Below are 50,787 nucleotides of genomic sequence, written 5' to 3'. Positions count from 1 at the left end.
CACGCTGGCTTCACGTAGTGAATCCCCTCATGATGGGATTTGTGCAACAAAGCCGATCATGTTTGCAAATGCGGTAAAGCTATTCTCGATTAACAATTTTGACATCAAGATTGCTCCCGGCTGGGTGCTGATTGCTGCTCTCATCACTTGGAGCCTTTCGCATCAATACTTCCCCCAAATACTGCCTAACGCGCCGCCTGCTGTGCATTTGACGATGGCGATCTGCACAATGCTTGGGCTCTTTGCCTCTTTGTTGCTGCATGAGTTGGCTCACTCCGTAATCGCTCGTCACTTAGGGATAGAAATCAAAAGCATCACGCTCTTTCTATTCGGCGGTGTAGCCGAAATGACCCAAGAGCCGCGCTCAGCCCGCGCCGAGTTTTGGATAGCGGTGGCAGGGCCAGCGATGTCATTTTGCCTTGCGTTTGGATTTTGGATAATTGGGGCATTTGCGGTAGGCACCAACGCGTCCGAAGCGGTTATAGCGGTCCTGTCATACCTCGGCGCCGTTAACCTTGTACTGGCGCTGTTTAACCTTTTGCCCGCCTTCCCTCTCGATGGCGGACGCGTCTTGCGCGCGGTGATTTGGCACCAAACCGATGATGCACTCAAAGCCACACGCATGGCCACGCAATCCGGCACGATCTTAGCCTACGTGCTCATGTGGCTTGGCGTTATGGCACTGTTTCGCGGGGCGGTTATCTCCGGGCTATGGACCATCCTGATTGGCACTTTTGTGCTGCTCGCAGCACGCGCAAGTTTGGCTCAACACCTACTTAAATATGCATCAGATGGCCGGACGGTTCGCTCATTCATGACCCACAATCCGACCACTGTAAGCCCCGATGCCATGTTGTCCGACGTGATCCATGATATCGTTTTAGGCGCGCGCAAAAGCTTTGTTCCTGTAACTGAAACAGGGGTGTTATTAGGTTACATAGACATGTCTGTCATTGCGAACATTGACCGTGAAAACTGGGCGAATACGCGCGTCGGTGACGTTTTCGTCGGGCTCGATCCAGCCGTCATGCTCGAGCCCGATTTAGCCATCTCACAGGTTACGGACATCATTACCCAAACCGGGCGACGCAAATTTATGGTGGTCAAAGATCACGACCTTTTGGGTGTGTTAACCATAGCAGATCTGGCGCGCGTTATGACCACCCAAACCCAAAATACCTCCACAAGCGTGAAACATTCCAAGATTGAAAAATGAACGATTTCGGTTTGTACTTGGCCGGCGCGTTAGGCGGATCGGGACAAAGGGATAATACTGTGAACCAGGCCAATAAGGACGAACTCACGCAGACCGATGCAGTCCTAAAAGCCATTATGGACGCCGCCGTTGATGCTGTGGTGGTGTCGGATCGGGTCGGTAAAATCCTTAGCGTTAACCCTGCTGCAATTAAGATGTTTCAACATACAGCTAACGAAATGCAGGGGCACAACGTTCGTATTTTGATGCCTGACGCACTGGCTCATTTACACGACGGGTTCATGTCAGACCACATGACCACCGGCGAAAAACGGATCATTGGTTTAGGCCGCGAAGTTGAGGGTAAGCGGAAAGACGGTACCGTTTTTCCCCTGCACCTATCAGTGGGCCGCACAGGTCACGATTGTAATGAAATTTTCATCGGTATTATGCATGACCTCACACAACGCAAATCTACTGAAGCCGCACTTTCTCGATCACAGCGACTAGACGCTATTGGTCAAATGACCGGCGGCATTGCCCATGACTTTAACAACATCTTAACAATCGTGACCGGCAACCTTGAACTGCTTGAAATGCGGAACAAGGATGATCGTCAAACAGCCATGATCCGTGATGCACTCGAGGCCGCTGAACTTGGCGCCGACCTGACCCATCGGTTGCTGATGTTTGCGCGCCGAACCACCCTCCATCCAGTGAAATCCGACCTGAGTGAGATCTGCCTAGAGGCACTGCACCTGCTCGAACGGACCTTGGGCGCAACTTATCGGATCAGCACAGATTTTGCGGCAGATGCAGACCCAGTCATGATAGATCCAACGCAACTCCAATCAGCGTTGATGAACCTTGCGCTCAACGCACGCGACGCGATGCCCAACGGGGGAGAATTGATAGTATCGGTTGCCAATGTCACGATTGACGACGATTACATTGCCCAAGAAACCGACATAAAATCAGGTCATTACGTGCGGCTTTCCGTCATTGATAACGGAATTGGCATGCCACCCGAGGCGCAAAGCCGTGCCTTTGAACCATTCTTTACCAGCAAATCTGATGGCAATGGGACAGGGCTTGGCCTTGCGATGGTTTACGGGTTTGTGCGCCAATCGGGTGGCCATGTCACTTTGTATAGCGAGCCCGGGCATGGCACCAGTTTTGGCCTCTATTTTCCCTCTGCCCACGCGGCGGCAGCAATAGAAACCGCGCCTAAACCCGACACACCAATCGCGCCTTGGCACGGCAACGGAGAGCGCATTTTGGTCGTCGAAGACAACGCTGTGGTGCGCAAAATCTCGATTGAGCGTATCCGCGATTTGGGCTTCGCAACCGAAGAAGCAAGTTCCGGTGATGAAGCTTACCAAATGCTTAAAGACGGGGTTGCCGTTGACTTGGTATTCTCAGATTTGGTGATGCCCGGTGCGCTGAACGGCTATGATCTCGCCGCGCGTATCCGCACGGAATTTCCCAAGCTAAAGGTCCTGTTAACCTCTGGTTACGCCAGCGATGCAGTTACGGGTTCAATGCCGGGCGCTACACCGCAAGAAATCCTTCACAAACCTTACCGCCAAGCGGACCTGATCGAGCGGCTTCATGCCTTGCTCGGACCTAGCTCGGGGGCGTGAACCTCCGTAACCGTGCAGGTCAGCGTATAGCCCACACCGCGCACCGTTTTGATCAGCTTAGGGGTCGCGGGATCACGCTCAATCTGTTTGCGAAGCCGCGCTATCTGATTGTCGATCGTGCGATCCATCGGCGTCCAAGAAGTCCCGCCCGTTAGATCCAACAACTGATCACGCGACAGGACCCTCTTGGGCCGCTCAAGAAATATCATCAACAGCTTAAAGTCACCAACTGTCAGATTACATTCGACATTATTTCGATCCAAAAGCTCAAGTTGCTCCGGTATTGCGGTTAGCCCATCAAAACGAAACTGCAAAACACGATCCGCCGAAGACGCTTCGGCAGAGGACACAGGCGCAACACCCGTGCGCACAGACCGCCGCAAAACGCTCCGAATTCGGGCAGTTACTTCGCGAATATGGAACGGTTTGGTGATGTAGTCATCCGCCCCAACCTCAAGCCCGACAACCCGGTCAATCACGTCATCTTTGCCTGACAACATCACAATCGGCACCGCAGACGTGCGCCGTATTTCGCGCGCCAGATCAACACCGTTATCTTTACCAAGATTAATATCCAGCGTGATTAGATCTATGTGACCCTGCGCTAGCGCCTCATGGACGCCGGCCGCCGATGCGGTTTCACACACTGCGAAACCGTCGCCTTCTAACACGTTTCGCAAAAGCGTCCGTATCTTGGGGTCATCATCCACAATCAGAATTGTCGGATCACCCATGTTCATGTCTCACAATGCATAAAACGGGTCGCGGGGAGCCTTATCTGTACCCCAAAACCGATGACCCAACGTTACAAAAAATTACAAAAAGCTACATATATAAATTAATGCATATTACACTCGTTAACCAATGTCACTCCGACACGAGCGCGGAGGACACATTGATGTACGTCACAATTCCTGATCCCGGCACGATCGCCGCCCCCCTTGCCCCCTTGGCCAGCAGCACTCCAAAACCGGCTGAGGCCCGCCTGCGCCCCGGTGCGTTTTTGTACTATGAGGGCGATGAAGTGGACTGGCTCTATCAAGTCACCAGTGGAGTTGTCCGTCTGACCCGGCTGCTTGCAGATGGGCGGCGGCAGGTTATCGCCTTTGGCTATCCCGGCGATATCATTGGGTTTCCCGCTGATGGTCAACACCACACCGATTGCGAAACCCTTACGGATGCCCGCCTGCAACCGTTCCGCCGTGCACACCTTGAAACCGGCGAAGGCGACCCCGTGCTGCATAGCGCACTATTGCAGGCCGCCCTGCGCGAAATCAGCGCCATGCAAGACCATTTCATGATGCTTGGGCGAAAATCGGCGACCGAAAAGCTGGCGTCGTTTTTATGTGTGTTAACAGATCGTGTCGGGCAAGACTTGGGCAACTATCGTCAGGTCAAACTACCGATGTGTCGGTCCGACATCGCGGATTTCCTCGGTTTGACCACCGAAACCGTCAGCCGCACGTTCACGCAACTGCGCAAAAGCAAGATCATCGCGATTGACCAAAGCCATACAGTCATCATCCAAAAACCCACCGCCCTTCTAGGGCTTTCGCTGGGTGACCTAGACTAACACAAGGATTCTTAGCCCTACGACACCATCGTAGGGCTATTTTCACGTGCCGGGCACAGGCCATAACGCGCGCAAATCCTGCGGTAGACAGGCGCGAATATCCTCAATCTCACCGGGGCTTAGGCGCGCGTTCAACAGATCAAACACACAGCGGATATCCTCACGCCCGCGATATTCACTGCTGTCGGCCATTAACGTATCAATCGCGGTGATAAACGCACAGCCCGAACGCTCTTTGAAAAGGGTCCGTTTCGGCGCCCAACCCTCGAACAGAAACCCACGCACAAACACGGGCATCTGGGCCGAAAACTGCGCCAGCTCATCGCCCGGCAGATGGTCACGCACACGTTGCAACGTGACCCGCAACAGCCGCAATGCATTCCGTTTTGAGGCCCAGTCCAACCGCTCTGCCAACTCATTGATCCATTCATGGGTCAGCTGCACGCTGTGGTCGATCACTTCCAACCCTTGCGTTGTCATAGTCCTGTCCTTTCTTGGTTTGATCCGTCCCCACTCGGCCCGGCATCAAGGTCCGAGGCCTTCATAATCCGCCGACACGCGGCCCGGGTCATCGCGCCAACCCCCAGCAAAACAAGCGTGTAATTGATCACCCAGCCAACAAAGGGGATGAAATTCAGTAGCGCGACCACACTCAACGCCGCCGCAAAAACAAACAGGCGCGCGGTGATGCTTGGGTCCGCCTCGCGGCCAAATCCGGACCAAATCCGCATGGCCACGCCATATGTCCCAAGAGCGTAGCCCAAGATCCACGCCACCACGATGGCCAACAAAACGACCGGCACAAAGGGCAGGCCCACCACCGTTAACGCGGTAACGGGCACCAAGCCGCACAACAGGGACAGGCCCCCAACGCCCAACAATATCGACCGTCCCGGCGCATCTGATACGCTACGGCGCAGGCGCGACACCCGCTCAGGCATAAAGCTGAGCATCACCGCCCCCAGCGCAACAAAAAACAGCAGCGAAATCACGAAACCCATCACCATCGAGGCAAAGGGTGGCACCCCGGGCAGGTCTTGGCCGAACTCGTCCCACTCCTCCCACATGTCCGCGTGTGAGAGACGTTCAAACACGACCCGCTCTGCGGCGGCCACGCGGCCGGGCACCGTGATGCGGTCCGGGGTCGAATACGTCAGGGCACCGCTGATGACAGCATCCGCGCCAAACGTCAGGGTCTGCGCCATGATCCGAACGTCGCCCGCAATGGCGGCATTCACGATCACGTCGCGGCCCGTGACCATTAAGGCCCCCTCGATTGGCCCCTCAATCGTGACCGAATTGCCAAACAACCGAACGTTTCCTTGGGTGATTGCCTCGCGCTCCGTGCGCAGCGATAGCCCCGCGACCGTGAGGTCTTGGCCCACGTTGCCCCGCACCACGACGGTCATGCCGGCGGCGTAAACATCCCCCGCAACATCCGTCCCAATCGACAGATCCAGTCCAGCGACATGCAAATCCTGCCCCGCCTCGCCGCTCGCCTCAACCGTGCGCCCAGAAACAAAAGTATCACCCGGACTGCGGATTGCCTGATGCACCTGCGCGCCCGCAATATAGGTGTCACCCCCATGCGTGATGCTCGACACCTCGCCGCCATCCGCACGGGCCACAGCGGCCCCGACCATCAGGGCAATCGCCAAGACAGTGGTCCCGGTTTTGGCATGTTTGGTCATCTGATCGCTCCTCTCAGCCCGCACATAGGAGCACCCTACGCGACCCGGCCCGACCCCAATTGATAGGGATCAATCAAGGACGCCCGCGCGCTGTTAACCTTTTGCGCAAACCCCAAGCCGCAAAAAGGAGCACGCCATGCGACCCAAGACCATTCTCGTCTGTCTCACTACGGCCGAGCAGACCGCGACCATTCTAAAAGTCGCCGTGCCCCTTGCCCGAAAACATGGGGCGCATCTTGTGGGCCTGCGCACCGTAGAAGCGATCTTGGTCTATCCCGGCATCGCCATGCACATCCCAGAAGACACGTTTTTGGCTTTTCGCAGCAGCCAAAATAAAGAAACCGCCGAAATCGAAGATATCTTCGAACACCACACCAGCCCCGAGGATTTCGTCAGCGAATTTAGGGTTGTACGGGCTGATACCCGCTCCGCCACCGACCGCATGATCGAAAGCGCCCGCGCCGCTGATCTGGTGATCATGGCCCAAGATGGCCAAGACACGGACCCCCGCGATATGCGCCAGATCCAGCGCGACGTGATCCGCGAATGTGGGCGGCCGGTGCTGGTAATCCCCGCTGATTATCAAGGCCCCGAGATCGGCGAAAAGATCGTCCTCGGCTGGAGCGAAACCCGCGAAGCCGCGCGCGCCGCACATGATGTCCTATGCATAGCCGAGCCTGATGCGCGTCTGACCGTGCTAAGCGTGGGCCGCACCGCTGAGGACCTGATGGCCGCCGATGACGCCATCGCCATTACCGAAATGTTCGCGCGCCATGGGTTGCGCCCAACCCTAGAACATCGCGATCCCTTGGGCCAAAGCATCGCATCGGTCCTCAGCGCCGTGGCCTTTGAAAAAGGCGCTGACATGATCGTAACAGGTGCGTTCGGCCATTCTTCGACCTATGATTTTGTGATCGGCGCGACATCGTATGAACTGCTGCGCGATCACAAAGTTCCCATTTTGTTCAGCAAGTAGCGGGCGGGATTTCGATGTCCGACCAGATCGGCAAATGGTCCGAGGCGATCTTGGCCAACGGCCCTTCCTCGACTCCGGCGTCGCGCAAAATGACACCCGGCGTCATCGCAAACCGGTCCAGTGCCGCAATCGGACGCCGCGCATGGAACGACCGGCCCGGACTGTGGGTGTTGAACCGCGCGGCCAAGGGTTCGAGCCCTTTGGCCACCGACCATTCGTTAAAATCACCGCCAATGATGCAATGGGTATCGTCAGCCGTGGCCGCAGTCAGCGCGGCCAACTGCGCACGACGATCTCGCCGTCGCAGCCCCAAATGGGTGGCCACAAGCGTCAGACCCGGCCCAACGTTCAGCCCCACCCGAACCGCACCGCGTGGCTCCAACCCCGGCAAAGACACGCGCTTCACGTCACCCGCGCTCAGCCACTTGCGCACCAAAACCGCATTGCCGTGCCACCCAAGGCTTAGCCCATTGTCGCACACCTCAACCACGTCAAAATCGGTTTCCGCTGCAATCATCTCTCGCGATAGCGCGGGCGGGCGCGGCCCCAGCCGCCGATCCGCCTCTTGCAAGACCACAACATCCGCCCCCAAAGTGTTAAGAACTGCGCAGGTCCGCTCCGGACGACGTCGTTGATCAAGCCCACGGGCTTTGCGCATATTATAGCTGGCGATACGGATGAAATGTGACGACATCCCACATAGATAGTGTCTAACACGTGCGATTTTAACACCTACGGAGCGATTTACCCCCATGAAAGTGATCCCAAATACCAGCAGTACAATGCTGATCATCTGGACACTTCTACTGTTAACGGGGTTAATTTCTTTGGGCCTAGCGCGCTGGTCCCTCGCCTTCGTCAGCCTCACCACCCTCAGCCTCGCACTGGTCCCCCCCTTGCTCGCAGCCCGCTGGTCCCTGACACTCCCCCTGCCCTTTTTGCTGTTCACCACGCTGTTTTGCTTTGCCTCCATCTTCCTGGGCGAGGCGTTCGATTTCTACGAACGTTTGTGGTGGTGGGACCTCGCGCTCCATGGCTCTTCGGCGGTGGGATTTGGCCTCATGGGGTTCTTGTTCGCCTTCATGTTGTTCGAAGGCGACCGCTTCGCCGCGCCCCCCTCCGCCATCGCGCTCATCAGCTTTTGCGTCGCCATGACCGTCGGCGCCACATGGGAAATTTTTGAATTCACGATGGACGCGGGCCTTGGGATGAACATGCAAAAGTCCGGCCTCAGCGACACGATGGGCGACCTCATCCTCAACGCATTCGGCGGTCTGATCGCTAGCGTCACAGGCTATCTCTACTTGCGCCAAAGCCCGGCGGGCCTGTTGGGCCGCGGTCTGTCACAGTTCATAAAGGTAAACAGCCGCCTCTATCGGAAATACAAAAATCGGCTGAAATAGAGCCTACTTTACGGAATTTCATACCGCGCAAGCCGCCGACGCGCCGCATCCCGTTCCTCCATTAACTCCAACACAAGCGCCAGACCCGGTGCGTTGATCCCCAGATCGCGGCTCAACCGACCGGCCTTTTTCGCACGCACGATACTCGCCCCCACAAACCGCCAATTCCCGCGATGACTGCCCACAGGCGTTAACACGCCCTCCTCTACTAACTCGATAATCCAATCTTCATCTGCATGAACAAACCGGCACAGATCCGGCAGCGATAGCGCGTCCGCCGTCTCCCTCCGTCGTGTGGTCTTCTTCATCCGCTTCTCTCCTGCTTGGGCGTCAACACCCGCGGTCCAATCCGTTAACCCTCTTCCGATGCCACAGCCCGACCCAAGGTCTATTGATCTTTGTCAGTCCCGGCCCGCGCGCCCGTGTCACGCTCCTCTCATGATTTGGCCACTGCCGCCCCCAGAACGGAGACCACCATGAGCAGCCGCACCCTTCTTTTCGTGATGAACAGCGCAACCCCAGACGCCGAGATTGCCGCCATGGCGGAGATGACAGGCCGCGACGGAACCCACCTTGTGTGCCTGTTGGTTGATCCCACGCCCGCCCTGCCCGCCTACGCCTACGGCATCCCGCCCTACGGCGCCGTCAACATCCCCGACAACTGGCAGATGCAGGTCCAACAGGCTCACAACGCTCAACAAACCCGCGTGGATGAGGTCGAAAAACTGCTCGCGCACCACGGGACTTCGGGGCAAGTCATGGGCACGCTGACCGCCTCGCTACACGTCAAACATCAGGTCGCCCGATGCGCCCGCGTCAGTGATGAGGCCGTCTTTGCAAACAATCTGCGCGAAACGCCCCACCTTCTGCGCGAGTCGATTTCTGGCGTGCTGTTCCACTCGCCCATCGGGTTTCAGGTCAACGCCAATACCGCCCACAAAGCCACCCGAGTGTTCATCGCATGGGATAGCAGCCCCCCTGCGGCCGCGGCCGTCCACCGCGCCCTGCCCTATCTTAAGAATGCTCAAGAAGTGGTTATAGGCTGCATTGATCCCATCATGACCCCCGAACATGACGGCCCAGATCCCGGCACCGATTTGGCCGCATGGCTCAGCCACCATGGCTGCACCGTCACCGTCTCTCAGTATCCCAGCGGCGAAAGATCGATCTCAGATTGTATCCAAGACCGCGCCCGCGAAACCGGCGCCGACCTGATCGTTATGGGCGCCTATGCCCGCGGCCGCATGATTCAGACTGTGCTGGGCGGCACCACGCGGTCGATGGTTGAACAAACTGAAATACCGGTGTTTTTTGCGCATTAACTCGGGTCTATCCCGGGGGGTGTCCAGCCTCAAAAAGGTCATTCCCCGGCACTTCAATCGGCACATCTGGCGCGGGCATTTCTGGCATTGCCGGAGGCGCGATGGGGTCTTCGGTCTGCGGATCCTCTCGCGATGGCGGCATCGGGGTCGGGTCATCCGGCATAGGCGCCTCCTTGGGCGGGCCCTCCGGATCTTGGTTCATTAAGATTTCACACAGATGGGTTAACGCCATGTCCTGTCCTTTCTGCTGTCAGCCCATCGTGCTGCCAAAAGGACAAATGCGATTGATCCGCATCAACCGCGCCTAAACACCGCTGCGACTGCGCCACCCCCAAAGGTTAAGACACGCAAACAAAATAGCCGCCACGCAAACGATCGAGGGACCCGCGGGCGTGTCGAACACATAGGCCCCCTGCAACCCGGCCACCGCCGAGATCGCCCCAATCGCGGCGGCAATCCCCGCCATAGCCTCAGGCGTGCGGGCAAGCCCACGCGCCGCAGCAGCCGGAATGATCAACATCGCCGCAATTAACAAAACCCCCACGACCTTGATCGCGACCGCCACGGTAATCGCCAGCGAAATGGTCAAGATCAGCTGTTCGCGTTTGGGGTTCAGCCCGCTGGCATAGGCCAATTCCTCATTAAGGGTTGAGGTTAACAACGCCGACCACCGCCACAATATCAGCCCGACAACAAGCGCAGCGCCCCCCCAGATAACCATCAAGTCCAGCCGCGAAACCGCAAGGATATCGCCGAACAAATAGGCCATCAGGTCGATGCGCACCCCCGATAGGAACGACACCGCCACCAACCCAAACGCGAGGGCCGAATGCGCGAGAACGCCCAACAAGGTGTCAATCGCATAGCCGCGCCCCGCCAAATGCGTCACCATCAGAGCCATAATCAACGCGACCACCATCGCCCCCGCAAACACGGAAATTTGCAAAGCCAACGACAAAGCGATGCCCAAAATGGCCGCGTGGGCCGTTGCATCACCGAAATACGCCATCCGCCGCCAGACGACAAAACACCCCAATGGGGCCGCGGCAAAGGCCACCCCAACCCCCGCAAGCGTCGCGCGGGTCATAAAATCATCCAACATTATTCAGCGGCCTCATGTTCTTTTGAATGCGCATCTGCGTGCGCGTGGTCATGCCCACAACCATCGCCATGCGTGTGATCGTGATCATGACGATACAACGCCAAGGCCCCGCCCGTTCCGGTCCCGAATAGCGCGCGGTATTCGGGGGCCGAGGCCACAACCTCTGGAGCACCCTCACAACACACATGCCCGTTGAGGCAAATCACCCGGTCCGACGCGCTCATCACGACGTGCAACTCATGACTGATCATCAAAACGGCGCAGCCCGTGTCGCGGCGCACTGTCTCAATTTGCTGGTAAAACGCGGCTGACCCCGGCTGGTCCAGACCCTGCGTCGCCTCATCGAGCAACAAAACATCGGGATGATTGATCAACGCTCGCGCCAGCAAAACCCGCTGAAACTGCCCACCCGAAAGCTGCGACATCTGCCGCTTCAACAACCCCGGAACACCTGCCGTCTCTAGCGCCGCTTGGCACGTCGCGCGCGGCACCCGATCGGTCAGCTGCATGAACCGTTCAACCGTAATCGGCAGCGTCGGATCGATATGCAGCTTTTGCGGCACGTAGCCGATTTTCAACCCCGGACGCAAAGCGATCTGCCCCGCCGCGGGCGTTGCCGCCCCAATAATTGCGCGCAAAAGGCTGGTCTTGCCGGACCCATTCGGCCCCACAATCGTGACGATTTCACCGGGTTCAATGGCCAGTGAAACGTTGCGCAAAACCGTGTTCGCCCCATAGCGAACCTGCAAATTTTCAACCGAAATCAAACTCATACTCGGGGTTTATCCTTACACGCGGGGCAAACCCCTTCGGCCTCTAGGACCGTCTTTTCAATCTCAAACCCAGCCGCCTGCGCCGCAGCCCCCAGCGCGCCGCGCGTGGGCCCTGACTGCGCCTCTGCCACGGCATCGCACAATCGGCAAATCATAAACGCAGGCGAATGCCGCTCATTGGGATGCGCACAGGCGACAAAGGCGTTCAACCGCTCAATCTTGTGAACAAACCCATGCTCGGCCAGAAAATCCAACGCCCGATAGGCCACCGGCGGCTGAGATCCGAACCCAGCATCGCGCAACAAATCCAAGATCGCATAGGCCCCAAGCGCCCGATGCTCGCGCAACAACAACTCCAACACCTTGCGACGCACAGGGGTCAGGCGCAGACCCTCTGCCGCACAGCGCGCCTCGACGGCTTCCAACGCGCCGCTCACACAGGCCGCGTGGTCGTGCGCTTCAAATCCCAATGGGGTCGCGAGGTTTGATGTCATCGGGCGGGCCTCCCTTGTCATGTTATTATGTATCATTTATACGACTCGCAACGTTATACAATCACACAGAGGCCCTGATGTCCAGAATCCGCCCCGCCCTCGCGCTTTGTCTCACATTGATCGGCGGCACAGCCATGGCCGACGCCCCGCGTGTTGCGGTTGATATCACTCCGGTCCACTCCCTCGTGGCGCGGGTCATGGCGGACGTCGGCACCCCCGATCTGATCTTGCCCCCCGGCGCGTCGCCCCATGAATACAACCTCCGCCCGTCCGAGGCATCCGCCCTCCAAAACGCGGATATCGTGGTGTGGATGGGCGAAGATCTCGCGCCATGGATGGACCACGCGGTCGAAACCCTTGCGGCCAACGCCAGCGTTCTGACCCTACTAGAGGCGGACGTGACCACCCGCCTCGATGTCCGCGAAAACGCCCTGTTTGAAGCCCACAGCCACAATGATCACGACGACCGCGGGCACAAAGATGACGGCCATGATGACCACGGTCATGACGATCATGCGCACGATGATCACGGGCACGACGACCATGCAGATCACGCCGCACATGACGATCACGACGACCACGCGGATCACGACACCCACGATCACGCGGAACACGACGACCACGCACACGGCACCCATGACCCCCACGCTTGGCTTTCACCCGCAAACGCGGGCGCATGGCTCAACTTGATCGCGGCGGAACTCTCTGCGGCAGACCCAGAAAACGCGGGCACCTACTTTGCTAACGCCGCCGCCGCCCGCGCTGAGCTGGACGAGCTAAACGCCGAAATCAGCGCCACCCTCGACCCGGTTCGCAACCGCAGCTTCATTGTCTTTCACGACGCATATCAATACTTTGAAGCGGCCTTCGACTTTCCTGCCGCCGGGGCCATCTCGCTTAGCGACGCAACAGACCCAAGCCCCGCACGGATCGCACAGGTCCGCGACCGCGTCCGGGACCAAGACATCGCCTGCGTCCTGACGGAGCCACAATTCAACCCCGGTATCCTCGCTACCGTCCTCGATGGGACCACCGCAAAAACAGCCGTTAGCGACCCGCTTGGCGTCGATCTGACGCCGGGGCCTGCGCTCTATCCGCAGCTTATTCGCAACCTTGCGACTGCACTGGCCAGCTGCCTCTAGACTGTCACGAAACTTTCACTCGACTGGTATCCATATTTCCATAAAACGGGAAATATGGATACCACGCTCGCCACCCGCGCCCTCTCGACCCTCGGCCACCCCGGCCGATTGGCCACGTTCCGCCTGTTGATGCGGTTCGCGCCCCAAGGCGTCCGCCCGACCGAAATCGCAACCGCGCTTGCGGTCAAACAAAACACCCTGTCTCATCATCTGTCCGATTTGGTGGCCAGCGGTCTGGCAAACGTCGACCGCGATGGCCGGTCGCTGTTCTATTCCGTCAACATAGAGGTCGCCGAGGCGCTGCTCAGCTACCTCGCGCTGGACATGGGCCGCGCACGGCCGGACCTGATAGCCCCCATTCAGGCCAGCCTCGCGGCCCCGTCCAACGGCCCTTGGAACGTCTTGTTCATCTGCTCCAAGAACTCCGCCCGGTCTATCATGGCTGAGGCCCTGTTGCGCGATCTTGCCCCCAACAGCCCTGTCCAAATACGCGCGGCCTCTGCGGGGACATTGCCCAACAGCACGCTCAACCCATGGGCCATCGAAACGCTAGCGCGCAATGGGCATGACACGTCAAATTTGCGCGCCAAACACATCACCGAATTCCAACAACCAGACGCGCCGCGACAAGACTTTGTGTTCACCGTCTGCGACGCCGCCGCCGCACGAGATTGCGCGCCCTGGCCACGCCACCCCTTTACCGCACATTGGGGTGTCCCCGATCCCGCATCAAATACCTCCGACACGGACACTGACCACGCCGCCATTTTCGCCCAGACCTACGCGCTCCTGCGGCACCGGATCACGGCGTTTCTCAAACTCCCTTTCACCGCACTCAGCCCGATCTGTCTCCAAACGCATTTAGACGCCATCGGCACAGATACTCCTAAACAAGGTTAATCCCATGACCCGCATCGCACTCAACGGCCTCGGCCGCATCGGAAAACTCGTTCTGCGCGACCTCATCGACACTGGCGCAGGCGGTGAGATCGTCTTGCTGAACGATCCCGTCGGTGACGCCGAGCAACACGCCCTCCTGCTTGAATTCGACAGCGTCCATGGCCGCTGGTCCCGCCCCGTTACGCACACCGATACCGGCCTCACGATTGATGGCCGCACCATACCCCTCACCCATGAAAAAACCATTGAGGCCCTGCCCCTTGAGGAGATGAACATTGACCTCGTGATCGACTGCACCGGCGTGTTCAAAACCTCCGCCAAGATCGCGCCATACTACGCCGCGGGGGTCAAGCGCGTGGTCGTCAGCGCCCCGGTCAAGGACGGCGACGCCCTGAACCTTGTCTACGGCGTGAACCACAACCTGTTTGACGGCACGCAACCTCTTGTCACGGCGGCCTCTTGCACGACCAACTGCTTGGCGCCCGTGGTCAAAGTGATCCACGAAAACCTCGGGATCAAACATGGCTCCATCACAACGATCCACGATGTGACCAACACCCAAACCATCGTGGACCGCCCCGCAAAAGACATGCGCCGGGCGCGCTCCGCTCTTACGAACCTGATCCCCACAACGACCGGCAGTGCAACGGCCATCACCCTCATCTACCCCGAGCTGAAGGGCCGCCTAAACGGCCACGCCGTGCGTGTGCCGCTGCTTAACGCCTCCCTCACTGATTGTGTGTTTGAGCTGAACCGTGAAACCACCGCCGAAGAGGTCAACCAACTGTTCGCCGACGCCGCAGAAGGCTCTCTCAAGGGCATCTTGGGCTATGAAACCCGCCCCCTCGTATCATGCGATTTCACGAATGACCCCCGTTCCGCGATCATCGACGGGCCGTCCACGATGGTGATTAACGGAACCCAGCTAAAGCTTTATGCGTGGTACGATAACGAGTGGGGCTATAGCTGCCGCTTGGGCGACATCACACGCATGGTTGCTGGCGCACTATGACACCCGCTGCCGCCAATCCGCTGCGCGCCTATACCGCCGTCACAGCCGCCTATTGGGCGTTCATGCTATCGGATGGCGCGCTGCGAATGCTGGTCCTTTTGCACTTCAACGCCCTCGGCTTTTCGCCGGTGCAACTGGCATGGCTGTTCCTGCTCTATGAGGTCGCGGGCATGGTCACAAACCTCTGTGCAGGCTGGCTGGCGGCCCGGTTCGGGCTTGCGGCCACGCTTTATGCCGGGCTGGCGTTGCAAATCGGCGCGCTGGTGGCCTTGGCACAGCTCGATCCCACATGGTCCATCGCGGCCTCCGTCACGTTTGTGATGGCCGTCCAAGGCGTATCTGGCGTTGCAAAAGACCTCGCCAAGATGTCCTCCAAATCCGCCGTCAAATTGCTCGCCCCCACCCAGAACGGAGGCCTCTTTCGATGGGTCGCCGTGCTCACCGGATCCAAAAACGCGGTCAAAGGGGCCGGGTTCTTCCTAGGAGCCGCACTATTGGGCCTCGCAGGGTTCCAAGCCGCCATCTGGGGCATGGCGGCGGTGTTGCTCACGATCCTGATCGCAGTCGTCGCATTCCTGCCCCCTGGCCTGCCCGGCCCGAGCAAACCCACCAAAGCCCGCGGCGAATGGCGCTCCAGCGACGCCCGCGTAAACCGGCTCAGCCTTGCCCGCATGTTCCTGTTCGGCGCCCGCGATGTGTGGTTCGTCGTGGGCCTGCCGATTTATTTCCAAAGCGTGCTCTCCGACGGAACCCCCGATGGCCGCCGTGAAGCATTCTTCCTTGTCGGCGGCTTCATGGCCTGCTGGATCATCGGCTACGGCGCAGTCCAAGCCCTCGCCCCGCGCATCCTCGGCGGACCCACCCAATCCGAGGCGACAATCACTCGAAAAGCGATCACATGGGCAAGCGCACTCGTCCCAATCCCATTCGCTCTCGCGGCCCTTACGCTCACAATCGACGGGCCTGCCCTGTGGCTCACCGCAACTCTCGTCACTGGTCTCCTGATCTTCGGCTTTGTCTTCGCGGTGAACTCCTCAGTCCATTCCTACCTCATCCTCGCCTTTGGCGCGGCTGAGCGCATCACCCGTGACGTAGGCTTCTACTACATGGCAAACGCGGCCGGGCGGCTCATCGGAACCCTCCTATCCGGGGTCAGCTACCAACTCGGGGGCCTCTCCGCCTGCCTCGCAACGGCGGGCCTGATGGCACTGGCCAGCTGGCTTGCCGCGCGCCGCCTACTCTTCCGCCAATAGCCGCTCAATCTGAGCCCATAAAGTCTCTAACGCAGGGTTTTCCAGCGCCCTACCCTCGATCCGAATGGTCGTCACACGGCCCTTGCGCGCAGCACTCATGGCCATCCCATTGCCGGAGCGGGTCACCGAGTCCGCCTGCTTGCGCGGGCGCCCCGAACGGCGCGGTGCATCCAACGCAGGCCCCAACGCATCGAGCGCCTTATTCAACAACGCAACTTCCTGATCGGGGGTATCCGCCAAGCCGTTAATCACGATGTCGCGCAGGTGCTCTTCATGCCCCTCGCGCAGCGCATTCGCGATCCGTAGACCCAGCTTTTCCGTGATCAAATCGGCAAAATGCAGAACATCGCCCAATTCTTCAAAGATCACCGCAAAGGACCGGATCTTCGACCGCTTGGCCTTACTCGCGACCGGGAATAGCGCGTTAACCGCAGCTTCAGTGTTGGTAAACACGCCCTGCTGAGCAGCAATCACCGCAATCCGACCCCGCTCATAATGGCTCAGCTGCGCGCGAATCTCGTTTTCCTCGACCATCGCCACAAACGGCCCGCCCAAGGCCTCGGGCGCGCGTACAATCGCTTTAATCGTTGACCATTTCGCGTCGCCCGTGGCCTCGTTGAGACAGTAGCAGAGTGGGATATCCTGGATGAAAAGGGCCAGCAAGAATGGGGCGTCTCGGCGCTCCTCTCTTACTCCAAGCTCAAAGCCGGTGTCTGCGAATACGCCTACCCCCCTGCCCTCGCTCAAAAGCTTCACGATCCCAAAGTCTTTGCCTTAATCAACCTTAACATTCAAAGACACCTCACGTCCGGGCATGCACTATTTCTCTACGAAAACTGCTATCGGTTAATTCGTACAGGCTCGACTGGTTGGTGGGATCTAGGCCTTTTTCGCCGTCTTATGGCCGTGGGCGATAGCCATTACTATGAGACGTTCAAACACCTTAATGCCGAGATCATTAAGCCCTCGGTCGCAGAAGTGAACAAAATGTCCAACCTTATAATCACACCAGAGCTACGAAAAACGGGTCGTGCGGTTAGTCGTATTCGGTTCAAAATTGCTGAGAACCCTCAGCTTTCAATCCTTGATCGAGACGATGGCGAGGGCCTTAGAAATTCTGATGTATATCCTAGATTACGTGGCCTTGGGGTGACTGCTCGTCTTGCAAGGCAATGGATTAAAGAACATGGCGAGGCGGTTTTGAGTGCAAAGCTTGACTATGTTCTTGGGCGAGAGGGCGTGCGTAACGCAGCTTCCTATTTGGCTCGGTCGCTTGTAGGTTCAGAGCAGGTTTCGCAGCGAAACCTGCATATTAAACCTGTTTCAGAACATGGCGCTAAAATCGGCGGCATCCCAATCTCCAACCAGGCGCGACGCCGATTAACGTCTATTTAGCTGTCGACTTGAACGCTCCACTCGAACAAACTGTGGGCGCCATGGTTCGATGTCAGCTTTTAATCTTGATGCTATTTGGGCATAATGGAGGGAACTTTGCCTCGGGCTATTTGATGGCATTCGGGGCAGGCCGAGTTCGAAGTTTACCGGCTGAGTCGCGCATCGGTTCAAGTAGTCGGGAACTTGCCTAGCAGCGCTTCTTTATTCTCCATCTTTTGCAACGGCGATGTGAATTTTCGTTTGAGAGCGTCTTCATTTTTGCGCGCTAGATAGGCGCGGCTGTTAGCCGAACTTTAGGCTGAACCAATCGGTCTGTGAGTTCACTGGGATGTAAGTGTTCTGGCGATGCGCTTAATTGGTCAGTGCGCGAAAAGTGTTTGATGCTGTTCAGTGCCGGGCTCAATCAGATGCAAAGATACGAGCAATGAAATTCTGCGTCGAAGACACTATACGTATGAATAGCCCTATTTTTCATGTCTGGCGCAGATTGTTGCGTTTGTTGAATATTGCTGGACAGGCTATTCAGTAAAGCTGTGATTGCTTTTCATTCTTTCCATTACTTTTGTAGTATTAAGACACATCGGATAGGGCAGGGTGCAATTGACGAAGCCTACGGGCGGTCATTTGCGATCGGTAGCCAAGTCGTTGGTCGTGCCTCGAGCTCATCTAATGTTGAAAAAATGTCGAGAAGACCTGTGATTGTAAAAATAACTTTCACAATCGCTAAGGTTTATCTTTGTTTTTGGAAACAGTCAGCTTACGTTAGGTCAATTCATTGATGTGTTTCTTTCAATTTTAAGTCGCCGCCCGACGCTTTGTAACCTGTGGGACGGAGCTTGTGGGATGGTTTGTGTGTGGTTTGTGAGTATCCAGAGGGCGCGAATTGGACGCTTGATCCATGATTAATGTGGCCCTGATCCTCTTGCGCGATCGGTTGAATGCATATTTTTCCGCCCAATTTGAAGTTAGTGAAGATCTTGTTGTGATGGCCCCGCTGAGCGATGCGGAGGGCAACCCGGTAGCTGAAACACGCAATCGCCTAGCTATATTTGTGACAAATATCGCAGAGGATAAAACGCCGCGCGGGGTCGCGCGGGGTATCCGCACTGCGTTGGCGAGCATGCAGCCGCTGCATTTGGATGTCTACTTTATGCTCGCTTCGGGCCACGATCCTGAAATTTATGGCGAGGGCATTAAGTTAATTTCGAAGGCGTTAATGTTTTTCCAAGCTACGCCGCTTTTGACCCCCCAAAACACGCCTGAAATGCCCATTGGAATAGATCAATTCTCGGTTGAGGTGGCAAACCTGCGGGTCGAGGAGGTTGGGCAATTGTGGGGCAATATGGGTGGTCGGTATGTGCCGTCGGTCATGTTCAAAATGCGCTTGGTTTTGATTGATGCAGCCGCAACCGCACAGGTTCTACCCTTGGCGGTGGAGCCTACGGCAGCCCTGCGGCCTGAGCCGGGAGGGTAGGGGATGTTTCAAGAGGTTTTGCGGCTCGTGCTTCGGCACGGATATTACGATCCAGAACCTATTCCTGTGACGGTTGTGCCGGACGACGCAGGGCTTTTCATGGCGAGTGGGTTGGTGATCCGTGCTTCGGATCGGGGGTGGCATATCTTGACGGATCGGGATGATTTTCCGGAGGAAATCACCTTAGATTTAGTGGCGAAGCGGTCCGATTTATTGACCGTTACGCAAGGTGCACAATGGCAGCGGGTGCCGATCATCGAGGCTTTAATTGATGATGATTTCCCAGTGTTAGACACTAATTCACCGCCAACTTTGCCCCGCGATCCGAAAGGCGCGTTGGTGTTGGCGCAATTGCGCGTGGCTTTGAATGAGGTCGCGCGCGTGGTCGAGCTGCGGTTCATGCCGATATTGGCCCATTGGGCGTATCACATTGTGGGCGAGGGGGCCGAAGTGAGCGAAGTTTACGATCCAGACGGGGTCGTCGAATTTGCGGCGTTGCCGTCTACCACTTTGCCAGATGGTCGCCAGGTGACGGTGCTGTGTTCGACCCGGGCACTGCCTGCACGGGCGCGCGCACCGTATCGATTTGCGTTGCAAATCCCGGGGCCTTTCGGTCCCCAAACGCTGATCCCGGTTCTGCCCGCGCCAGGGCCCGATTTTGTATCTCTGGCTGATCCTGGCTCTGCCGCGCCGCGTTTTCAGTCTAATATTTATGTCTCAATCGCTTAGGGGTGACTTTAGGCATTTGGGGCTATTTTGAGGAGTCTCTACTGATTAATTCAGGCGCAGATGGAGTGCCTTTTGCCGAACCTTCGAAGATGTTGGGTCGGGGGTGCCTGGGTGAGTGCGGCGCTTTTATCTGTATTATATTATTTCTCACAATGGGTTAGGTTGATACTCCTGCCACACACAGCCCGTCAGAGATATCAGGCTCTTGCCCGAGGCACGATGAGATTGGCAGCTGAGATCCTGATTTTTAGCTCAGGACCCATAACCAAAATGTAACAGTTGCTGCGAGTGCGATTGCAGACAGGAAGGCTTTTCGACACCTGTTGTAATGGATTGCGATGCGTTTTCAGGTCTTGGGCTTAGCCGCCGCGCCGCATTGCGGGAGGCAAAAACCCTACAAAAAAGCAACCATTGCCGCTTTTTTCGCAGGATATCGACGGGGAAGTCCTGCAGGAACCACAAGCGCAGCTACCTCAGATGACACTCGGCGAAGAGGCCGTAGAGGGCTACGTTTCAACGCGTCTCTCACTGCGGGCACATCCTCTGGCTTTGTTGCGCCCTTTGCTAAGTGGTCCACAAAACGAAAAAGGCGCCCCCTGAGGGACGCCTTCTTTCGTTAGCATGGCTTCGCTTAGGAAGCGGCAGCTGCGATCAGTACCAGAGCCAGTAGGGGCACCAGGATACCACCAGCGGACGAGGATGTGTCCTCGACGATGACTTCTGGTTCCATTGTGGGCTCTACCATGTTGCCAGCAAAAGCGCCGGTGGCAAGAGTAGCGAATGCAGCTGCGAGAGCGATTTTTTTCATACCGTTTTTCCTTCAAGATACGCCACGGACCGTGCATGATTGCCGGCCCTTATGGCACCCAAGACTGTACCTCGTGCCCCGGTGTAGGCAGCAATGCCTGCCATATTCAACGGCCCGAAAACAAAGGTCTCTTAACCAAAATCAGACTGCGATTAAAATGGCAACACCCTGTGGAACGCACGTCAAAGAGCATGGCGAATATGACACAGCAATTGCCCCAAAGTGCATAATATCCGGCTAAATGGGCGTATTATTGCCCGAATCTCGCCCAAAACCCTAAGATCTGCCGGGTTCTATGACCCCAAAGCCGCACTCGTTGGTCAATGCAGTGCGGCTGACGTCAAATTGCATCTGCACATTTGATTTGCATACTGCTCAGAGATATCCAAGCCATGACATGCGCCCAAATTCGGGCCCAACCTGGACAAGTATAATGAACCGACGCCACGCCCTAGCGCTCTTGGCCGCGACCGCTCTGACCGCCTGTACACCTCCCGCGCCATCGGCTTTGGGCCCGGACGGGAAGCCACTGCCAAGGCTATACCGCATCACCGAAAGCGATGCGCGACGCATTCCATTTCGCGTTCTTGATGCCGTAAACGCGCTGCGCCAAGGTGCCGGTGTGCCCGCATTAGAACTGAACCCGGTCCTGACTGCGGCGGCAGCAACCCATGCCCGCGATATCTCAATCCAAAACCGACCTTGGCACTTTGGATCTGATGGCTCATCCCCAATCGATCGGGCACGTAGCGTCGGCTATACCGGCACCGTTTTGGGCGAAACCCTGTCGGAAACCTACGAATCTGAGCTAGAGACAGTTGCGGCGTGGATGCAGGAAGAAGGGCCGCGGGCCGTGATCCTAGACCCCGATGCGCGCCAATTGGGTTTTGCGTTTTTCCAAGAGCCGAACGGCAAAATCTGGTGGGTGCTTAACACAGGATTTGGCGGCAGCAGCGAAATCCCCGACGCGCCCGCAAGCTAGGCCACGATGTCTATGATGGTCCCATCTTGGACCATCATATAAATCTCACGCATTTCGGCATTGGTCACGGCGATACACCCAGCCGTCCAATCGGCCGATCGCGGGCGCCGTTTATTGCCCCAACCGTGGATAAAGATATCACCACCCGGATCGCGCCCCTGCGATTGAGCAAAAGCCACCTCGTGTGGTCGGGGATAGTTGATCCCGAGTGATAGGTAAAAAGCCGAGTTCGGATTGCGCCGGTCGATGATAAACCGGCCCTCGGGGGTTTTGCCGTCACCCTCAAACTGTTTCGGCCCCGCAGCGGTAAACCCCAGCTGAATGTCGTAGGCGCGCAGAACATCCCGACCGCTCAGTAGATACATTTTGCGCCGGCCTTTATGCACCTCAACCTTGGTCACGGTGGGGCCAGAATAGCGGGTCGTTGCGCCACCCACACAGCCCGCAAGAGCCGCCGGAAGCATCGCCAGAAGGAGTCGTCTTGAGATCGCCATGTATGCTCTGCCTCGGAACGGCTATTTTTGCCTGTGATAGGCGCATTTATCCGATTTGTGAATCAAAACGCGACCCGATCACAACAATCTGAATTACAATTCTAGGCACGCATTTCCCGGCGAAAGGGCGCGAACAGATTTACTCGCCCGCAGCCAACAACGCCTCTAGGCCCGTGCGGTAATCCGGATAGCGCAGTGTCACGCCCAGCTCCTTTAGGATACGCGTATTGCTGACCTTTTTGCTCTCGGCATAAAAGCTGCGCGCCATCGGGGTCATCTCAGCCACCTCAAAGTCCACAGCCTCCGGTAGGGGAACTCCCAACAACTCCGCGGCATAGCCAATCACGTCTTGGGGCGGCGCGGGGTCATTGTCGCACATGTTGTAGATCGCGCCGGGGTTAGGCCGGCGAATGCTCGCCTCTAGCACTTGGGCAATGTCCTCAACATGGATGCGGGAAAACACTTGCCCCTCCTTGATGATCCGCCGCGCAGTGCCGCGCCGAACCTTTTCAAACGGCCCACGACCCGGCCCATAAATCCCAGCAAGCCGGAAAAGGTTCACCGCCGGACACAGCGCCTGCCATGCTGCCTCTGCTTCCACACGCATTTGCCCTCTGCGGGTTGAGGGCGAGAGTGGTGTTTCCTCATCCACCCAGCCGCCACCATGATCACCGTACACGCCCGTGGTTGACAGATAGCCGACCCATTCCTTGTCCCCAAGGTGCGGCGCAAGCGCTGCGCCATAGGTTTCCAGCACCGGGTCCCCATCCGCGTTTGGTCCGGCCGAGGTCAGGATATGCGTCGCCTCGGCAATAGCGCCGCTCAGATCCTCGCCCCACAGGACAGGCTCTACACCCTCGCTGCGCAGGACTTCTGCCTTTTCGGACGTGCGGGTTGTGCCGATCACTCGCCAGCCCTGCGGCAGCAAGAGTTTCGTAAGCGCGCGCGCCGAATAGCCGTGGCCAAAACTTAACAGGATCATCTCAATCGTTCCTCCGCCCAGCGTGCGGCATCGGCCACCGTTGGATCATTATCTTCGCATAAGCTTTGCGCTACGGGCCGCAGATCAGGCTGCGCCGAGTTGCCGATGGCATAAAGCACATTGCGCACAAATCGGTCACGACCGATCCGCTTGATCGGACTGCCCGAAAACCGCGCGCGAAACCCTGCGTCATCCAAAGCCGCCAGTTCCGCCAACGCGGGCTGACGCAGATCATCGCGCGCGTGATAGCGCAACTCGGTCGCCTCAACCGCGAACTTGTTCCACGGACACACCGCAAGACAATCATCGCAGCCGTAAATTCGATTGCCCAAAGCTGGGCGCAGGTTCTCATCCACCGGGCCTTTGTGTTCAATCGTCAGGTAGGAAATGCACCGCCGTGCATCCAGTTGAAACGGTGCGGGAAAGGCCTGGGTGGGGCAGATATCCAGACACGCGCGGCAATTGCCGCAATGCTCTGCCTCTGGTGTGTCTTTGGGCAGATCTGCTGTTGTGAATACTGCGCCGAGAAAAAACCAGTTCCCCAGCTTGCGGGACAACAGATTGGTATGTTTGCCCTGCCAGCCCAAGCCCGCTGCCTGGGCCAACGGCTTTTCCATAACCGGGGCTGTGTCCACAAACACCTTCACTTCGCATTCTGCCGCCGCCACAAGCCACCGCGCAACGCGCTTCAGCCGCTTTTTCACGAGGTCATGATAGTCTCTATTGCGGGCATATACGCTGATGACGCCGTTTTCGCGGTGGGTGATATCGTCTAGCGGGTCGCTGTCGGGCGTATAAGGTTCGGCCAGCATGATGACTGATCGCGCCTCAGGCCACAGCGCGCTGGGATTGCCGCGCCACGCCATCCGCTCAGCCATCCAAGCCATCTGTCCGTGGCGGTTTGCATCCACGAATGCCTTTAGCCGCGCGGGCAGTTCGGGCACCGCATCCGGCGCGCATATCCCCATCGAGGCAAACCCTGCATCCCGCGCCTCAGCCTCCAGACGCGCCCGCAATTCCGCGGGGCTAGGATCAGAAGTCGAGGTCCGCATAGTGACGCGGCGGTGGAAAGCCTGAGACTTGATCGGCCAGAATGGAACGGAAGGCGGGCCGGGATTTGATCTTGGCGTACCATTCGCGCACTTGACGGTTCCGGTCCCAATCAACGTCCGAGATATAGTCGAGACAGGACAAATGCGCAGCAGCCGCGAAATCCGCCATGGTCAGCTCGCTCCCTGCGAGCCAGCGGCGTTGGTCCAGCAACCAGCCCATGTAATCGAGGTGGAACTTGATCGCCTTAGAGCCTTCTTTGACGTTACGCCCATCAGGGTATCCGGAACGGGTGAGTTTTTTGTTCACCCGCTCATAAACCAGCTTTGAGGTCACCTCGTGGTGGAATTTATCGTCAAACCACGAAACGATCCGCCGAACCTCGGCGCGGGCGGCGGGGTTGTTGGGTATCAGGGCGGGCTCTGGATGGGTTTCTTCGATGTACTCGCAAATCGCTTGGCTTTCGCACAGCGTCAAACCATCCATCCGCAGAACAGGGACCTTGCCTGCCGGGTTGCGGCGCTTGAAGTCTTGGTTATCTTCCCAATATTTCTCATCGACCAGCTGCACATCCAGCTTCTTTTCCGCGAGCACAAGCCGCACCTTGCGGCAAAACGGGGAGAGGGCAAATTGATAGAGTTGAATCATGGGAAAGGGACGCCGCGCGTGTTGTTCCCCACGTTTCTGCCCGCTTGGGAGGCGGGATTCAACTCTCGAAACAGGCTGCGCGGCCATCCGCCCGGATCGTGGCAGCTCCATCGGCGATAGAACGGCTGCGCGCAGAGGCTTCTTTGGCGGAACGCACCTTGGGCGCCGGTAGGACAGCAGCCAACCGCGCCGCTTGTGCTGCTGACAACGCCCTGGCCTCAACCCCGAAATACCACGGCCCCGCAGCCCCAACACCAAACACACCCTCATCCAGTTCGGCCACGTTCAGATAAACTTCGATAATACGCCGCTTGGACCAAGTCGCCTCCATGACCGGGGTCAACACGGCCTCAAGCGCCTTTCGGGGCCACGACCGACCCTGCCACAAAAACACGTTCTTAACGACCTGTTGGCTGATGGTTGAGGCACCGCGGTTCGCGCCTTCCTCTAGGGCGAGGCGAATCGCGCCCATATCAAAGCCCCAATGCAGGCAGAAATTCGCATCCTCAGCGGCAACGAAAGACTGCGCTACGTGGGGTGGCATGTCCTCTAAGTTGACCCAATCCCAACGCACCTCACCAAGGCGCGCGCGTTCGGACCAGATGTAGGGGGTAATCGGCGGGTTCACGAAGGCCAGCGCCATTACATAGAGAACCGGCAAAACAACTGCCGCAACTAGCCCGCGTAGGGACCAACGACGCAGGCCATGCACCGTCAGCCGACGTTTGCGCGGTGCTGCCTTGGATTTTGACGGTGTCTTACGTTTCGCTTTTGCCATAGCGGCCAATATACCCATGCCCCTCGGGCTGAGCGAGCAGATTGCGCCCGACTACAGCGGGCTGTTGCCCATATGCAAAAGACCGCGCCGTTTGAGGGGCGCGGTCTTTGATTTTCAAAGTGCAGGTCGCTTATTCGGCGGGCACCGCGGTGTCTTCGATCCCCAAGGGGGCTGCCAGACGGCCCAGCATCTCTTTGGGGCAGATCTGCACAAAGTTCCCTTTCTCAAGGTCCCAGTGCTGCAAAATCTCAGCCGCTTTACGCGAGCCTGTTTCCTCCGCGTGGCGTTGGACCATGCCGCGCAACTGCTGCTCCCAATGATCAACGGTCACAGGACAGGTCACCAGCGTTTCCATGTTCATCAGCGCAGGTGCTTTGCCTTCGGGATCGTACAGATAGGCCATGCCGCCGGTCATCCCGGCGCCAAAGTTCGCCCCGATCGAGCCGAGGATCACCGCAACACCGCCGGTCATGTATTCACAACCATTGGAGCCGCAGCCTTCGATCACGACCGACGCACCAGAGTTCCGCACCGCAAAACGCTCGCCCGCGCGACCAGCTGCAAACAGGTAACCGTCCGTTGCACCATAAAGGACCGTGTTGCCAATGATGGTGTTCTCATCCGCTTTGAGCGGCGAACTCATCGGTGGGCGTACCACGATGATACCGCCCGAAAGGCCCTTGCCGACGTAGTCGTTCGCGTCGCCCGACACCTCTAGCTTGAGACCCGGTGCCGCAAACGCACCCAGCGACTGACCTGCGGAGCCTTCCAGCTTGACCGTCAGGTGATCCGGCTGAAGCGCGTTGCGCATGCCGAAGTTCCGCACGATGTGGCTGGATGTGCGCGTGCCGATGGTCCGCAGCGTGTTTTGCACCGCATAGGACAGCTGCATCTTTTCCCCATCTTCGAGGAAGCGATGCGCATCGTTCACAATCTGCGCGTCCAGCGTGTCGGGCACGGCGTTGCGTGGCTTGTGACGGTCATATTGAATGTCCGCCGCGCCATCTACGGTGATCAACATCGGGTTCAGATCCAGATCATCCAGATGTGCCGAGCCACGCGAAACCTGTGTCAGCAGATCCGCACGCCCGATCACCTCATCGAGTGAGCGCGCGCCGATTTCGGCCAAGATTTCCCGCACTTCTTGTGCATAGAACGTGATCAGGTTCACGACCTTGTCCGCGGTCCCGGTGAACTTGGCACGCAGGGCTTCGTCCTGTGTACATACGCCCACAGGGCAGGTGTTGGACTGACACTGGCGAACCATAATGCAGCCCATCGCGATCAGAGCGGCGGTACCGATGCCGTATTCTTCGGCACCCATCATCGCAGCCATGACGATGTCGCGCCCGGTCCGCAGGCCACCATCGGTCCGCAGGGTCACGCGCTCACGCAGTTTGTTCATCGCGAGCACTTGGTGCGCTTCGGTCAGGCCCATTTCCCACGGCAGACCCGCATATTTGATCGAGGTCGCGGGCGATGCACCGGTGCCACCATTGTGACCCGAAATCAAGATCACGTCAGCCTTGGCCTTGGCCACACCAGCCGCAATCGTTCCAACGCCGGACGACGCCACCAGCTTGACCGTCACCTTACAGCGCGGGTTGATCTGCTTGAGGTCGTAGATCAGCTGGGCAAGGTCTTCGATCGAATAGATGTCGTGGTGCGGCGGAGGCGAAATCAGCGTCACACCCTTGGTCGAGTGCCGTAGCCGCGCGATCAGGTCGGTAACCTTCATGCCCGGAAGCTGGCCACCCTCACCGGGTTTCGCGCCTTGTGCGACCTTGATCTCCAGCTCTTCACATTGGTTCAGATACTCAGCCGTTACGCCAAAGCGCCCGGATGCCACCTGTTTGATCTTGGCGGAGGGGTTGTCGCCATTTGGCTCCGGCACAAAGTGTGCAGGATCTTCACCACCTTCACCGCTGTCAGATTTCGCACCGATCCGGTTCATCGCGACGTTGAGCAGTTTGTGCGCCTCGGGCGACAGCGCGCCCAGCGACATGCCCGGTGTCACGAACCGTTTGCGGATCGAGGTGATCGATTCCACCTCTTCGATCGGCACGGACGTGCCCATCGGCTTGATCGCCAACAGATCGCGTAGGTGGATCGGCGGATTGCTTTGCATCGCCTTGGAATATTGCTTCCACATCTCATAGCTGGAGCGGTTACAAGCCGACTGCAGCATGTGCATCGTCTGCGCTTCCCACGCGTGCTTTTCGCCGGAACGACGGGCTTTGTAGAAGCCACCGATGGGCAAAACGTCGGCCCCCCCACGCCAACCCTTGGTGTGAACTTCTTCGACCTTGCCCTGCACACCGGACACGCCGATGCCGGAAATCCGGCTCAGCATACCGGGGAAGTATTCGGCAACCATGGCACGGCTCAGGCCGACGGCCTCAAAGTTCAGACCACCGCGATAGCTGGAAATAACCGAGATCCCCATCTTGGCCATGATCTTGAGCAGGCCTTGGTCAATCGCGTTACGGTAGCGCGCGACAGCTTCGGTCAGCGTGCAATCCAGCAGGCCGCGGTCGATGCGATCCGCAAGGCTGTCTTGGGCCAGGTAGGCGTTCACAGTTGTCGCACCGCAGCCGATCAGAACCGCAAAGTAGTGCGGGTCGATACACTCAGCCGAGCGTACGTTGATCGAGCAGAAGGTCCGCAGACCTTTGCGCGTCAGCCAGCTGTGCACAGCACTGGTCGCGAGGATCATCGGCATCGCGACTTTGCCCTCGGACTGCAATTGATCCGTCAGCACGATATGTGCACCGCCAGACCGCACAGCGTCCTCGGCTTCTTCGCGGATTTGATCCAAAGCCTTACGCAGCGCGCCTTTCCCGGCATCCGCAGGGAACGTACAGTCAATCGTGACAACGCTATCGCCGAATTGGTTCAGCATCGCATCAAACTGAGCGTTGCCGACAAACGGGCTGTCTAGCACCAGAATATTGGTCTGAGAGCTGTCCTCATCCAACACGTTTTTCAGGTTCCCGAACCGGGTCTTCAGGCTCATGACGCGGAATTCGCGCAAGCTGTCGATCGGAGGGTTCGTGACCTGGCTAAAGTTCTGGCGGAAGAAGTGGCTCAGCGGACGGTACTGCGAAGAAAGCACAGCCGAGGGCGTATCATCGCCCATGGAGGCTAGCGTTTCTTTGCCATCTTCGGCCATCGGGGCAAGGATCTGCTCCAATTCCTCAATGGAATACCCAGCAGCCACCTGACGCTTGCGCAGGTCACCACCTGTGTGCAGTGCGGTCTCGGACACGCCACCGGTCAGCTCTTGCAGGTCAGTGATCTTCTCGACCCACTCGCCAAAGGGACGTTCGGCGGCCAGCTGATCTTTCATCTCAGCGTCGTGGAACAGACGGCCTTCCTTCATGTCGACGGCGATCATCTGGCCGGGGCCAAGCGCGCCTTTTTCAACAACGGTCGCCTCATCAATCGGCACCATGCCCGCCTCAGAACCCGCGATCAGCAAGCCATCACCGGTCACGACATACCGCATGGGGCGCAGACCGTTACGGTCGAGGCCCGCGCAGACCCAGCGACCATCGGTCATCGCCAATGCTGCGGGACCATCCCATGGCTCCATCACGGAGTTGCAGTAGGAGTACATGTCGACCCAAGCCTGAGGCAGTTCAACTGCCTGTTGGGACCACGACTCGGGCACCAGCATGGTTTTGGCCATCGGTGCGGAGCGGCCCGCGCGCACCATAACCTCAAACACCGCATCAAGGGCGGCACTGTCGGACGACCCACCGGGCACGATAGGTTTGATGTCCTCGGCCATCTCACCGAAGTTCTGGCTCGAAAGCCGAATTTCGTGCGACTTCATCCAGTTGAGGTTGCCCTTAAGGGTGTTGATCTCACCGTTGTGTGCCAACATGCGGAAGGGCTGCGCCAACCACCACTGTGGGAATGTGTTGGTCGAATACCGCTGGTGATAAATCGCAAACGCGCTTTCAAACCGCTCATCCATGAGGTCGGGATAGAAAACCGCAACCTGTTCCGCGAGCATCATGCCTTTGTAGATGATCGACCGGCATGAGAACGACGCGAGGTACAGGTCACGCACACCCGCCGAGGTCGCGGCTTTTTCGATGCGGCGGCGGATAACGTACAGCTCACGCTCAAACGTTTCTTCGTCTACGCCCTTCGAGTTGCTGATGATGATCTGCTCAATCTCGGGGCGTGTAGCGTTGGCTTTTTCACCGAGGCACGTCACATCAACGGGCACATGGCGCCAGCCGTAGATATAGTAGCCCATCCGCAGGACTTCGGTTTCAACGATCGTCCGGCAGGTTTCCTGCGCACCGAAATCAGAGCGGGGCAGGAACACTTGGCCTACAGCCATCAGCTTATCGACATCGGGCTCATGACCTGTGCGGCGCACTTGATCGTAGAAGAATTCGACCGGGATTTGCACGTGGATACCCGCGCCATCACCGGTCATGCCGTCGGCGTCGACAGCACCGCGGTGCCAGATCGCTTTCAGCGCGTTGATACCCGCCTGCACGACTTTGCGTGACGGCTGGCCGTCTTTGGCCACAACAAGGCCGACCCCGCAGGAGCTGTGCTCATGCTCATCGCGAAAGAGGCTGTTTTCCTCCATCCACTGGCGTTTGGCTTCCTCAGCAGCGACCCAGGCTTGATCATATTTGGTCATAGGATGAGGTCCTTTTCAGTTGCAGCGCGGCTATGCCACGCGAGATTGTCAGCAGGATTGCGGGAGCGTCCGGCGCATATGCGCCGCTCCGCGATTTAGCACTTACTCAGCAGCGACCGATGCTCCGGCAGCGTTGAGTTTTTCCAAAATGGCTTCGGCAGCTTCGCGACCGTCGCGGATGGCCCAGACCACAAGGCTGGCACCACGCACGATATCACCCACAGCATAGACACCTTCCATTGGTGTTTCATGGGTACGGAAGTTGGCTTTGACAGTGCCCCAGCGGGTCACTTCCAGCTCTGGCTCATTCCACAACGCGGGCAGATCTTCGGGTTCAAAGCCCAAGGCTTTGATCACAAGGTCGGCTTCTTCGACGTAGTCCGCGCCTTCGATAACCTCAGGCACCTGACGGCCAGTGGCATCGGGCTGGCCAAGACGCATTTTCTGCACCATCACACCATTCACAGGGTCACCGGCAAAGCCCTTGGGCGCGGTGAGCCAGACGAATTCCACGCCTTCTTCTTCGGCATTGGCGACTTCGCGCTGCGAGCCAGGCATGTTTGCGCGGTCACGGCGGTACAGGCACTTAACGCTCTCGGCGCCTTGGCGGATGGCAGTGCGTACACAGTCCATCGCCGTGTCACCGCCGCCGATGACAACAACCTTGCGGCCTTTAGCGTTCAGCTCACCACTGTCAAACTCGGGCACTGCATCGCCAAAGCTTTTGCGGTTCGAGGCCGTGAGGTAGTCAATCGCACGTACAATCCCATCGGCGCCCGAACCGGGACCCTGAAGATCGCGCGTCTTGTAGACGCCCGTCGCGATGATGACAGCATCATGAGCCGCGCGAATTTCTGCAAAGGAAATGTCTTCACCGACAGAGCAATTCAGTTTGAACGTCACGCCGCCTTCTTCGAACTGCTTGTTTCTGCGCAGAACGATATCCTTTTCCAGCTTAAAGCCGGGGATACCATAGGTCAGCAAGCCGCCCGCGCGGTCATACCGGTCATAGACAGTGACCTGCACGCCTTGACGACGTAGCACGTCTGCCGCCGCAAGCCCGCCAGGGCCCGCACCAATGATGCCAACGCTTTCGGGCCGCTCTTTGTAGGGCGCGATGGGGTCAACCCAACCCTCTTCGAACGCGGTGTCGGTGATGTATTTTTCAACAGCGCCAATAGTAACAGTGCCGTGGCCGGATTGCTCAATCACGCAATTGCCTTCGCACAGGCGGTCCTGCGGGCAAATGCGGCCACAAATTTCGGGGAAGGTATTGGTGGCTTGGCTCACGCGATACGCTTCTTCCAGCCGGTTTTCAGCCGTCAGGCGAAGCCAATCTGGGATGTTGTTGTGCAGCGGGCAGTGGCTTTGGCAATAGGGAACGCCGCACTGCGAACACCGGCTCGCTTGCGCCTCAGCCTGCTCGGCTGCATATTGCCGGTAAATCTCACCGAAGTCTTCTTTGCGGGCCTCGGCCCCCCGTTTCTCCGGAGTCGCCCGATCCAGCGTCACAAACTTCAACATCTTCTGGGTCGCCATGGGGGAGCCTCCTCACATCTGCCTGAAGCATCGCTATATGCGAGCCGTTGATCAAAGAAAAGTCAGAACTAGTGACCTATTTATAAGTATTTCATCTGTGCGCCCGGAAAAACGCCTCACATTCTTAATTTTTAAGTAAGTAATACTGACCTATGCCTCTATTTCACCTCCTCTTGATCGCAATAATTCAGGGAATCACCGAATTCCTGCCGGTTTCCTCCAGCGGGCACTTGGTGCTGCTGCCACAGCTAACGGGCCTGAAGGATCAAGGTCAGGCCATCGACGTCGCCGTTCATGTCGGCACATTGGCTGCGGTCGTCACCTATTTCTTGTCGGATGTGAAACGTGCCGCCTTGGGCGTAACCCACCTTGCGCGGGCCGAAAAAACCGCCGAGGCCAATTTGGCGATGTGCCTGATCATCGCGACGATCCCGGTGATCCTTGCAGGGCTGGTCCTCAAGCTGACTGGGTTAGACGACGCGATGCGATCGATGGCGGTGATTGGTTGGACCATGTTGGTCTTTGGGATCGTGCTCTACTGGGCAGATCAGAAGGGCCCGGCAACGCGGCCTGCGGGCAGCTGGACAATCAAACACGCATGGATGTTGGGTTTGTGGCAGGCCGTCGCGCTCATCCCAGGTACGTCTCGGTCCGGTGCGTGCATCACAGGCGCCCGGTTATTGGGTTACGACCGTGAAGGCGCTGCACGGATTGCAATGCTAATGTCGATCCCGACGATTATCGCTTCCGGCACGCTTGTCGGGCTTGAGGTTGCGGCAGACGCGGACCTCCAAACGGCAAAAGACGGCGCCATTGCCGCCTTCTTTGCATTTTTGTCCGCACTATTGGCGCTGAGCCTGATGATGCGGCTTTTGCGATCCGTCAGCTTTACGCCCTACGTGATCTACCGCGTACTGCTGGGCATCATCCTGCTAGCGGTCGCCTATACCTAGTCGTCGCCACGCAACTGTTTGGCGCTGTCCATAATTTCGGCATATTGGCCATTAGGCCGGAACTGCCAAAGATAGGTTTCAAGCACGGCGTCCATGTCCGTCGGCTCAATCCCCAAATCAGCGAATGACATAGCATCGGGTGAAACAACGTTGTCATTTGCCAACTGCTTTACCTGATCACGCGTAATCTGCGAATTGGTGAACAGTCCAAGCGAGGCAATTTGTAGGAAGTCGAGAACAGCAGCCATGATGCGCGCCGCAAAGAACGGGACGGTTAGGATCAAAGCACGGCGGCGCACGACCTTTAGCATCCGCTCCATCAGCTGCTTGAATGTCTCAACATCGGGGCCACCCAATTCATAGATGCCGGGCTTGGCCGCACCTGTCACACCCTTGACCGCTGCGGCAGCAACATCATCCACATAGACTGGCTGGAATTTCGACTGCGGACCAACAACGGGAAGGATCGGCAGGAACCTTGCCATCGTCGCAAAGCGGTTAAAGAACTGATCTTCGGTCCCGAAAATGATCGAAGGTCGCAAGATTACAGCGCTGGGGAAATGGGCCAAAACGCCGGCCTCACCCCTACCCTTACTCTCGGCATAACCGCTCTTGGAACGCTCATTCGCGCCAATCGCAGAGATTTGCACAAACGTCGTGGCACCCGCCTCGGCCGCGCATCGCGCCACGCGCTCCGCACCTTCGTGCTGGACGGCATCAAACTTGTTCTTGCCAGCTTCACTGAGGATCCCGACGCAGTTTACCACCGCATCTGCGCCCTGAACCGCCGCCGCCACCGAGGCGTCATCCCGCACGTTCGCTAGGATCGGCTCCACCTGCCCAACGGCACCATATGGCTTTACGAACATTGCCTCATTCGGACGACGGACCGCAACGCGCACGCGCCAACCCTCCTTGGCAAGACGCTGTGCGATATAGCGACCGACAAAGCCGGACCCGCCGAAGATTGTCACAAGCTTGGACATAATGATAACACTCTCGCTCTGGTCGTTCATGTTGGACATATCCGCAGCCCTAGTCACGAGCAAGGCGCAAGGGGTCGCGGGTCATATTGGAGGGCTAGCAGGTTTTTGCAAAAAACCTGAGCGAATCTCGTTGACACCCCCGCTCAGCAAGCATACTCCGCCCACACGATGTGATTGCGCCCAGATGGCGGAATTGGTAGACGCGCTGGCTTCAGGTGCCAGTTCTCGCAAGGGAGTGGAGGTTCGAGTCCTCTTCTGGGCACCACATCGCAGGTTATATTTCCAAGAAATCGTTGAGAATAAGCGGGTTGGGCTGGTCTTGGGACCAGTTTCGGGACCGCTTTTAGGACCACTTCGTCGAGATTGGCTCCTGAAGCGTCACAGATGGGCACGTCAAAACGGCTTGTGCTGAGCAGTATCGCCTCCGATAGTGATCCTTAGGATGGACGAGACAATTCCCAAACTCCCCAGATATGTGTTCCGACGGGCCAATGGATCGTATCGGTATAAACGCAACGTCCCCAAAGCTCTGCGGCAGGTTATTCCCAAGGCCACTGTCTATCGGCAGCTGGGTGAGAGCTATGATGAGGCGATCCGTAAACTGCCTATCGTTCATGCGGAGATTGAAGCCCTCTTCGACCAAGAACACGCCACTCCCAATAGTGTCCGAGCCAACTCCATCGTCCGTGAACGCTTGGGCGAATGGCACGCAAACATGTTTGCTGATCGTGTTGTCGATCCCGAGTGGGATGTGATGGATGACTTCGTGGAGTTGGCAGACGCGCTTGAGGGGAGCACCTCACCCGAGGTGATACGCCAGGTTGGCACTGCCAGCATAACACCAGAGCCCATGACCCTCCTGCGGGTGCTCGATGAGTATTACGCCTACAAGTGTGAAGATGGAGTTGAGAACACGCCCCTCAAGACCCGCATTGAGCGTCTGCGTAAGGACCTGATCATTGCCCTGGGCAAGAACCGGGTCACGTGGACGCCCCTCGCTGACATAACACGTGTCGATGCCAATACTGTCCGAGACTATCTGCTGACCCGTATGGCCCCCAACTCCGTCCTACGCACTCTTGGGGTGATCAAAGCCGCCATCAATCATGTGATCATTGAGAACGACCTGGAGCAGCGCAACGTCTTCCAAGGGATCAAGATCAAAGGGGCCGGAGCCAGCAAAGACGATCGGCTCCCCATGAGTGACAGCCACGTTGCCAGCCTGTTGCGCACGTATGAGACCACCCCGACAGCCTATGCCTTGTTCGTCATCCTGTGTGACACAGGTGCCCGGCTGGCAGAGATCGTAGGACTAGAGGCGCGAGACATAGACCTCGAGGCCTGTTGCTTGCACATCCGCCCAAACAGCCTGCGGAGCCTCAAGACCAAGACCTCAGACCGCACCATCCCGCTGTCCCCGAGGGTCATAGACGACCTCAGAAAGCACCAGGGAGACGCGCGCGGCACAGACCCCCTCTTCCCACAGTATGCCCGTCCAAGAGGAAGCGACGCAGCCTCGGCCATGCTCATGAAGCGGTTGAGAACCCAGATCAGCGACAAGAAAATCACCATCCACTCCCTGCGCCACCGCATGAAGGATAAGCTGCGCAACACGAGCTGTCCCGAGGCCATCTCCCTGGCCATCCTCGGTCACAGTACCAACACCGTCGCTGCCAACTATGGCTCAGGCTATGCGCTGGACATCATGCGAGAGCATATGGAGCGGGTGTGGGGGGAGTGATGCTGGAGTAGGCGAGTGGCGGGTCTAAGCGGACCTTCGACCAAAGCGCAGCGAACGGCAGAAATGAGCACACTCTTCCGTTTTTCTGCATAGTAGCGAATGTTCGCTTTCGGGACTTTGCTCGAGCTTTTGTCTTAATTTCTTCCTCAAAAGGGCCCCTAACTCTGTCATGTCTTTAGCTAGCAGCCTTGGAATGACAGTTCGGACTACGGCTTCCATGAAAAACCGGTTTCAATCGCGGCATGTTTACAAGGGCATGAACCCGAAGTAGTGCTCTCTGGTAACGACGTTATGTGCCATCGTCGCCAAGGTTGTCAGGTCGAATACCGGGAGGCCAAGTTCGTTTTGCAGCCTTGATGCATATGGCGGCAGATCGGTGCATTCCAAGACAAGCGAACGGATATCTGGCGCGCCTGACAATAGTTTTTGCGCGGCCGCGATGACCTCTGCTTCGACTAGGTTGGTGTCCATTGCGGTACGCTTGTATTTCAGTATCACCTCGGCGAATTCGGTGCTGTCCTCAAGCCCTTGGATGGCAACTGGAATACCGCCGGCGCCGACGGCATCGAAATGCGCAGCTGTCAGCGCTCCAGCATCCGCAGTCAAAACCCCAACCGGTGCAGTTGCTCCCGTCATATGGAAGGCCAACGGCACTTGGATAAGACTGGAGGCAAAAACCGGGATGTCGACAGCTGCAGAAAGCTCTTTTTGAAAAAGCGCCAGAAACCCGCAACTTCCTGTAATTGCACGGACCCCCTCACCTTCGAGTTTTTTTGCACCTTTCAAAAACGGTTCGAGCAGTTCTGGTGTCGGATTGTTCAAAAGGTCGGGGACAGTAACCCCATCGATCATCTCGTAAAGGACGGGAAACGGCAGGCCTGATGGGTTCTTGATATGCCCCGGTGGCTTTGGGAAATAGCTCTCCAAGCACAGCACGCCGATTGTCGCGCCGCAAATGTTTTGTCCGCCTTTGTAAATGGTCATTGCATGGCCTTTCGGGTCAAAACCGGAGGGGTGCGAAGGGGCTAAGGTCGGCATTGGGGGCAACGCCAGCGGCAAGGTCGGCGATCAATTCGCCAGTTTTGGGGGCCATCATCAGCCCGTAGTGTGAGTGACCGAATGCCGCGAAAAGGCCGCGCTGCCCGGCAATCGGCCCCAGTGCAGGCAGGCTGTCAGGAAAGGACGGGCGGCGTCCCATCCATGTCGTCATCGCGTCGGGATTGAGGTCGGGCAGCATTGCGCGGGCCTGCCTCGCCAAAAGCCTTTCCTTGCTTGGATCAGCGGGCGCGTCGACCGCTGCAAACTCGGACGACCCGGCAACCCGGATGCCATCTACCATAGAACTGGCGACGATCTTTGCATCCACATCCATGACCGAATTGTTCAGCGTGACACCGGGGTCTGAGAAGGCGACATGGTAGCCGCGCTCTGCGGCAAGCGGCATTTTGACCCCGAGGGGCCTCAACAATTCCGCGCTCCAAACGCCAGCAGCGAGGACGAGTTTTTCGGTATTGATCTCGCCGTTGCTGGTCTCAAGCCGCCAGCCTCCGTCATCGGTTGGGTGCAATGCGGTGATCGTGGCGCGGATGACATCAGCCCCTTGGGCGCGCGCTTTGTCAGCCAGAACCCGCGCGATTTGGCCGGGATCGCGCGCGCGCGCCTGACCTTTGATCAGAACCGCGGCCTTGAAATCAGGTGACAGCGCCGGTTCGACTTCTGCGATCTGTGCGGGGCCGATCAGTTCAAGGTCTGCGCCTTTTTCTTTGCGGATCACAAATCCCAGGTCGCGCAGGTTTGCGTTATCGGCATTGCGAAACGCATGCACATACCAGCTATCAACCACGAGGTTTTCGTGCCCCGTGCCTGCAAGATGTCGGCGGTAGAGCATGACAGAGGGCTGGCAAAGGATCTCCATCGCGTCCGATATGGCGCGCGCCGATGCCTCCCCCGACTGACCGAGGAACCTAAGACCCCACGGGATCATCTTGGGCCAAAAGCTGGGTTTGACGGACAAGGGGCCGTCCGGACTGAGCAGCATTCTGGGGATCGATTTCCAAATGCCGGGCATGGCTTGCGGGATGATCGACCAAGGCGAGATGACCCCCGCGTTGCCGAACGACGTTTCCTGCCCGGGTTCGCCGCGATCAATCAGTCGGACCTGCACGCCACGCTCTTGCAGCGACAATGCGCAGCAGATGCCGACGATGCCCGCGCCAATGATCGTGACGGTTTCGCCCATCCTAAGCCGGTGTCGGCGTGGACCGACGGACGAGCAACTGCGTGATGATCACCGGAGACGCGATGATCAAAGCGACCAAATCGGCGGCCAGTGACGGGGCGACAAAGACCAGCCCAGCGATGGCCATCAGAATGCGGGAAACTGTTCCCATCGGCGCCAGCCAATAGCCCACGACTGCGGCAGAGAGCGCGATCACACCCGCGATACAGCTGGTCGCGGTATAGCTGAATTCCCATAGGTCGAAGCCTGTCGAGGACACGAACAAGAGCACGGGCGCATAGACGAAAGCCATGGGGGCCACGACCTTGCCGAGCCCAAGTGAGAAGGCGGAAATACCGGTTCGGAACGGGTTCGAATTGGCGATCGCCGCCGCCGCATAGGCTGAGGTGCAGACCGGCGGTGTGATTTCAGACACAACCCCATAGTAAAGCACGAACATATGGCTGGCGATCGGTGGGATACCGAGTTGCGCCAGCGCGGGCTGAGCCACGGAGACCAGCATGATATAAAGCGCCGTGGTCGGAATGCCTGCGCCCATCAGGATGCAGGCCATTGCGATGAATACCAGCGAGATAAAGAGCTGCAGGTCTTCCACAGTGAACCATTCAAACAAGCCGCCCAAAGACAGGAACCCGAACAGGTCTGTGGCCAGATTTCCCGCACCTTGGGTCACCATAAACCCGATGCGGAAACCAATGCCCGTTGTGTTGATAACACCCACAACGATACCGACGGCGGCGGACGCAGCACCAACAGCCAGCGCGTATTTCACGCCGAGTTCCATCGCGGCGGACATCTCGGGAATTTTGATCCGATCTTGTGGGTTCAGCGTGGCGACGGCCGATCCTGCACAGAGGATCAACGTCATGGTCAGATCGAATCCACCGTCTGAGAATTTCCATAGGACAAAGGCGATGAAAGCTGCCGAATAAATCAGCGTCGGGGGTTCTCGTAGGCGCGACATGCCTGCGACGACGGCCAGCGATATCCCACAAAAGGCCGACATGAACGGGGTGTAGCCGGAGAAGAGGACCACAAGCAGTCCAATCAACGGAACAATGTTGGCCCATCCCTGTGACCAGACGGCTTTGAACTGCGGCAGTTGCTCTTTGGTGAGACCCTTGAGGTCGAGCTTGCGGGCCATCAGGTGCACGACTGTGAACACGCCGACATAGTGCAAAAGCGCCGGGAAGATCGCGGCGATCACGATTGTTGTGTAAGGCAGTTCCAAAAACTCGGCCATGATGAAGGCGGCGGCCCCCATGATAGGCGGCGTGATCTGCCCCCCGGCTGAGGATGCGGCCTCAACCCCGCCGGCAAAATGGCCGGGGTATCCAAGACGTTTCATGTTCGGAATTGTCAGCGCCCCGGTCGACACCGTGTTGGCGACGGACGACCCAGAGATCGTGCCAAAGAATGCCGAAGAGACGACGGACACTTTCGCAGGACCGCCCGTGTAGCGTCCCGCAAGGATCGTTGCGTTGTCGATGAAAAGCTGCCCAAGCCCTGTGCGCTGTGCGATGACCCCGAACAGGACAAAGTGGAACACGATCGTCGAAACAACCCACAGCGTGACGCCAAAGATGCCTTCTTGTGGGAAATACATTGACGACACGAAGGTTTTGAAGTTGACGCCGGGGTGCTTTAGCAGGCCAGGGAAATAAGGCCCGAACAGCGCATAACCGATGAAAACACAGATGATAAGCGGCAGAATCCAGCCCAACGTCCGCCGTGCAATATCGAGCACGAGAACGATGATGATAACACCAAAGACGACGTCATAGGTATTTGGATTACCCATACGAAATGTCTGCTCTTCGATGCCCAGCATTGGCACGCCGCGCCATGCGAAACCGACATAAAGCGCTGAGGCGACGCCCAAAATCATGAAGACGAGGTCATAAAGAGGGATGTTGCCGATGCGCAGCGCGCTTGCCTTCATGGCAAACAGGTTTTTCGATCCGACGATTGGAAACAGTGCATAGGTCAGGATAAACAGGCCGGCCAGATGCCAGCCCATGTGCCAGTGATCGGCAGGCAAGCCGAAACCGGCGGTGATGTAGTGATAAATCGCGAAGCTCAACGCGACGGCGCGCAGGATGATGCCGGTCTTGGGGCCAACGGCACGGGTGGCGGAGCCTTCGTCGTATTTCTCTTCGATCGCAGCAAGCTCTTCGGCGGTCAGTTCGTGGGTCTCGGTCCGATCAGAATCTGACATGGGAAACGTCCTCTTGGCATGCACACGTTTGGAGAGTGGCGCCCCCGCGTCAGGGGCGCCGCCAGCTTTACTGACCCTTAAGGTCGGGGAGAATTACTCCAGGAGGCCTGCTTCGCGGTAGAACTTCTCCGCGCCTGCGTGCAGCGGCACGCCCAGTGCAAGGATGCCGTCCAGCGCCGTATCAGGCGTGATTTGTTTGCCTTTGGCGTGACCATTGTCCAGCAGACGGCGGGTGTTTTCGTTCCACAGCGCCTTGGTGATACCATAGACCAGCTCCTCCGAGAGGTCCGACGACACGTTCAACAACGCCGACACCGCAGGGGTTTTGACCGCCTCGTCTACACCTTCATAGACGCCGCCCGGGATCTCCGACGGGATGTAGGCCGGGATGATCTCGTTAATCTTTGCCAGATCCTCGTCAGTGAAGCTGTGCAGGCTCATGCCCTTGGTGGAGGACAATTGTACCATGGCCGAAACTGGCCAGCCCGCAGCATAAAAATACGCGTCGATCTGACCATCAGCCAGACGCTCGGCAGATTGGCTGTTGTTCAGTTCAGCCTCTTCCATGTTGTCACGGGTCACGCCCCAGGCTTCAAGCATTTGCAGAACTGCCACTTGCGTCCCAGACCCCGCCTGCGCAATGCCGACGCGCTTGCCTTCAAGGTCGCTCAGATCATTGATCGATGCGCCCTTCGGCATCACCAGATGTAGGTCTTCCGGGAAAAGGTTGGCGACAACCCGCAGCTTCGGGTGCGGCTTGCCGTCAAACTTGCCCTCGCCCAGATACATGGAACGGGTGACGTCAGCCGCAGCAAGGCCAGCTTCCAGCTCGCCGTTTTGAACGGCTGCGTTGTTGAACACAGAAGCGGTTGTGGATTGCGCGATGGCAATCAAGCCAGGCACACCGCACTGGCCACCTTCATCGCAGGCACGGCTGCCAGGAGGCGAGGAGATGCCATTTGCGATCGTGCCGCCAATGGGGAAGTAGGTGCCGCCAGCACCACCGGTTCCGATGCGGAAAAACGTCGGGTCTTGCGCGACCGCTGGTACGGCAAGGGCGCCAGCCAATGTGATACCCGCTAAGGTTTTGATAATATTCATGAGTTTCTCCCAGTTGAGATGTCCAAGATTCGGTTCCCCCGAATTCTTATTTTCTCAGGATATGAAAAATATGCAAAAATACAAATTTCTAATATTTCTCAAAACGAAATTTTTGCTTATATATAATGGATGAACTTTTCCCAGCTCACAGTTTTCCGCGAGGTGATGGAATCCGGTTCCATTTCTCAGACCGCCAAAAAACTTGGGCGCACACAGCCCGCGATCAGCCTTGCGATCAAGAATTTGGAACGCAGCCTTGGACTGTCCTTGTTCGAACGGCACGGCAGGCGATTGGTGCCGGTGCCCGAGGCGCGATATCTGTTGGCCGAAGCGACCGAAGTTCTCAATCGGCTGTCTACCGTATCGGGCACAATGAAGGGGCTGAAAGCTGGGCAGACCGGCAGCCTGAACGTGGCGGCGATGCCGGGGCCGTCGGCATACATATTTCCAAGGTTCATCAGCCAGAATATCAGCCCAGCTGCCAGCTTTCAGACGACGATTTCATCGCGCAGCTCTCCGCAAATACGCGAGCTTGCCAGCACCCAGAGCATCGATTTTGGCTTTGCTGATTTCGATGAACCGGCGGGAAAGCTGCCGCAGTATTATTCGGAAACCATGAGTTCGGATTGCTTTTGCGTTTTGCACCGTGATCACGCGCTGGCGCAGCGGGAAACGGTCACCGTTGCCGATCTGGACGGCCAGTCCATCGGAACGCTCCACGGCAATCATCCTTTCCCGCGCAAGCTGACACGGGCTTTTGCGCAGGAAAACGCGGCGTTCAAATCCTATATCGCCACGCAGTACTTTCAGCCGCTGATCCCGTTCATCAGTCTGGGGCATTGCTGTGCCATCGTGGATCCCTTGACGGTTGTGACCGAGAGGGAATTGGATATCGCCGGTGGTCAGGTGGTCTTTGTGCCCTTTGATGCCCCGGTCCGCTATGAATATGCGACCCTAACGCCGCTGCATCGTCCACTTTCGCAACTGGCGGAACGGGTCAAGAATAGCTGGATCGAAAGCCTGTTTGCGATGATAGACGGCATCGGTGCAAACCCACAGATCGAGGTGTCGTCAGTCAACGCCTAGCATACGTTTCAGGTCGGTTTGATAGGCAAAGAACGAGGCCAAACCACCGGTATGAACAAAAAGAACGCGACTGCCCTTTGCGATCTCTCCACTACCTACAAGCGCGGGAATGGCGGCAAAGACTTTGGCGGTATAGACCGGATCAAGGACCAAGCCTTCGTTTTGTCCCATCATTGTCATGGCCGAAAACGCAGCGGGTCCGATTTGCCCATACCCGGGGTCGAGCGCACCGTCCCATATCGAAATTAGCTCTGACGGCACATGTTTGGTTGCTGGGGTCAGCGCCTCAATATCGTCAAGCACCGTTCTGATCCGCACGCGTTGCTGAACCGCATCTCGCCGCACACAGCTGCCGACGACACGCCCGGCAAAGCCACGCGCATGAAACCCGCTCAGCAACCCCGCATGTGTCAACCCACTGCCCGATGCGACAGCCACGAAATCAAAATCCGACTTCTGATCGATGATTTCCTTCGCTGCATCGACGTAACCCAATGCGCCGAGCGGCGGATTTCCAAGCGCCAAGGGAATGACGTAAGGACGAGACCCTTTCGCGCGTTCTTCTTCGGCGCGCGCCCGCAACGCGGCATCTGCGCCCGCCTCGTCCTCGCCTTCGGGGTAGAGGATCACCTCTGCGCCCAAGAGCTGGTTCAACAGCACATTGCCAGAACTTTGGTAAAGCTCGTCTTGCACCGGCACGCGGGCCTCAAGCTGGACAATCGTCCGCATCCCAAGCTTTGCAGCCAACGCCGCGGCCGTGCGCACGAAATTCGATTGAACCGCGCCGGTGATCAGTATGGTGTCACATTCCTGCGCGAGGGCAGCGCCAAGGTAGAAGTCTAACTGGCGCGTCTTGTTCCCACCAAACGATGGTCCCGCCAGATCGTCGCGCTTGACCCAAAGATCAACTCCGAGCGCGTCCGAAAGGCGATCCAACCTTTCAATCGGCGTCGGGTTTGGAACAAATCCGGCTTGTGGGAACTCTACCATCTGTCCTGTCTCATTAGACTCGGTTGCGAAATAGTACAGCCGTAAAGACCATTGGCAACCAAACTTCGATGACAGCATGTTCTACCGGTTAGATGAAGCCATACACATTGGGCAGACGAAAGCGGACATTGGCTCTGACTCGCCCGATGTCTGCTTCGTCCCGCAAAGGAGACATCTGGGCAGAATGTAGCGAAGGGCTGCTTCCCGCCATTTCCACCTCAGGCGAGTGGCGGCCAACTACGGCTCAGGCTATGCGCTGGACATCATGCGAGAGCATATGGAGCGGGTGTGGTAGCCCCCCCTACTATTGATTATCAGCCCTAAAAACGGGCGTGTTGGGGAGGTGTCCTCATCTCATAAGTCTAAGAGATTGAACCCAATTAGAAACCCGACATTAAAGAACAATTATTATTGTTGATTGTTCTTCTCTCTCACTGGGTGTTGGGGTGCCCCCAAACCCTTATGTATTACGTATTACACATTAAACATTACGTCTTATTCCTTACGTTTTACCCCTTACACCTTACCCATGAACCCCGACGCCTCAGGATCACCTCCTGGGGTGTTTTTGCATTGAGACCCCGTATTATGACCCTTCAATTCTATGACCAAAACCTCTCCCCAGAGAAACTCGCCACCTACCAAGGCTACAGCCTCCAGGTGTTCACCTCAGGGCGGATCAAACTGTCCTTCCACCACAGCCATACGGACCGGGTGGAGTACTATGCAGATCGTCCCAAGCGGCATCGGGAAGCCTATGCGCGGCAGGTCACGCGTAGTGCCACAGGTATGCCTGACCACTATGCTCTCACAGAGCAGGTGCTAAGTACTTGCCCCTATAGCTTGACCTATCGGGTGCACCTCAAGCGCGACAACAACGCCACGGCAGACAACGCTCATGTGATTGTCGATACCGAGACGGACCTGTGTCATGTGATCCTGAGCGGCCTTCACCACCAGTGGGTCCTGCCCTCCGCTGTGTGTCAGGCTCTCCTCGAACGCTCTGGACCTCGCAAGGGCGCTGCTGCCTGCTTCAACGAATACCTCAAGGCCTATGACCATGACTGGCAGGACGCCACCTTCGGGCTCACAGACTACCGAGAGGGATACCGTACCCCCGGCAAAGCCCGGGCAAACTATGTCACAGACCCCTCATCCGAGGATGACGCGTTAATGTTCTAAGTCCGCAACACTCACAGCAACACAGCTGGTCACACCTATAGAGGTTTGTGGCTGTCTTGCTGTCTCACTGTCTCACGTGACCGGATGGGCCTGTATGTACGGGGCTTTCTAGTGAGACAGGAGGCGTGTGCGGGATCACTGAGAGCTGTCTCACGCGGAAGGGCTGTCTCAGAAACACTCATGACCGCTAAAGGCACACCTTCTGGGAGTTGAAGTTGGCTGGCGAGTTGGAGAGTTGGTCCTTATCCTGCTGATATTGCGGCAGATTGCACTCTCCAGCAGCATGATTTTGCTTGGAGAGTGGTTGGCGAGTTCTGAGGCCCGCTTGGAGAGTTGGCGACTTGACTGGGCCCGCTCCTCTGAGGTCCCAGGAGAGTTCGACTAAGACCCACACTGCCAGACATACTCCCATGGCCTGTTTTTGCCATTGGATACTTGTCTAGTTGGATAGTGCGCCGCGATTATCACTTGCTTCACCCTCCCCCGAGAACTGAGGAGATCCTCGCATCTATGATGATCACAATCATCATGGAGACCGATCATGCTTACGACCTTCACGGCCCTTGCTCTGGCAGGGGGTGCGCTTCGTCTTGTCTTGCAGTGGCAGCTGCGCAAGCGCTGGGACATCACCTTGGCCGTCCCGCAGGCCCTTGCCGGGGCGTTGGTGGTACTGGCGGGCTTGCCCAGTCTGCTCCAACCCATCCCCTTCCCTGTCCCCCTGAGCCTCACCCTTGGTCTGCTCTTGCCTGACCTCATCCTGACGCGGAGGGGTTGAGATGACAGACTTCCCTCTTGGCTTCCCCCTCACCCCTGGTTGCCTTGTCCTGATCGCAGCCGTCGATGACCTCCCCGAGCACCACTTCCTGGTTCAAGAGGTCTATGCGGACTGCATCACCGGGATCGCCCAGACCGGCCCCCTTGCGGGAACCTACGGAGAGCCGGACCTCTGCTTGGTCATCAGGGTTCTACAGGCCCCCAGCTAACGCTCCGAGCGCGTGTCAGGGATGGGCTTAGTCCCTGAGCGGCGTTGCTGTGCATCACAAAACTTCCAATCAACATCACAAGCGGGGCAATTGCCCCAATAGGAGACATAATGTCGACACAGATAAAATACGCCTACAAACGGCATAACACCTGGGTCTACCGCAGGACCTACCCCAAGGCTCTGCAGCCCGTCCTTGGGTCTGCCCTCAAGCACTCTCTCAAAACCTCTTATGCCCGGGAAGCCAAGGCCCGCGTGGCCGAGCTCAATCACACCTACACAACCATCATCAAGGAGGCCCAGGCCCATGTCCTTCCTACCCCTCACACCGCTTCTGCCTCTCCTACCCAAACTCCTCGACTGGCTGTTGCGCGCCCTCGATATCAGCGGGCTCGTCTTGTGGGGGATGGGCTTGTAGCCGAGCTTGCCCAAACCTATCTCGCGGACGTCGCTGAGCGACTGCGCCCCGGCAGCTACAAGTCCGTGCGCTTTGCCATGGAGCTGCTGACCTCGCATCTGGGCAAGCGTGCTGTTGGTGACTTGTCCCTCGCTCACGGCAAGGAGGTGTTGGGCTACATCACCCAGCTGTCTCCCAACGTGCGCAAGTACAGGGACGGCAAAGACGCTGGTCTCGCAGACCTCGCTAAGCTGTCATCTGAGCAAGAGGGCATCACACTGGCACCCCAAACCCAGGCCCGTATCCTCAAGCAGATGCAGCAGTTCCTAGAGTGGTGTGTGGGAGAGGGTGAGCTGGAGGCCAACCCTTGGGATGCCCTCAAGGTGAAGGACCCGCCAGAGGTGTCTCCCCATGAGGTGCTGAGTGATGCACAAGTGAGGGTGCTGATCGGGGCTCAGGACAGAGTGCTGCACAACGCGCTCTTGTTCGGGCTCCTCACAGGCATGCGCTCCGGCGAGATCTGCGGGCTTATGGCTCAGGACATCACAGCTAAGGGGAACCTGGGGCGCTTCCTCCGCATCAGGCCCAACGCGGTGCGGCTGTTGAAGTCCAAGGCCGCCGAGCGGGAGGTGCCGCTGCATGGCATCCTGGAGGGGCTACTCGATACGGTTCTACCAGCATCAGGCAGGCTGTTCCCACACATCAGCGTCGACAGGGTCGTGAAGCGCTACGCAAAACTCAGGCTGAGACACCCGGAGCTGCACGGCACCGTGTTCCACTCCACCCGCAAGTGGTTCATCACACAATGTGAACGCACAGGCGTCCCCGAGCACTACACCGCAACCCTCGTGGGGCATCACTCGGCACGCTCCGCCAACAAGCTGACCTATGGGCTTTACTCCGCAGGCATCAGTGACGCACAGAAGCGGGAGATCGTGGAGGGCGTGAGGCTGCCAAGCTGGGAGGCGAGATCGTGAGTAGCGCACCAGCGGTGGGACAGGATTGGCGATGGCTCACTGCTTACGCAAGCAATCATCGGCTTAGTTAGAGCACACACAAAGCAGCCCCCGTCCGGCTTCTCATCCAGAGAGGTCGGGCGGGGGGGGGGAGATCGAGCTATTTTTTTGTAAGGGGAGGCATAAGCCAATTCAGACATTAATGCACAGAGCAGCGAGCCGCCGCTGTGAGCCCATTGTGTGAAATCAATTTTCTTGCTGCACTTGCATAATGTTGGAACGCTGTACGCGGCAAAAAGCAGGCATTGGCTACCCTCTTGGTACAGTCTCAAAACGATGGGAGTGCGTTGTAGAAAGGCCCGTAGTACACGAGCGCAAGTAAACAAAGTCGTTTTCAAGAAATACTGGCGCTTGCCTCTTACAGACCCAGATCAGACAAACCGCCATGTTCTGATGGCCTTGCTCCTTGAGGCCAATGAAACAGCCGCTCAGTTTCAGCAATCGCGACATCATTAATTGAAGCATGACGTATGGCCATGTAGCCCTCTGCGTCAAATTCCCAGTTTTCATTTCCGTGGGCGCGAAACCAGTTGCCATCGGCATCATGGTATTCATAGCAAAAGCGCACAGCGATGCGATTATCGCCATGCGCCCAGATTTCCTTGATCAACCGATATCCGTTCTCCTGCGACCACTTGCGGGTCAGAAAATCGCGCACCTCGCCCCGACCGTTCAGGAACTCCGAACGGTTGCGCCACTTTGTATCGGACGTGTAAGCCAGCGCCACCTTTTCAGGATCACGCGTATTCCACGCATCTTCAGCCATGCGGACCTTCTTGACCGCATCGTCGTAGGAAAAGGGCGGCACTGGCACACGGGTCATTGCGGATCACCAGCTGTTGTAGCCAAGGTACTTGCCTGACATCTCGACCTTGACCCGGTCACCGTTCGGGTTCTCTACCCGGGTCACCGTCATGTCAAAGTCAATCGCTGACATGATCCCGTCGCCAAATTTCTCTTGAATCAGCGCCTTGAGGGATGGCCCATAGACGCCAACGATTTCGTAGAAACGATAGATGCAGGGATCAGTCGGCACCGCTTGTTCCCAGATCTTGGTGGGGCTTTCGGCCAAGACGCTTTCCGCTTCTTGCGGCAGGCCCATGACAGTCACCATCAACTTGGCTTTTTCCAGCGGGAAGGCGTTCATTCCCATTGCCGCGGAATGGGTCCATACGGGGGACATATCGATCTTTTCGGCAATATCTTCCCATGTCAGGCCAGCCTGCTTCTTGGCGGACAGGATCATTGCGGTGACGTCTTCTTTGGTCATCATCTCAGTCATTGCGAGGTCTTTCATGTTGGTCTCCTCCAGTCTTAGCTATTGACTGCCTTCAGGGCAGGTCGTTTGTCTTCGGGGTCTTCGGCAGGTTCTGTCAGGTCGATCCGAACGGTTGCAGGCGCATTGGTTTGCCCCGCCTGCGTTGGCTGTCCAGCCAGCTCCTTTGAGCGTTTGCCGAGGAACTGCACCAGATGGTTGCGGATGGCATAATAGTTGGGGTGCTCGATGATTTCGGTCCGATTGCGCGGACGTGGGATGGTAATATCGACACTTTCCGCCACGCGCGCGTGCGGTCCGTTGGTCATCAGCAGGATGCGGTCGGCCAGCAGGATCGCCTCATCAATATCATGGGTGATCATGAACACTGTCTGTTCCATCTGGCCCCAAATTTTCAAAAGCTCGTCCTGAATTGTCCCGCGTGTCAGGGCATCAAGCGCCCCAAAAGGCTCATCAAGCAAAAGCAGTTTGGGGTGGTTGGCAAAAGCGCGGGCAATAGACACCCGCTGGCGCATACCGCCCGACAACTGGCTTGGCTTGCGGTGGATCACATCCCCCTCAAGCCCAACCATTGCAAGGAACTTGGTCGCGTGTTCCTCGACTTGGCTTTTGGTCCATTCGGGATGGCGCGCCTTGACCCCAAACATAACGTTCTTCAGCGTCGTCAACCATGGCAACAAAGAGTAGTTCTGAAACACCACCCCACGGTCAAGACTGGGGCCTTTGACCTCTTGCCCATCCATGATCACGCCGCCGCTGGTTGGATCAGCGAGGCCTGCGAGGATGTTCATGATCGTGGATTTTCCGCAGCCGGAATGGCCAAGGATCACCACGAACTCGCCTTTATCAACCCCGAAGGAGGCGTTTTCGAAAACGGTCAACTCGCCACCATTTCCGTCTGGAAACTTCTGGGTGAGCTTCTCTATACTTAGGTACGGCTTCATAGGTTTTCCTTTATTCAGCGTAAGTGACGCGGCGCTGCAACAAGCCAAACAAGGCGTCCAGCAGCATGCCCACCACACCAATCATGAGGATTGAGAAAACGACGGAGGTCAGGTCGAGATTGTTCCACTCGTTCCAGACGTAGTAGCCAATCCCAGTACCTCCGACGAGCATCTCGGCGGCGACGATCACCAGCCATGCGATCCCGATGGAGATGCGCATCCCCGTGACGATGGTAGGAGCTGCAGCGGGCAGGATCACGGCAAAGGCGGTCTTGATCGGGCCGAGTTCGTGGGTGCGGGCAACGTTGACCCAGTCTTCACGCACGGCGGCCACGCCAAAGGCTGTGTTGATCAGCATTGGCCAGATCGAGCAGATGAAGATCACAAAGATCGCCGAAGCCTCACTGTCACCAATAATGAATAGTGCAAGCGGCATCCACGCGAGCGGAGAGATCGGGCGCAGCACCTGAATGAAAGGGTTGAAGGATTTGTAAGCAACCTGGCTCATCCCGATAAGGAACCCAAACGGAATGGCGATAAAGGCGGCTAGAAAATAGCCCGTCAGAACACGGTAGATCGAATATCCTATTTGGATGCCGATGCCCTTATCGTTGGGCCCTGCATCATAGAACGGGTTGCTGAGTTGTTCCCAGGCTTTGGCGAGTACCTGACTTGGCGGTGGAACGCCTGCCTTTGGCTGACCTGCACCGGTGAGAAGTTCATACTCTGTCAGCTCCTTCACCGCCTTCTGGGCGGGAATCGCGGCCTCCCATGCAAGGAGGCCGACGAAGAGCATCACAACCGACAGGATCGCTGCGCGTTGGTTGAGAGACAACTTTTCCATGGCTTAATCAGCCTTGATTGCGAAGCTGTCGACGTAGGCTTCCGGCTCGGCGGGATCAAAGGTCTTGCCCATGATCATGTGCGATTTGTAATTCACATCGGGCGCTTTATAGCCGAGGTCTTCCATAACCTTTCGGCAATCCGCCGCCAGATAAACCTGCTCGGCTACGCCTCGGTAATCCACATCACCCTCGATGTAGCCCCAGCGTTTCATCTGGGTCAGAATCCACACGCCCATCGAATGCCATGGGAAGGGGTCAAAATCGATGCGATCCGGTACCCGTTGCACCCCACCCAAGCCATCAGCGTAAGTGCCTGTCAGCACTTGCTCAATCACGGTCACCGGCTGGTTGAGGTAGTTGGTCGGTGCAATAGCCGCAGAAATCTCGGCTCGGTTTTCGGCAGCAGAGGCATATTGTGTCGCATCAATGATCGACTTGAGCAAAGCACCGTAGGTATTTGGCAGTTCTTGCGCGAAGGACAATGGCGCAGCAAAGGCACAGCATGGATGACCCTCCCAGATTTCTTTTGTCAGTAGATGGATGAACCCGATGCCCTCATAGACGGCGCGTTGGTTGAACGGATCAGGCGAAAGGTAGCCATCAAGGTTGCCGGCGCGCAGGTTGGCGACCATCTCTGGCGGCGGCACGACGCGGATTTGGATATCAACATCAGGGTCCAAACCGAATTCAGCCACGTAGTAGCGCAATAGGAAGTTGTGCATGGAGTATTCAAATGGCACGCCGAAAGTGAAACCCTTCCACTGGCTCGGGTCGCGCTTGTCGAGGTGTTCATTGCTCAACACA

Annotated in this window: 48 protein-coding genes, 1 tRNA gene and 1 pseudogene (1 of these 50 cut by a window edge); 22 read left to right on the top strand and 28 right to left on the bottom strand. The window is 57.6% G+C overall.

The genetic code is table 11. From position 1 onward, the window contains the following. Both THS5294_RS09590 and THS5294_RS09585 read left to right on the top strand, forming a co-directional pair. The coding region (locus tag THS5294_RS09590) for a site-2 protease family protein (RefSeq protein ID WP_233486454.1) at positions 1-1,216 on the top strand (1,216 nt) is incomplete at its 5' end. Positions 1,217-1,275: 59 nt separating this feature from the next. Beyond that, positions 1,276-2,838: an ATP-binding protein gene (locus tag THS5294_RS09585; protein WP_233486453.1), complete on the top strand. Its 1,563-nt coding sequence runs from the start codon at positions 1,276-1,278 to the stop codon at positions 2,836-2,838. On the opposite strand, the gene THS5294_RS09580 is transcribed toward THS5294_RS09585, so the two are convergent. Beyond that, complete coding sequence (locus THS5294_RS09580; RefSeq protein WP_058123594.1) at positions 2,805-3,572, bottom strand: response regulator; 768 nt, start codon at positions 3,570-3,572, stop codon at positions 2,805-2,807. The two genes, THS5294_RS09585 and THS5294_RS09580, sit on opposite strands and share 34 nt — an antisense overlap. 164 nt (positions 3,573-3,736) lie before the next feature. On the opposite strand from THS5294_RS09580, the gene THS5294_RS09575 reads away from it, so the two are divergent. Beyond that, positions 3,737-4,411, top strand: coding sequence for a helix-turn-helix domain-containing protein (locus tag THS5294_RS09575; RefSeq protein WP_058123582.1), 675 nt, complete (start codon positions 3,737-3,739; stop codon positions 4,409-4,411). A 42-nt stretch (positions 4,412-4,453) separates the two neighbouring features. Here the strand turns inward: THS5294_RS09575 and THS5294_RS09570 are convergent, their stop codons facing one another. Together THS5294_RS09570 and THS5294_RS09565 are read right to left on the bottom strand one after the other, a co-directional pair. Further along, positions 4,454-4,891 (bottom strand): DUF2267 domain-containing protein, encoded by a 438-nt coding sequence (locus THS5294_RS09570; protein WP_058123581.1) that lies wholly within the window; start codon positions 4,889-4,891, stop codon positions 4,454-4,456. Next, positions 4,888-6,102 carry a DUF8173 domain-containing protein gene (locus tag THS5294_RS09565; protein ID WP_058123580.1) on the bottom strand — a complete coding sequence of 405 codons (1,215 nt, stop codon included), beginning with the start codon at positions 6,100-6,102 and terminating at the stop codon, positions 4,888-4,890. The genes THS5294_RS09570 and THS5294_RS09565 overlap by 4 nt, the downstream gene beginning before the upstream one ends. Positions 6,103-6,238: 136 nt before the next feature. On the opposite strand from THS5294_RS09565, the gene THS5294_RS09560 reads away from it, so the two are divergent. Further along, positions 6,239-7,078, top strand: coding sequence for a universal stress protein (locus THS5294_RS09560; protein ID WP_058123579.1), 840 nt, complete (start codon positions 6,239-6,241; stop codon positions 7,076-7,078). Here the strand turns inward: THS5294_RS09560 and THS5294_RS09555 are convergent. Continuing rightward, positions 7,068-7,772, bottom strand: coding sequence for an endonuclease/exonuclease/phosphatase family protein (locus tag THS5294_RS09555; RefSeq protein ID WP_058123578.1), 705 nt, complete (start codon positions 7,770-7,772; stop codon positions 7,068-7,070). The two genes, THS5294_RS09560 and THS5294_RS09555, sit on opposite strands and share 11 nt — an antisense overlap. 58 nt (positions 7,773-7,830) lie before the next feature. On the opposite strand from THS5294_RS09555, the gene THS5294_RS09550 reads away from it, so the two are divergent. Then, positions 7,831-8,481 carry a DUF2238 domain-containing protein gene (locus tag THS5294_RS09550; protein ID WP_058123577.1) on the top strand — a complete coding sequence of 217 codons (651 nt, stop codon included), beginning with the start codon at positions 7,831-7,833 and terminating at the stop codon, positions 8,479-8,481. 8 nt (positions 8,482-8,489) lie between these two features. On the opposite strand, the gene THS5294_RS09545 is transcribed toward THS5294_RS09550, so the two are convergent. Continuing rightward, positions 8,490-8,789, bottom strand: coding sequence for a chaperone modulator CbpM (locus THS5294_RS09545; protein WP_058123576.1), 300 nt, complete (start codon positions 8,787-8,789; stop codon positions 8,490-8,492). Between the two features lie 168 nt (positions 8,790-8,957). Here THS5294_RS09545 and THS5294_RS09540 point away from each other — a divergent pair, with 168 nt between their 5' ends. Continuing rightward, positions 8,958-9,803, top strand: a complete 846-nt coding sequence (locus THS5294_RS09540) for a universal stress protein (RefSeq protein ID WP_058123575.1) — start codon at positions 8,958-8,960, stop codon at positions 9,801-9,803. Between the two features lie 7 nt (positions 9,804-9,810). On the opposite strand, the gene THS5294_RS09535 is transcribed toward THS5294_RS09540, so the two are convergent. The 4 genes from THS5294_RS09535 to THS5294_RS09520 form a co-directional block, all read right to left on the bottom strand. Beyond that, a complete protein-coding gene (locus tag THS5294_RS09535; RefSeq protein WP_058123574.1) occupies positions 9,811-10,035 on the bottom strand; it encodes a hypothetical protein in 225 nt (74 codons plus the stop codon). Positions 10,036-10,107: 72 nt separating this feature from the next. Continuing rightward, complete coding sequence (locus THS5294_RS09530) at positions 10,108-10,905, bottom strand: metal ABC transporter permease (protein WP_058123573.1); 798 nt, start codon at positions 10,903-10,905, stop codon at positions 10,108-10,110. Next, a complete protein-coding gene (locus THS5294_RS09525; protein WP_058123572.1) occupies positions 10,905-11,678 on the bottom strand; it encodes an ATP-binding cassette domain-containing protein in 774 nt (257 codons plus the stop codon). The genes THS5294_RS09530 and THS5294_RS09525 overlap by 1 nt, the downstream gene beginning before the upstream one ends. Then, entirely contained in the window at positions 11,675-12,172 is a 498-nt protein-coding gene (locus THS5294_RS09520) for a Fur family transcriptional regulator (protein ID WP_082644997.1), read from the bottom strand. The genes THS5294_RS09525 and THS5294_RS09520 overlap by 4 nt, the downstream gene beginning before the upstream one ends. Positions 12,173-12,249: 77 nt before the next feature. Here THS5294_RS09520 and THS5294_RS09515 point away from each other — a divergent pair, with 77 nt between their 5' ends. The 7 genes and pseudogenes from THS5294_RS09515 (at position 12,250) to THS5294_RS09485 (ending at position 20,077) form a co-directional block, all read left to right on the top strand. Continuing rightward, positions 12,250-13,314 carry a zinc ABC transporter substrate-binding protein gene (locus THS5294_RS09515; RefSeq protein WP_058123570.1) on the top strand — a complete coding sequence of 355 codons (1,065 nt, stop codon included), beginning with the start codon at positions 12,250-12,252 and terminating at the stop codon, positions 13,312-13,314. A gap of 54 nt (positions 13,315-13,368) precedes the next feature. Further along, complete coding sequence (locus THS5294_RS09510) at positions 13,369-14,214, top strand: arsenate reductase/protein-tyrosine-phosphatase family protein (RefSeq protein WP_058123569.1); 846 nt, start codon at positions 13,369-13,371, stop codon at positions 14,212-14,214. A 4-nt stretch (positions 14,215-14,218) separates the two neighbouring features. Then, entirely contained in the window at positions 14,219-15,226 is a 1,008-nt protein-coding gene (locus tag THS5294_RS09505) for an ArsJ-associated glyceraldehyde-3-phosphate dehydrogenase (RefSeq protein WP_058123568.1), read from the top strand. Then, a complete protein-coding gene (gene arsJ, locus THS5294_RS09500; RefSeq protein ID WP_058123567.1) occupies positions 15,223-16,479 on the top strand; it encodes an organoarsenical effux MFS transporter ArsJ in 1,257 nt (418 codons plus the stop codon). Before THS5294_RS09505 ends, arsJ begins: the two co-directional genes overlap by 4 nt. A 606-nt stretch (positions 16,480-17,085) precedes the next feature. Beyond that, positions 17,086-17,959: pseudogene (locus THS5294_RS18040) on the top strand (replication initiation protein); the annotation flags it as partial. Between the two features lie 813 nt (positions 17,960-18,772). After that, positions 18,773-19,348 (top strand): Pvc16 family protein, encoded by a 576-nt coding sequence (locus THS5294_RS09490; RefSeq protein ID WP_058123565.1) that lies wholly within the window; start codon positions 18,773-18,775, stop codon positions 19,346-19,348. A 3-nt stretch (positions 19,349-19,351) separates the two neighbouring features. Further along, a complete protein-coding gene (locus THS5294_RS09485) occupies positions 19,352-20,077 on the top strand; it encodes a hypothetical protein (protein ID WP_058123564.1) in 726 nt (241 codons plus the stop codon). A gap of 631 nt (positions 20,078-20,708) precedes the next feature. Here the strand turns inward: THS5294_RS09485 and THS5294_RS18440 are convergent. After that, entirely contained in the window at positions 20,709-20,885 is a 177-nt protein-coding gene (locus tag THS5294_RS18440) for a hypothetical protein (protein ID WP_038005366.1), read from the bottom strand. Between the two features lie 433 nt (positions 20,886-21,318). Between THS5294_RS18440 and dalA the strand changes: the two genes are divergently transcribed. After that, a complete protein-coding gene (gene dalA, locus THS5294_RS09470; protein WP_058123562.1) occupies positions 21,319-21,867 on the top strand; it encodes a divisome-associated lipoprotein DalA in 549 nt (182 codons plus the stop codon). Here dalA and THS5294_RS09465 read toward each other — a convergent pair. The 7 genes from THS5294_RS09465 to THS5294_RS09435 form a co-directional block, all read right to left on the bottom strand. Next, a complete protein-coding gene (locus THS5294_RS09465; protein ID WP_058123561.1) occupies positions 21,864-22,361 on the bottom strand; it encodes a L,D-transpeptidase family protein in 498 nt (165 codons plus the stop codon). The two genes, dalA and THS5294_RS09465, sit on opposite strands and share 4 nt — an antisense overlap. Before the next feature lie 139 nt (positions 22,362-22,500). Beyond that, positions 22,501-23,343, bottom strand: coding sequence for an SDR family oxidoreductase (locus tag THS5294_RS09460; protein ID WP_058123560.1), 843 nt, complete (start codon positions 23,341-23,343; stop codon positions 22,501-22,503). Continuing rightward, complete coding sequence (gene queG, locus THS5294_RS09455; RefSeq protein ID WP_058123559.1) at positions 23,340-24,395, bottom strand: tRNA epoxyqueuosine(34) reductase QueG; 1,056 nt, start codon at positions 24,393-24,395, stop codon at positions 23,340-23,342. Before queG ends, THS5294_RS09460 begins: the two co-directional genes overlap by 4 nt. After that, entirely contained in the window at positions 24,376-25,041 is a 666-nt protein-coding gene (gene fzlA, locus THS5294_RS09450; protein WP_038005351.1) for an FtsZ-binding protein FzlA, read from the bottom strand. Before fzlA ends, queG begins: the two co-directional genes overlap by 20 nt. A 58-nt stretch (positions 25,042-25,099) precedes the next feature. Continuing rightward, entirely contained in the window at positions 25,100-25,819 is a 720-nt protein-coding gene (gene mtgA, locus THS5294_RS09445) for a monofunctional biosynthetic peptidoglycan transglycosylase (protein ID WP_058123558.1), read from the bottom strand. 130 nt (positions 25,820-25,949) lie between these two features. Continuing rightward, positions 25,950-30,488, bottom strand: coding sequence for a glutamate synthase large subunit (gene gltB / locus THS5294_RS09440; protein WP_058123557.1), 4,539 nt, complete (start codon positions 30,486-30,488; stop codon positions 25,950-25,952). Between the two features lie 102 nt (positions 30,489-30,590). Beyond that, positions 30,591-32,027, bottom strand: a complete 1,437-nt coding sequence (locus THS5294_RS09435) for an NAD(P)-dependent oxidoreductase (protein ID WP_058123556.1) — start codon at positions 32,025-32,027, stop codon at positions 30,591-30,593. Positions 32,028-32,179: 152 nt separating this feature from the next. On the opposite strand from THS5294_RS09435, the gene THS5294_RS09430 reads away from it, so the two are divergent. Continuing rightward, on the top strand, positions 32,180-32,980 hold the full coding sequence (locus THS5294_RS09430; protein ID WP_058123555.1) for an undecaprenyl-diphosphate phosphatase: 801 nt from the start codon (positions 32,180-32,182) through the stop codon (positions 32,978-32,980). Here the strand turns inward: THS5294_RS09430 and THS5294_RS09425 are convergent. Beyond that, a complete protein-coding gene (locus THS5294_RS09425) occupies positions 32,977-33,966 on the bottom strand; it encodes a complex I NDUFA9 subunit family protein (RefSeq protein WP_058123593.1) in 990 nt (329 codons plus the stop codon). The two genes, THS5294_RS09430 and THS5294_RS09425, sit on opposite strands and share 4 nt — an antisense overlap. A 178-nt stretch (positions 33,967-34,144) precedes the next feature. Between THS5294_RS09425 and THS5294_RS09420 the strand changes: the two genes are divergently transcribed. Both THS5294_RS09420 and THS5294_RS09415 read left to right on the top strand, forming a co-directional pair. Then, a tRNA-Leu gene (locus THS5294_RS09420) sits at positions 34,145-34,231 on the top strand. 177 nt (positions 34,232-34,408) lie between these two features. Next, positions 34,409-35,707, top strand: coding sequence for a site-specific integrase (locus THS5294_RS09415; protein ID WP_058123554.1), 1,299 nt, complete (start codon positions 34,409-34,411; stop codon positions 35,705-35,707). Between the two features lie 246 nt (positions 35,708-35,953). Here the strand turns inward: THS5294_RS09415 and THS5294_RS09410 are convergent, their stop codons facing one another. From THS5294_RS09410 to THS5294_RS09395, 4 genes are all read right to left on the bottom strand, one after another. Further along, the gene (locus tag THS5294_RS09410; RefSeq protein ID WP_058123553.1) at positions 35,954-36,691 is read right to left on the bottom strand and encodes an aspartate/glutamate racemase family protein; all 738 of its coding nucleotides are present in this window, start codon (positions 36,689-36,691) and stop codon (positions 35,954-35,956) included. 16 nt (positions 36,692-36,707) lie between these two features. Next, positions 36,708-37,946: an NAD(P)/FAD-dependent oxidoreductase gene (locus tag THS5294_RS09405; RefSeq protein ID WP_058123552.1), complete on the bottom strand. Its 1,239-nt coding sequence runs from the start codon at positions 37,944-37,946 to the stop codon at positions 36,708-36,710. Position 37,947: 1 nt separating this feature from the next. Next, the gene (locus THS5294_RS09400) at positions 37,948-40,164 is read right to left on the bottom strand and encodes a TRAP transporter permease (protein ID WP_058123551.1); all 2,217 of its coding nucleotides are present in this window, start codon (positions 40,162-40,164) and stop codon (positions 37,948-37,950) included. A 93-nt stretch (positions 40,165-40,257) separates the two neighbouring features. After that, positions 40,258-41,265, bottom strand: a complete 1,008-nt coding sequence (locus THS5294_RS09395; RefSeq protein WP_058123550.1) for a TAXI family TRAP transporter solute-binding subunit — start codon at positions 41,263-41,265, stop codon at positions 40,258-40,260. A gap of 129 nt (positions 41,266-41,394) precedes the next feature. On the opposite strand from THS5294_RS09395, the gene THS5294_RS09390 reads away from it, so the two are divergent. After that, on the top strand, positions 41,395-42,351 hold the full coding sequence (locus THS5294_RS09390) for a LysR family transcriptional regulator (RefSeq protein WP_058123549.1): 957 nt from the start codon (positions 41,395-41,397) through the stop codon (positions 42,349-42,351). Here THS5294_RS09390 and THS5294_RS09385 read toward each other — a convergent pair. Then, positions 42,337-43,341: a D-cysteine desulfhydrase family protein gene (locus tag THS5294_RS09385; protein ID WP_058123548.1), complete on the bottom strand. Its 1,005-nt coding sequence runs from the start codon at positions 43,339-43,341 to the stop codon at positions 42,337-42,339. The two genes, THS5294_RS09390 and THS5294_RS09385, sit on opposite strands and share 15 nt — an antisense overlap. A gap of 588 nt (positions 43,342-43,929) precedes the next feature. Between THS5294_RS09385 and THS5294_RS09380 the strand changes: the two genes are divergently transcribed. The 4 genes from THS5294_RS09380 to THS5294_RS09365 all read left to right on the top strand — a co-directional run bounded on the left by THS5294_RS09380 (position 43,930) and on the right by THS5294_RS09365 (position 46,879). Then, positions 43,930-44,523, top strand: a complete 594-nt coding sequence (locus THS5294_RS09380) for a hypothetical protein (protein ID WP_072936819.1) — start codon at positions 43,930-43,932, stop codon at positions 44,521-44,523. Between the two features lie 541 nt (positions 44,524-45,064). Beyond that, positions 45,065-45,298, top strand: a complete 234-nt coding sequence (locus THS5294_RS09375; RefSeq protein WP_058123546.1) for a hypothetical protein — start codon at positions 45,065-45,067, stop codon at positions 45,296-45,298. Position 45,299: 1 nt separating this feature from the next. Beyond that, positions 45,300-45,506, top strand: a complete 207-nt coding sequence (locus THS5294_RS09370) for a hypothetical protein (protein WP_058123545.1) — start codon at positions 45,300-45,302, stop codon at positions 45,504-45,506. Between the two features lie 110 nt (positions 45,507-45,616). After that, positions 45,617-46,879 (top strand): site-specific integrase, encoded by a 1,263-nt coding sequence (locus tag THS5294_RS09365; protein ID WP_058123544.1) that lies wholly within the window; start codon positions 45,617-45,619, stop codon positions 46,877-46,879. A 397-nt stretch (positions 46,880-47,276) separates the two neighbouring features. Here THS5294_RS09365 and THS5294_RS09360 read toward each other — a convergent pair whose 3' ends face one another. The 5 genes in view from THS5294_RS09360 to THS5294_RS09340 are tightly spaced (at most 17 nt apart) and all read right to left on the bottom strand, a layout consistent with a single transcriptional unit that may run on beyond the window. Next, positions 47,277-47,741: a nuclear transport factor 2 family protein gene (locus THS5294_RS09360; protein ID WP_058123543.1), complete on the bottom strand. Its 465-nt coding sequence runs from the start codon at positions 47,739-47,741 to the stop codon at positions 47,277-47,279. 6 nt (positions 47,742-47,747) lie between these two features. After that, the gene (gene cynS, locus THS5294_RS09355) at positions 47,748-48,215 is read right to left on the bottom strand and encodes a cyanase (RefSeq protein WP_233486451.1); all 468 of its coding nucleotides are present in this window, start codon (positions 48,213-48,215) and stop codon (positions 47,748-47,750) included. 17 nt (positions 48,216-48,232) lie between these two features. After that, positions 48,233-49,138, bottom strand: a complete 906-nt coding sequence (locus THS5294_RS09350; RefSeq protein ID WP_058123542.1) for an ABC transporter ATP-binding protein — start codon at positions 49,136-49,138, stop codon at positions 48,233-48,235. A gap of 10 nt (positions 49,139-49,148) precedes the next feature. Continuing rightward, a complete protein-coding gene (ntrB, locus tag THS5294_RS09345; protein ID WP_058123541.1) occupies positions 49,149-49,982 on the bottom strand; it encodes a nitrate ABC transporter permease in 834 nt (277 codons plus the stop codon). Between the two features lie 3 nt (positions 49,983-49,985). Then, positions 49,986-50,787, bottom strand: the 3' portion of a protein-coding gene (locus tag THS5294_RS09340) for a CmpA/NrtA family ABC transporter substrate-binding protein (RefSeq protein ID WP_058123540.1). It continues 581 nt past the right edge of the window; only the last 802 of its 1,383 coding nucleotides appear in the window; its start codon lies off the right edge, out of view; its stop codon occupies positions 49,986-49,988.

Origin of the sequence: Thalassobacter stenotrophicus, from assembly GCF_001458315.1 — a bacterium.
Classification (GTDB): Bacteria; Pseudomonadota; Alphaproteobacteria; order Rhodobacterales; family Rhodobacteraceae; genus Thalassobacter; species Thalassobacter stenotrophicus.
This window is presented reverse-complemented; position numbering and strand designations above follow the sequence as displayed.

Bases quoted from the DNA above. Each gene is read 5' to 3' on its own strand.
- THS5294_RS09485 (WP_058123564.1), top strand. From the start codon at position 19,352: ATGTTTCAAGAGGTTTTGCGGCTCGTGCTTCGGCACGGATATTACGAT.
- THS5294_RS09505 (WP_058123568.1), top strand. From the start codon at position 14,219: ATGACCCGCATCGCACTCAACGGCCTCGGCCGCATCGGAAAACTCGTT.
- dalA (WP_058123562.1), top strand. From the start codon at position 21,319: ATGAACCGACGCCACGCCCTAGCGCTCTTGGCCGCGACCGCTCTGACC.
- THS5294_RS09415 (WP_058123554.1), top strand. From the start codon at position 34,409: ATGGACGAGACAATTCCCAAACTCCCCAGATATGTGTTCCGACGGGCC.
- THS5294_RS09380 (WP_072936819.1), top strand. From the start codon at position 43,930: ATGACCCTTCAATTCTATGACCAAAACCTCTCCCCAGAGAAACTCGCC.
- THS5294_RS09385 (WP_058123548.1), bottom strand. From the start codon at position 43,341: ATGGTAGAGTTCCCACAAGCCGGATTTGTTCCAAACCCGACGCCGATT.
- THS5294_RS09520 (WP_082644997.1), bottom strand. From the start codon at position 12,172: ATGACATCAAACCTCGCGACCCCATTGGGATTTGAAGCGCACGACCAC.
- fzlA (WP_038005351.1), bottom strand. From the start codon at position 25,041: ATGATTCAACTCTATCAATTTGCCCTCTCCCCGTTTTGCCGCAAGGTG.
- THS5294_RS09370 (WP_058123545.1), top strand. From the start codon at position 45,300: ATGACAGACTTCCCTCTTGGCTTCCCCCTCACCCCTGGTTGCCTTGTC.
- THS5294_RS09530 (WP_058123573.1), bottom strand. From the start codon at position 10,905: ATGTTGGATGATTTTATGACCCGCGCGACGCTTGCGGGGGTTGGGGTG.
- mtgA (WP_058123558.1), bottom strand. From the start codon at position 25,819: ATGGCAAAAGCGAAACGTAAGACACCGTCAAAATCCAAGGCAGCACCG.
- THS5294_RS09550 (WP_058123577.1), top strand. From the start codon at position 7,831: ATGAAAGTGATCCCAAATACCAGCAGTACAATGCTGATCATCTGGACA.
- THS5294_RS09545 (WP_058123576.1), bottom strand. From the start codon at position 8,789: ATGAAGAAGACCACACGACGGAGGGAGACGGCGGACGCGCTATCGCTG.
- THS5294_RS09535 (WP_058123574.1), bottom strand. From the start codon at position 10,035: ATGGCGTTAACCCATCTGTGTGAAATCTTAATGAACCAAGATCCGGAG.
- THS5294_RS09350 (WP_058123542.1), bottom strand. From the start codon at position 49,138: ATGAAGCCGTACCTAAGTATAGAGAAGCTCACCCAGAAGTTTCCAGAC.
- gltB (WP_058123557.1), bottom strand. From the start codon at position 30,488: ATGACCAAATATGATCAAGCCTGGGTCGCTGCTGAGGAAGCCAAACGC.
- THS5294_RS09465 (WP_058123561.1), bottom strand. From the start codon at position 22,361: ATGGCGATCTCAAGACGACTCCTTCTGGCGATGCTTCCGGCGGCTCTT.
- THS5294_RS09405 (WP_058123552.1), bottom strand. From the start codon at position 37,946: ATGGGCGAAACCGTCACGATCATTGGCGCGGGCATCGTCGGCATCTGC.
- ntrB (WP_058123541.1), bottom strand. From the start codon at position 49,982: ATGGAAAAGTTGTCTCTCAACCAACGCGCAGCGATCCTGTCGGTTGTG.
- THS5294_RS09430 (WP_058123555.1), top strand. From the start codon at position 32,180: ATGCCTCTATTTCACCTCCTCTTGATCGCAATAATTCAGGGAATCACC.
- THS5294_RS09365 (WP_058123544.1), top strand. From the start codon at position 45,617: ATGTCGACACAGATAAAATACGCCTACAAACGGCATAACACCTGGGTC.
- THS5294_RS09555 (WP_058123578.1), bottom strand. From the start codon at position 7,772: ATGTCGTCACATTTCATCCGTATCGCCAGCTATAATATGCGCAAAGCC.
- THS5294_RS09560 (WP_058123579.1), top strand. From the start codon at position 6,239: ATGCGACCCAAGACCATTCTCGTCTGTCTCACTACGGCCGAGCAGACC.
- THS5294_RS09510 (WP_058123569.1), top strand. From the start codon at position 13,369: ATGGATACCACGCTCGCCACCCGCGCCCTCTCGACCCTCGGCCACCCC.
- THS5294_RS09575 (WP_058123582.1), top strand. From the start codon at position 3,737: ATGTACGTCACAATTCCTGATCCCGGCACGATCGCCGCCCCCCTTGCC.
- arsJ (WP_058123567.1), top strand. From the start codon at position 15,223: ATGACACCCGCTGCCGCCAATCCGCTGCGCGCCTATACCGCCGTCACA.
- THS5294_RS09425 (WP_058123593.1), bottom strand. From the start codon at position 33,966: ATGTCCAAGCTTGTGACAATCTTCGGCGGGTCCGGCTTTGTCGGTCGC.
- THS5294_RS09435 (WP_058123556.1), bottom strand. From the start codon at position 32,027: ATGGCGACCCAGAAGATGTTGAAGTTTGTGACGCTGGATCGGGCGACT.
- THS5294_RS09460 (WP_058123560.1), bottom strand. From the start codon at position 23,343: ATGATCCTGTTAAGTTTTGGCCACGGCTATTCGGCGCGCGCGCTTACG.
- THS5294_RS18440 (WP_038005366.1), bottom strand. From the start codon at position 20,885: ATGAAAAAAATCGCTCTCGCAGCTGCATTCGCTACTCTTGCCACCGGC.
- THS5294_RS09375 (WP_058123546.1), top strand. From the start codon at position 45,065: ATGCTTACGACCTTCACGGCCCTTGCTCTGGCAGGGGGTGCGCTTCGT.
- THS5294_RS09360 (WP_058123543.1), bottom strand. From the start codon at position 47,741: ATGACCCGTGTGCCAGTGCCGCCCTTTTCCTACGACGATGCGGTCAAG.
- THS5294_RS09490 (WP_058123565.1), top strand. From the start codon at position 18,773: ATGATTAATGTGGCCCTGATCCTCTTGCGCGATCGGTTGAATGCATAT.
- THS5294_RS09540 (WP_058123575.1), top strand. From the start codon at position 8,958: ATGAGCAGCCGCACCCTTCTTTTCGTGATGAACAGCGCAACCCCAGAC.
- THS5294_RS09525 (WP_058123572.1), bottom strand. From the start codon at position 11,678: ATGAGTTTGATTTCGGTTGAAAATTTGCAGGTTCGCTATGGGGCGAAC.
- queG (WP_058123559.1), bottom strand. From the start codon at position 24,395: ATGCGGACCTCGACTTCTGATCCTAGCCCCGCGGAATTGCGGGCGCGT.
- THS5294_RS09395 (WP_058123550.1), bottom strand. From the start codon at position 41,265: ATGAATATTATCAAAACCTTAGCGGGTATCACATTGGCTGGCGCCCTT.
- THS5294_RS09565 (WP_058123580.1), bottom strand. From the start codon at position 6,102: ATGACCAAACATGCCAAAACCGGGACCACTGTCTTGGCGATTGCCCTG.
- THS5294_RS09400 (WP_058123551.1), bottom strand. From the start codon at position 40,164: ATGTCAGATTCTGATCGGACCGAGACCCACGAACTGACCGCCGAAGAG.
- THS5294_RS09390 (WP_058123549.1), top strand. From the start codon at position 41,395: ATGAACTTTTCCCAGCTCACAGTTTTCCGCGAGGTGATGGAATCCGGT.
- THS5294_RS09515 (WP_058123570.1), top strand. From the start codon at position 12,250: ATGTCCAGAATCCGCCCCGCCCTCGCGCTTTGTCTCACATTGATCGGC.
- THS5294_RS09580 (WP_058123594.1), bottom strand. From the start codon at position 3,572: ATGGGTGATCCGACAATTCTGATTGTGGATGATGACCCCAAGATACGG.
- THS5294_RS09410 (WP_058123553.1), bottom strand. From the start codon at position 36,691: ATGACCATTTACAAAGGCGGACAAAACATTTGCGGCGCGACAATCGGC.
- cynS (WP_233486451.1), bottom strand. From the start codon at position 48,215: ATGAAAGACCTCGCAATGACTGAGATGATGACCAAAGAAGACGTCACC.
- THS5294_RS09570 (WP_058123581.1), bottom strand. From the start codon at position 4,891: ATGACAACGCAAGGGTTGGAAGTGATCGACCACAGCGTGCAGCTGACC.